This is a genomic window from Natrialbaceae archaeon AArc-T1-2 (assembly GCF_030273315.1).
Classification (GTDB): Archaea; Halobacteriota; Halobacteria; order Halobacteriales; family Natrialbaceae; genus Tc-Br11-E2g1.
In genome coordinates, this window is record NZ_CP127174.1 from 676,636 (window position 1) to 732,436 (window position 55,801).

At 64.7% G+C, this 55,801-nt stretch carries 55 protein-coding genes, 1 tRNA gene and 1 pseudogene (2 of these 57 running past the window's edge); 35 read left to right on the forward strand and 22 right to left on the reverse strand.

Features of this window, described 5'->3' with window-relative positions:
• The 5 genes from trpC to QQ977_RS03440 form a co-directional block, all read left to right on the forward strand.
• Positions 1-506 carry the 3' portion of an indole-3-glycerol phosphate synthase gene (gene trpC, locus QQ977_RS03420; RefSeq protein WP_285927536.1) on the forward strand. It extends 265 nt beyond the left edge of the window, so the window shows 506 of its 771 coding nt (coding positions 266-771); its start codon lies off the left edge, out of view; its stop codon occupies positions 504-506.
• Positions 503-1,786 carry a tryptophan synthase subunit beta gene (trpB, locus tag QQ977_RS03425; RefSeq protein ID WP_285927537.1) on the forward strand — a complete coding sequence of 428 codons (1,284 nt, stop codon included), beginning with the start codon at positions 503-505 and terminating at the stop codon, positions 1,784-1,786. Before trpC ends, trpB begins: the two co-directional genes overlap by 4 nt.
• On the forward strand, positions 1,783-2,688 hold the full coding sequence (trpA, locus tag QQ977_RS03430) for a tryptophan synthase subunit alpha (protein WP_285927538.1): 906 nt from the start codon (positions 1,783-1,785) through the stop codon (positions 2,686-2,688). Before trpB ends, trpA begins: the two co-directional genes overlap by 4 nt.
• 27 nt (positions 2,689-2,715) lie before the next feature.
• Positions 2,716-3,510: a 2-amino-3,7-dideoxy-D-threo-hept-6-ulosonate synthase gene (locus QQ977_RS03435; RefSeq protein WP_285927539.1), complete on the forward strand. Its 795-nt coding sequence runs from the start codon at positions 2,716-2,718 to the stop codon at positions 3,508-3,510.
• Between the two features lie 65 nt (positions 3,511-3,575).
• The gene (locus QQ977_RS03440) at positions 3,576-5,426 is read left to right on the forward strand and encodes a cation:proton antiporter (RefSeq protein WP_285927541.1); all 1,851 of its coding nucleotides are present in this window, start codon (positions 3,576-3,578) and stop codon (positions 5,424-5,426) included.
• 7 nt (positions 5,427-5,433) lie between these two features.
• Here the strand turns inward: QQ977_RS03440 and QQ977_RS03445 are convergent, their stop codons facing one another.
• The gene (locus QQ977_RS03445) at positions 5,434-6,372 is read right to left on the reverse strand and encodes a phosphorylase (protein WP_285927542.1); all 939 of its coding nucleotides are present in this window, start codon (positions 6,370-6,372) and stop codon (positions 5,434-5,436) included.
• A 534-nt stretch (positions 6,373-6,906) separates the two neighbouring features.
• On the opposite strand from QQ977_RS03445, the gene QQ977_RS03450 reads away from it, so the two are divergent.
• Both QQ977_RS03450 and QQ977_RS03455 read left to right on the forward strand, forming a co-directional pair.
• Positions 6,907-7,080, forward strand: a complete 174-nt coding sequence (locus QQ977_RS03450) for a DUF1059 domain-containing protein (RefSeq protein ID WP_285927543.1) — start codon at positions 6,907-6,909, stop codon at positions 7,078-7,080.
• A 226-nt stretch (positions 7,081-7,306) separates the two neighbouring features.
• Positions 7,307-7,825, forward strand: a complete 519-nt coding sequence (locus tag QQ977_RS03455; protein ID WP_285927544.1) for a hypothetical protein — start codon at positions 7,307-7,309, stop codon at positions 7,823-7,825.
• A 65-nt stretch (positions 7,826-7,890) separates the two neighbouring features.
• On the opposite strand, the gene QQ977_RS03460 is transcribed toward QQ977_RS03455, so the two are convergent.
• From QQ977_RS03460 to QQ977_RS03480, 5 genes are all read right to left on the reverse strand, one after another.
• Complete coding sequence (locus QQ977_RS03460) at positions 7,891-8,109, reverse strand: hypothetical protein (protein WP_285927545.1); 219 nt, start codon at positions 8,107-8,109, stop codon at positions 7,891-7,893.
• A 4-nt stretch (positions 8,110-8,113) separates the two neighbouring features.
• A complete protein-coding gene (locus QQ977_RS03465; protein ID WP_285927546.1) occupies positions 8,114-8,494 on the reverse strand; it encodes a Rid family detoxifying hydrolase in 381 nt (126 codons plus the stop codon).
• Positions 8,495-8,596: 102 nt separating this feature from the next.
• Complete coding sequence (locus tag QQ977_RS03470) at positions 8,597-8,746, reverse strand: 50S ribosomal protein L40e (protein ID WP_285927547.1); 150 nt, start codon at positions 8,744-8,746, stop codon at positions 8,597-8,599.
• Positions 8,747-8,827: 81 nt separating this feature from the next.
• A complete protein-coding gene (locus tag QQ977_RS03475; protein WP_285927548.1) occupies positions 8,828-9,328 on the reverse strand; it encodes a DUF367 family protein in 501 nt (166 codons plus the stop codon).
• A 65-nt stretch (positions 9,329-9,393) separates the two neighbouring features.
• Positions 9,394-11,175, reverse strand: a complete 1,782-nt coding sequence (locus QQ977_RS03480; RefSeq protein ID WP_285927549.1) for a Rieske (2Fe-2S) protein — start codon at positions 11,173-11,175, stop codon at positions 9,394-9,396.
• A gap of 99 nt (positions 11,176-11,274) precedes the next feature.
• Between QQ977_RS03480 and QQ977_RS03485 the strand changes: the two genes are divergently transcribed.
• Together QQ977_RS03485 and QQ977_RS03490 are read left to right on the forward strand one after the other, a co-directional pair.
• Complete coding sequence (locus QQ977_RS03485) at positions 11,275-11,601, forward strand: nuclear transport factor 2 family protein (RefSeq protein ID WP_285927550.1); 327 nt, start codon at positions 11,275-11,277, stop codon at positions 11,599-11,601.
• 70 nt (positions 11,602-11,671) lie between these two features.
• On the forward strand, positions 11,672-12,850 hold the full coding sequence (locus QQ977_RS03490) for a DUF2157 domain-containing protein (protein WP_285927551.1): 1,179 nt from the start codon (positions 11,672-11,674) through the stop codon (positions 12,848-12,850).
• A 67-nt stretch (positions 12,851-12,917) separates the two neighbouring features.
• Here QQ977_RS03490 and QQ977_RS03495 read toward each other — a convergent pair whose 3' ends face one another.
• Together QQ977_RS03495 and QQ977_RS03500 are read right to left on the reverse strand one after the other, a co-directional pair.
• Positions 12,918-14,102, reverse strand: coding sequence for an inorganic phosphate transporter (locus QQ977_RS03495; RefSeq protein ID WP_285927553.1), 1,185 nt, complete (start codon positions 14,100-14,102; stop codon positions 12,918-12,920).
• A gap of 173 nt (positions 14,103-14,275) precedes the next feature.
• The gene (locus QQ977_RS03500; protein WP_285927554.1) at positions 14,276-14,902 is read right to left on the reverse strand and encodes an SWIM zinc finger family protein; all 627 of its coding nucleotides are present in this window, start codon (positions 14,900-14,902) and stop codon (positions 14,276-14,278) included.
• A 158-nt stretch (positions 14,903-15,060) separates the two neighbouring features.
• Here QQ977_RS03500 and QQ977_RS03505 point away from each other — a divergent pair, with 158 nt between their 5' ends.
• The 5 genes from QQ977_RS03505 (at position 15,061) to QQ977_RS03525 (ending at position 18,508) form a co-directional block, all read left to right on the forward strand.
• The gene (locus QQ977_RS03505; protein ID WP_285927555.1) at positions 15,061-15,315 is read left to right on the forward strand and encodes a DUF7472 family protein; all 255 of its coding nucleotides are present in this window, start codon (positions 15,061-15,063) and stop codon (positions 15,313-15,315) included.
• A 168-nt stretch (positions 15,316-15,483) separates the two neighbouring features.
• Positions 15,484-16,305, forward strand: coding sequence for a DUF63 family protein (locus tag QQ977_RS03510; protein WP_285927557.1), 822 nt, complete (start codon positions 15,484-15,486; stop codon positions 16,303-16,305).
• Positions 16,306-16,381: 76 nt separating this feature from the next.
• Complete coding sequence (locus QQ977_RS03515; protein ID WP_285927558.1) at positions 16,382-17,263, forward strand: carbohydrate kinase family protein; 882 nt, start codon at positions 16,382-16,384, stop codon at positions 17,261-17,263.
• A 141-nt stretch (positions 17,264-17,404) separates the two neighbouring features.
• The gene (locus QQ977_RS03520; RefSeq protein ID WP_285927559.1) at positions 17,405-17,719 is read left to right on the forward strand and encodes a HalOD1 output domain-containing protein; all 315 of its coding nucleotides are present in this window, start codon (positions 17,405-17,407) and stop codon (positions 17,717-17,719) included.
• A gap of 60 nt (positions 17,720-17,779) precedes the next feature.
• Positions 17,780-18,508, forward strand: coding sequence for a nucleoside phosphorylase (locus QQ977_RS03525; protein WP_285927561.1), 729 nt, complete (start codon positions 17,780-17,782; stop codon positions 18,506-18,508).
• Positions 18,509-18,512: 4 nt separating this feature from the next.
• Here the strand turns inward: QQ977_RS03525 and QQ977_RS03530 are convergent, their stop codons facing one another.
• Positions 18,513-19,220 (reverse strand): DUF547 domain-containing protein, encoded by a 708-nt coding sequence (locus QQ977_RS03530; protein WP_285927562.1) that lies wholly within the window; start codon positions 19,218-19,220, stop codon positions 18,513-18,515.
• A 100-nt stretch (positions 19,221-19,320) separates the two neighbouring features.
• On the opposite strand from QQ977_RS03530, the gene QQ977_RS03535 reads away from it, so the two are divergent.
• Complete coding sequence (locus QQ977_RS03535; RefSeq protein WP_285927563.1) at positions 19,321-20,385, forward strand: AI-2E family transporter; 1,065 nt, start codon at positions 19,321-19,323, stop codon at positions 20,383-20,385.
• Between the two features lie 29 nt (positions 20,386-20,414).
• On the opposite strand, the gene QQ977_RS03540 is transcribed toward QQ977_RS03535, so the two are convergent.
• Complete coding sequence (locus tag QQ977_RS03540) at positions 20,415-22,301, reverse strand: PGF-CTERM sorting domain-containing protein (protein ID WP_285927564.1); 1,887 nt, start codon at positions 22,299-22,301, stop codon at positions 20,415-20,417.
• 196 nt (positions 22,302-22,497) lie between these two features.
• On the opposite strand from QQ977_RS03540, the gene QQ977_RS03545 reads away from it, so the two are divergent.
• Positions 22,498-23,751, forward strand: a complete 1,254-nt coding sequence (locus QQ977_RS03545; protein WP_285927566.1) for a tRNA (N(6)-L-threonylcarbamoyladenosine(37)-C(2))-methylthiotransferase — start codon at positions 22,498-22,500, stop codon at positions 23,749-23,751.
• A 97-nt stretch (positions 23,752-23,848) separates the two neighbouring features.
• Positions 23,849-23,930: transfer RNA gene (locus QQ977_RS03550), tRNA-Ser, on the forward strand.
• A 139-nt stretch (positions 23,931-24,069) separates the two neighbouring features.
• Here the strand turns inward: QQ977_RS03550 and QQ977_RS03555 are convergent.
• Both QQ977_RS03555 and QQ977_RS03560 read right to left on the reverse strand, forming a co-directional pair.
• On the reverse strand, positions 24,070-24,852 hold the full coding sequence (locus QQ977_RS03555) for a sulfite exporter TauE/SafE family protein (RefSeq protein ID WP_285927568.1): 783 nt from the start codon (positions 24,850-24,852) through the stop codon (positions 24,070-24,072).
• A 93-nt stretch (positions 24,853-24,945) separates the two neighbouring features.
• Positions 24,946-25,119, reverse strand: a complete 174-nt coding sequence (locus tag QQ977_RS03560) for a hypothetical protein (RefSeq protein WP_285927570.1) — start codon at positions 25,117-25,119, stop codon at positions 24,946-24,948.
• A gap of 195 nt (positions 25,120-25,314) precedes the next feature.
• Here QQ977_RS03560 and QQ977_RS03565 point away from each other — a divergent pair, with 195 nt between their 5' ends.
• The 3 genes from QQ977_RS03565 (at position 25,315) to folP (ending at position 28,982) form a co-directional block, all read left to right on the forward strand.
• Entirely contained in the window at positions 25,315-26,043 is a 729-nt protein-coding gene (locus QQ977_RS03565) for a GNAT family N-acetyltransferase (RefSeq protein WP_285927571.1), read from the forward strand.
• A gap of 52 nt (positions 26,044-26,095) precedes the next feature.
• Complete coding sequence (locus QQ977_RS03570) at positions 26,096-26,488, forward strand: CBS domain-containing protein (protein WP_285927573.1); 393 nt, start codon at positions 26,096-26,098, stop codon at positions 26,486-26,488.
• Between the two features lie 64 nt (positions 26,489-26,552).
• On the forward strand, positions 26,553-28,982 hold the full coding sequence (gene folP, locus QQ977_RS03575) for a dihydropteroate synthase (RefSeq protein WP_285927574.1): 2,430 nt from the start codon (positions 26,553-26,555) through the stop codon (positions 28,980-28,982).
• Here the strand turns inward: folP and QQ977_RS03580 are convergent.
• Positions 28,979-30,040: a glycosyltransferase gene (locus QQ977_RS03580; protein WP_285928738.1), complete on the reverse strand. Its 1,062-nt coding sequence runs from the start codon at positions 30,038-30,040 to the stop codon at positions 28,979-28,981. The genes folP and QQ977_RS03580 overlap by 4 nt on opposite strands.
• Before the next feature lie 493 nt (positions 30,041-30,533).
• Positions 30,534-30,950: a universal stress protein gene (locus QQ977_RS03585; RefSeq protein WP_285927575.1), complete on the reverse strand. Its 417-nt coding sequence runs from the start codon at positions 30,948-30,950 to the stop codon at positions 30,534-30,536.
• A 159-nt stretch (positions 30,951-31,109) separates the two neighbouring features.
• Between QQ977_RS03585 and QQ977_RS03590 the strand changes: the two genes are divergently transcribed.
• The gene (locus QQ977_RS03590) at positions 31,110-31,613 is read left to right on the forward strand and encodes a GNAT family N-acetyltransferase (RefSeq protein ID WP_285927576.1); all 504 of its coding nucleotides are present in this window, start codon (positions 31,110-31,112) and stop codon (positions 31,611-31,613) included.
• A gap of 29 nt (positions 31,614-31,642) precedes the next feature.
• A pseudogene (locus QQ977_RS03595) lies at positions 31,643-32,062 on the forward strand (NAD-binding protein); the annotation flags it as partial.
• Between the two features lie 4 nt (positions 32,063-32,066).
• Here QQ977_RS03595 and QQ977_RS03600 read toward each other — a convergent pair.
• The 3 genes from QQ977_RS03600 to tnpA all read right to left on the reverse strand — a co-directional run bounded on the left by QQ977_RS03600 (position 32,067) and on the right by tnpA (position 35,220).
• The gene (locus QQ977_RS03600; protein WP_285927577.1) at positions 32,067-33,368 is read right to left on the reverse strand and encodes an RNB domain-containing ribonuclease; all 1,302 of its coding nucleotides are present in this window, start codon (positions 33,366-33,368) and stop codon (positions 32,067-32,069) included.
• 149 nt (positions 33,369-33,517) lie between these two features.
• Entirely contained in the window at positions 33,518-34,792 is a 1,275-nt protein-coding gene (locus QQ977_RS03605) for an RNA-guided endonuclease InsQ/TnpB family protein (protein ID WP_285927580.1), read from the reverse strand.
• The gene (tnpA, locus tag QQ977_RS03610; protein WP_285927581.1) at positions 34,789-35,220 is read right to left on the reverse strand and encodes an IS200/IS605 family transposase; all 432 of its coding nucleotides are present in this window, start codon (positions 35,218-35,220) and stop codon (positions 34,789-34,791) included. The genes QQ977_RS03605 and tnpA overlap by 4 nt, the downstream gene beginning before the upstream one ends.
• A 298-nt stretch (positions 35,221-35,518) precedes the next feature.
• On the opposite strand from tnpA, the gene QQ977_RS03615 reads away from it, so the two are divergent.
• Entirely contained in the window at positions 35,519-35,932 is a 414-nt protein-coding gene (locus tag QQ977_RS03615) for a hypothetical protein (RefSeq protein ID WP_285927582.1), read from the forward strand.
• Between the two features lie 3 nt (positions 35,933-35,935).
• Here QQ977_RS03615 and QQ977_RS03620 read toward each other — a convergent pair whose 3' ends face one another.
• Genes QQ977_RS03620 through QQ977_RS03630 form a run of 3 tightly spaced genes read right to left on the reverse strand, consistent with a single transcriptional unit; the run spans position 35,936 to position 39,551 of the window.
• The gene (locus QQ977_RS03620; RefSeq protein ID WP_285927583.1) at positions 35,936-36,940 is read right to left on the reverse strand and encodes a hypothetical protein; all 1,005 of its coding nucleotides are present in this window, start codon (positions 36,938-36,940) and stop codon (positions 35,936-35,938) included.
• A 52-nt stretch (positions 36,941-36,992) separates the two neighbouring features.
• Positions 36,993-38,192, reverse strand: a complete 1,200-nt coding sequence (gene metX / locus QQ977_RS03625) for a homoserine O-acetyltransferase MetX (RefSeq protein ID WP_285927584.1) — start codon at positions 38,190-38,192, stop codon at positions 36,993-36,995.
• 48 nt (positions 38,193-38,240) lie between these two features.
• Positions 38,241-39,551: an O-acetylhomoserine aminocarboxypropyltransferase/cysteine synthase family protein gene (locus tag QQ977_RS03630; RefSeq protein ID WP_285927585.1), complete on the reverse strand. Its 1,311-nt coding sequence runs from the start codon at positions 39,549-39,551 to the stop codon at positions 38,241-38,243.
• A 148-nt stretch (positions 39,552-39,699) separates the two neighbouring features.
• Here QQ977_RS03630 and QQ977_RS03635 point away from each other — a divergent pair, with 148 nt between their 5' ends.
• The 8 genes from QQ977_RS03635 (at position 39,700) to QQ977_RS03670 (ending at position 47,090) form a co-directional block, all read left to right on the forward strand.
• Positions 39,700-40,932, forward strand: coding sequence for an MFS transporter (locus tag QQ977_RS03635; protein WP_285927586.1), 1,233 nt, complete (start codon positions 39,700-39,702; stop codon positions 40,930-40,932).
• Positions 40,933-41,050: 118 nt separating this feature from the next.
• Positions 41,051-41,575: a cupredoxin domain-containing protein gene (locus QQ977_RS03640; protein ID WP_285927587.1), complete on the forward strand. Its 525-nt coding sequence runs from the start codon at positions 41,051-41,053 to the stop codon at positions 41,573-41,575.
• Positions 41,576-41,720: 145 nt separating this feature from the next.
• On the forward strand, positions 41,721-42,227 hold the full coding sequence (locus tag QQ977_RS03645; protein ID WP_285927588.1) for a plastocyanin/azurin family copper-binding protein: 507 nt from the start codon (positions 41,721-41,723) through the stop codon (positions 42,225-42,227).
• 270 nt (positions 42,228-42,497) lie between these two features.
• A complete protein-coding gene (locus QQ977_RS03650) occupies positions 42,498-42,929 on the forward strand; it encodes a cupredoxin domain-containing protein (protein ID WP_285927589.1) in 432 nt (143 codons plus the stop codon).
• A 52-nt stretch (positions 42,930-42,981) separates the two neighbouring features.
• Positions 42,982-44,187, forward strand: coding sequence for a plastocyanin/azurin family copper-binding protein (locus QQ977_RS03655; RefSeq protein WP_285927590.1), 1,206 nt, complete (start codon positions 42,982-42,984; stop codon positions 44,185-44,187).
• A 59-nt stretch (positions 44,188-44,246) separates the two neighbouring features.
• A complete protein-coding gene (locus tag QQ977_RS03660) occupies positions 44,247-44,492 on the forward strand; it encodes a hypothetical protein (RefSeq protein ID WP_285927591.1) in 246 nt (81 codons plus the stop codon).
• A 133-nt stretch (positions 44,493-44,625) separates the two neighbouring features.
• On the forward strand, positions 44,626-45,774 hold the full coding sequence (locus QQ977_RS03665) for a cupredoxin domain-containing protein (protein WP_285927593.1): 1,149 nt from the start codon (positions 44,626-44,628) through the stop codon (positions 45,772-45,774).
• A 203-nt stretch (positions 45,775-45,977) separates the two neighbouring features.
• Positions 45,978-47,090, forward strand: a complete 1,113-nt coding sequence (locus QQ977_RS03670; RefSeq protein WP_285927595.1) for a pyridoxal-phosphate-dependent aminotransferase family protein — start codon at positions 45,978-45,980, stop codon at positions 47,088-47,090.
• 14 nt (positions 47,091-47,104) lie between these two features.
• Here QQ977_RS03670 and alaS read toward each other — a convergent pair whose 3' ends face one another.
• Entirely contained in the window at positions 47,105-49,879 is a 2,775-nt protein-coding gene (gene alaS / locus QQ977_RS03675; RefSeq protein ID WP_285927596.1) for an alanine--tRNA ligase, read from the reverse strand.
• A gap of 159 nt (positions 49,880-50,038) precedes the next feature.
• Between alaS and QQ977_RS03680 the strand changes: the two genes are divergently transcribed.
• Entirely contained in the window at positions 50,039-50,194 is a 156-nt protein-coding gene (locus QQ977_RS03680) for an FmdB family zinc ribbon protein (protein ID WP_285927597.1), read from the forward strand.
• 95 nt (positions 50,195-50,289) lie between these two features.
• On the opposite strand, the gene QQ977_RS03685 is transcribed toward QQ977_RS03680, so the two are convergent.
• Positions 50,290-51,288: a replication factor C small subunit gene (locus QQ977_RS03685; protein WP_285927599.1), complete on the reverse strand. Its 999-nt coding sequence runs from the start codon at positions 51,286-51,288 to the stop codon at positions 50,290-50,292.
• Positions 51,289-51,403: 115 nt separating this feature from the next.
• Here QQ977_RS03685 and QQ977_RS03690 point away from each other — a divergent pair, with 115 nt between their 5' ends.
• The 3 genes from QQ977_RS03690 to QQ977_RS03700 form a co-directional block, all read left to right on the forward strand.
• Entirely contained in the window at positions 51,404-52,480 is a 1,077-nt protein-coding gene (locus QQ977_RS03690; protein WP_430540854.1) for a bactofilin family protein, read from the forward strand.
• 739 nt (positions 52,481-53,219) lie between these two features.
• The gene (locus QQ977_RS03695) at positions 53,220-54,386 is read left to right on the forward strand and encodes an acyl-CoA dehydrogenase family protein (RefSeq protein ID WP_285927601.1); all 1,167 of its coding nucleotides are present in this window, start codon (positions 53,220-53,222) and stop codon (positions 54,384-54,386) included.
• Positions 54,387-54,414: 28 nt separating this feature from the next.
• On the forward strand, positions 54,415-55,801 hold the 5' portion of the coding sequence (locus tag QQ977_RS03700) for an acyl-CoA carboxylase subunit beta (protein ID WP_285927602.1). 359 nt of this gene lie beyond the right edge of the window; 1,387 of the gene's 1,746 nt are visible here — the first part of the coding sequence; the start codon lies at positions 54,415-54,417; its stop codon lies off the right edge, out of view.

Sequence of the window (55,801 nt, forward strand, 5' to 3'; positions counted from 1 at the left end):
CGACCCACTTCGAGGGCTCGCCTGAGGCACTGACACGGGTGCGCGATGCCGTCGACGTGCCGGTCCTCCGGAAGGACTTTCTCCTCCGCGAGGAGCACATAGACGTCGTCGAAGCCGATCTGGTGCTACTTATCGCTCGCTTCGTCGACGACCTCGAGGGACTCGTCGCGGCCGCTCGCGACCGTGGCTTTCAGCCGCTGGTCGAGGTCCACGACGTCGACGAACTCGAGGCGGCCCTGTCGGCCGGCGCGGAGATCGTCGGCGTGAACAACCGCGACCTGACGAGACTCGAGGTCGACCTCGAAACATTCGAGTCGGTTGCCCCGCACGTTCCAGACGACGTGGCGCTGATCGCCGAGAGCGGGATTTCGACCCCGGACGACGTCCGTCGCATGCGCGAAGCTGGCGCAGACGCATTGCTCGTCGGTAGCGCGATCATGGACCACGGCGGAGACAGCGACGTCCGCGAGAACACACGGGAGCTGACACAGACGGAGCACACATGAGCGAGAGTACGTTCGGCAGGTACGGTGGACAGTACGTTCCCGAGGCGTTGATGCCGGCCCTCGAGGAACTCGAGGACGCCTACGAGCGGTACGTCCTCGAGAACGAAAACGGATTTCTAGACGAGTTTCGCGATCGGATGCGGGACTTTGGCGGTCGGCCGACCCCGCTCCAGCGGGCGGATCGGCTAAGCGAGCGCTACGACCGCGAGATCTACCTCAAGCGCGAAGATCTCGTCCACGGCGGTGCCCACAAGCTGAACAACGCACTCGGCCAGGTGCTGCTCGCGAAGTACATGGGCAAAGAGCGGATCATCGCCGAGACTGGCGCGGGCCAACACGGTACGGCGACGGCGATGGCCGCGGCACATCTCGACATGCCCTGTGAGATCTACATGGGCCGGACCGACGTCAACCGCCAGCGTCCAAACGTCTACCGGATGCGAATGAACGGCGCCGAGGTCAACCCGGTCGAGGCCGGTCGCGGGACGCTCAAGGAGGCGATCAACGAGACACTGCGTGACTGGGCGACGACCGTCGAGACCACCCACTACGTCATCGGCTCGGTCGTCGGTCCCCACCCGTTCCCGAAGATGGTCCGGGACTTCCAGTCGGTGATCGGCGAAGAGGCCCGCGCACAGATCCGCGAGCAGACGGGACGACTCCCCGACAGCGTCGTCGCCTGTGCCGGCGGCGGCTCGAACACGATGGGGACGTTTCACGCGTTCGTCGACGATAGCGCGGAGCCACGCTCCGCGGACGACTCGAGCGGTGAGCAAGGCGAACCGCGAGAGCACGTCGATCTCTACGCCGTCGAAGCCGGCGGCTCGAGCCTCGAGATCGACGTCGAGGAGGGTGTCGCGCCCAACTCCGCGACGCTGTCGACCGGCACCGACGGCGTCCTCCACGGCGCGATGACGAAGCTGCTCCAGAGCAGCGACGGCCAGATCGTCGAATCCCACAGCGTCAGCGCCGGGCTGGACTACGCCGGGGTCGGCCCCGAACTCTCCGCACTCGTCGAGCGCGGCCGGGTTCGGCCCGTCACTGTCGACGACGAGGCCGCGCTGAACGCCTTCCATCGCCTGTCGCGACTCGATGGGATCATCCCCGCCCTCGAGTCGTCACACGCGCTTGGCTATCTCGAAGAGGCTCACGAGGATCTCGGCGACCTCGTCGTCGTCACCGTCTCCGGCCGCGGTGACAAAGACCTAGAGACCGTCCTCGAGGAGACCGACGGCCGAGATCTCGAAGCCGCTCCCGACGTCGAGGTGTTCGACGGATGAGTGGCGAGGATCGACGACCGAAGGGAGGTGAGCCTCGGGAACCGCGAACGGGGAACGACGATGAGCAACGACCCGTGAGCGAGGACGGTGAAAGCGACATAGAACGAGCGATCCGCGAGAACCACCCCGCGCTCATCACCTACGTGACCGCGGGCGACCCCTCCCTCGAGGAGACGAGAGAGTACGTGGAGGCGCTCGACCGCGGCGGTGCGGACTTGATCGAACTCGGCCTGCCGTTCTCGGAGCCGGTCGCCGAGGGGCCGACGATCCAGGCGGCGATAAACCGCGCGCTCGAGGCGGACACCACTCCCGAACGCTTCTTCGAGCTCGTCGACGAACTCGCGATCGAGGCACCGTTGCTGGTGATGACGTACTACAACATGATTCTCCAGTATGGGACAGCGCCGGATCCGGAACCGTTCGTCGAGCGCGCCGCCGAGGCCGGGCTCGCGGGGATCATCGTCCCCGACCTGCCCGCCGAAGAGGCGGGACCGCTCCGGACGGCGTGTGACGCGTACGGCCTCGATCTCGTCTTCATCGTCGCACCGACGACGAAAGGCGAGCGGCTCGATCGGATCATGTCCCGGGCGAGTGGCTTCGCGTACGTCCAGGCCCGACTCGGCACCACCGGCGCGCGCGCGGACGTCTCCACGGCGACCCACGACAGTCTCACCCGCCTCGAGTCCTACGACGTCCCGAAAGCGGTCGGCTTCGGGGTCAGCGAGGGCGACCACGCCCGGGAGATCGTCGAGGCGGGGGCGGACGGCGTCATCGTCGGCAGCGCGTTGATCGATATAATCGCCGAAAGCGACGACCCCGCCGCGGATCTCGAGGCCAAAGCCCGCGAACTGAAAGCGGGGGCACTCGAAGGAGCGGACGCCCCAGAACCAGAACAGCCTTAATAGATAGCTTGCTAGTTCCTCGCAAAAATGAGCACTGGAATCAACGCACGACTCGAGCGAATCGGCACGGACGGAGCGTACCTCATCGTGCCGATGGACCACGGCATCACACTGGGGGCCGTCGACGGCCTCCGGGAGATCGAATCGACGATCGACGCGGTGACACGCGGCGGCGCGGACGCCGTCCTCACACAACGAGGGATCGCCCCGCGCGTCCACCCGAACAAAAACGGCAGGGGCTACATCGTCCATCTCAACGCCTCGACGTCGATCGGGCCGGATCCGAACGACAAACGTCTCACCGGCACCGTCGAGGACGCGATCCGGGCCGGTGCAGACGCCGTCTCCTTTCACATCAACGTCGGTTCCGACCACGAACCCGACCAGATCACCCAGCTCGCAGAGCTCACCTCCGAGGCCGAGCGATACGGCATGCCGGTTCTCGCGATGGCCTACGCTCGCGGACCCGGCGTCGACGGGACGGACCCCGAGGCGCTCGGCCACGCGGTGCGACTCGCAGAGGAGATCGGTGCGGACGTCGTCAAGACCGGCTACAGCGGCGACGCCGACAGCTTCGAGACCGTCACCGCCGCGACGAGCCTGCCGGTCGTGATCGCGGGCGGCTCGAAGGGGACCGACCGGGAGACGATCGAGATGGTCCGCGGCGCGATCGACGCCGGCGGCGCGGGCGTCTCGATGGGTCGGTCGATCTTCCAGCACGAGGACCCCAAGGCGATCACGCAGGCGGTCGCCGCCGTTGTCCACGACGATCGCTCGGTCGAGAAGGCGCTCTCGGACGCCGGGCTGGCACTCGAGGCCTGACGGTCGCCGAGACGTGTAATTGATATTACAAAGCGGTTTTGTGAATGCGTGTCTGACAGATAGCAGTGGCCACGCTCTTGTTGACGGTCATCGGCATCGTCGCACTCGGCGTCGGAGCACAGGTAGTCGCAAAGCGCCTTCGGATTCCGAGCGTGCTCTTTCTCATCGTTATCGGCGTGGTCATCGGTCCCGAAGGATTGGGGTTCGTGACGATCGAAACGTTCGGCGACGGGCTCTCGACGGTCGTCGGCGTCAGCGTCGCGATCATCATCTTCGACGGCGCGTTCCATCTCCGTCGAGAGAAACTCGCGACGGCTCCCGAGGCCGTCGTACGACTGACGACCATCGGTGCGGCGCTCGCGTTCGTCGGCACGGCGGCCGCCGTGTGGGTGTTCCTCGGCGTCGACTGGGACGTCGCCTTCCTGATCGGTGCGTTGTTGATCGCGACCGGACCGACCGTGATCACCCCAATTCTCGAGGTCGTAACCGTCCGGGAACACGTCGGCGCAGCGCTCGAGGCCGAAGGGATCGTCAACGACGTGACTGCGGCGGTACTCGCGATCGTCATCTTCGAGGTCGTCGTCGTCGCCGGCACGCCGGAGCTGGTGCCGATCTCGTTCCTCCAGCGACTCGTCGTCGGCATCGGGGTCGGCGTCGTCGCCGCCGCTTCCGTACGGTTCCTGCTCGTCACCGCCACACCGCCGCCGGGCGATGCTCCACAGGTGGCACGGCTTGTTACCCTGACCGCAGCGCTGGTCGCGTTCGGCCTCGCCGAGTCGGTCTTTTCAGAAACCGGCGTCGCGGCGGCCGCAACCGCCGGGCTCGTCCTCGGAAACATCGAACTCCCACACCGCGAGGAGATTCTCGAGTTCAACCGGGACCTCACGCTCGTCGTGCTCTCGTTCGTGTTCATCTCGCTCGCCGCCCTGATCGACTTCGACACGTTACTCGGACTCGGCATCGGCGGCGTCGCCGTCGTCGTCGCCGTGACGCTTTTCGTGCGACCGATCCTCATCGCCATCTCCGCGACCGATCGACAGTTCAACCGTCCGGAACGGCTCTTTCTCTCACTCGTCGGTCCCCGCGGCATCATTCCCGCCTCGATCGCGACGCTGTTTGCCATCGAACTCGAGGCGGCCGGCCAGTTCGAGGCCGCCCAGGCGCTCGCGGGAACCGTCTTTCTCGTCATCTTCACGACAGTCGTCTTGCAGGCGGGCTTTGCCCGACAGATCGCAGACTACCTCGAGGTGATTCCAATGAGATCGATCATCGTCGGCGGGGGCCGGGTCGGCCGGGCCCTCGCCACGCGACTGGAGGACCGGGGCGAAAACGTCGTGTTGCTCGACCGGGACGAGGAAGCCGTCGACCGGCTCCGGCAGGACGGGTTCACCGCCGTCCACGGCAACGGTACCGACGCCGAGTCGTTGCGAGACGCCGAGATCGAGGACGCGAAGATCGTTGCCGCGACGACCGCCGACGACGACACGAACCTGCTCGTCTCCCAGCTCGCCCGGACGAAGTTCGAGGTCGAGACCGTCGTCGCTCGCGTGAACACGCCCGACAACGTCGACGCCTTCGACGCGCTCGACGTCCGCGCGATCGACGTCTCGAGCGCGACGGCCTGGTCGATGGACAACCAGATCGAACGCCCAGCGTTGAGTCGTTGGATGACCGAACTCGGCGAGGGTCACGACGCACAGGAGGTCACCATCACCGCCGAGGACGTCGTCGGCTCGACGATCCGGGAACTCGACGCCGAGATCCCGGACGGCTGCATCGTCGCCGTGATCGCGAGAGAGGGCGAGACGTACGTTCCGGAGGCGGATACGGTCCTGAAAGAAGGCGACCGCGTCACGTTCATCGGTCGCTACGAGGCCGTCCACGAGGCCGTGACGCGGTTTCACCCACACGGATGACGAACGCTCACCTCTCCGAGAGGCCAAGCGGATCGTGCTCTCGGAGTTCGTCGACGACCGCGACACCGACGCGAGCGGCGTTTTCGGTCGCGAGCGCCAGGCTCTCGGGGATGCCCTCGAAGCTCTCCTCGATCGACTGGTCGGGTGCCGGCCGATCGTAGTTCGCGACCGCACGCACGCTCACGTAGCGATCGAACAACCCGAAGCGCTCGAGTGCGGTCGCCGTCGCGGCGTCTTCCATCTCGGTCGTCGCGAACGACTCGAGGCCGTACTCCCCGCAGTACCATTCGACCTCGCGAGCGTAGCGTGGTCCGTGCCAGAACTCGTCGCCACAGACCGTCGGGCCGACGTCGACGGTCGGCCCATCCGTGACTCCCCCGGGGTATCGGTGCTGGTAGGCCCGCACGTCGTCGTCGGTCTCGAGGTCGACCTCGCGGGCGGCCGCGAGCGCGGGCTCGAGGACGTCGCCGTTGACGAAGTGGACGGACTTCTCGGGATCGTAGGGAAGTCGATCGATCGGCGGTCCCTCGCGCTCGGCGAGCAGGTCGGGGTCCCAGCGGTGTTTTCGGTCCCAGTCGACGATTGCGTCGGCGAGAATCACCGATCCGAGCGCGGCCCTCGAGGGCGACGAGCCCGCGATGCCGGCAGTGAGGACGTACGCCGTAGAGAGGTCGACGCCGGGGCTCGCACAGAGCGTCGCGACCGTTGTCGCGGCCTCGGATTTGCCAAGCTCCGTCGTCGTGATCGCGACGCCGTCGCCGGTCAGAAAAAGCGGCGTCTCGAGACCCTCTAGCTCGAGGGCATCGACGATCTCGTGGCGCTCGAGCCAGGCCCGGCGTTCGTCGAGCGGCGGCTCGAAGGCGACCGCCGGCAGGACCAGCGCGGACGGGCTGACGGGATCGTTACGATCGATGGACCGTGGCTCCGGACGCGAGTGCTCGCTCATCGTCCCGTGCTCGTCGCGGGAGGGCGAAGAATCCTCTGGCTGCCCGTGCCGTGGGCCCCGAAGGGGTACCGTGACTAGTCGATCGTGATACGGTTCATTCACTTCGATCATACAACAGGTACGAGAGCCACGTTAACCGCCTCGCAAAACACCCGTCAGGGTTGCGCCGGGCTGTGTCGGGCCTTGGTGAAGGGGCCGACCTCCACGGACACACCACCTACGGTGGCACTAGACGACCTCTAGTGCGGTAGGAGTACGGTGTGTTCGGGTGTTACTGCTCCCACACGAGCCTCACGGCAAGTGCGGAGGGACTTAAATTCGCCTGCCGCCGTTACGCTCCTTGTTGGGAGAGGCCAAACGGCGAAGCCACGGGCCACCGCGCCCGTGGTACTTCACCCCCGACATGTTTGTCGATCATATAATAGATTGAAGTCCAGTGCTATTGTAGACCACCATTGATGTTCGGTAACACAAGACGTGTTATCGAGTGCCAATCGGCGTTTGGCACCCGGTTGAACGAGAGTGACTCGACACATGGCACAAGCACACAAACTCGATTGTGAGTCAGCAGAGGCAGATTGCCGGTTCATCATCCAGTCGGAAAACGAGGAAGAAGCGATCAAACATGCCAAAAAGCACATGAAAGAAGTTCACGACAAAGAGTTAACCGAGGGGGAACTCCGGGAAGAATATCTGCAGGTCGCATAAAAGATCGTCTCGAGTGCACGAGCCCACGCCCCGACCGTCGGCCTCGAGGTCGACTTCGCGCGGGTGGCGTTGACGGTCTCCGAACGGGCGCGTCGCCGGGCGGGAACCTGCCGGTGGGACGCCGACCACGAGGCCGACGATGGACCCGTGCGAGCGGCGACGGTGGAGCGAGGGCGCTCGAGTCGCACCGTGGGCTTTTACCTGCCGCTGTGTCTCTGTCACGACGATGGGACTGCTCGATCTGATGTTCGGCCGGTCGATGGGCGACGAGGACGCGTACACGCTCTCGAAGGCGGAGTACGAGGCCGCCTTCGCGGTCGCCGTCCGCCGGACCGAACTCGAGGCCGCCACCGACCTCGTCAGAGCCGAGGCGGAGACGCCGTACCTCGAGGACGGCGAGGATCTCGGATCGGTCCTCGAGGGGACGCTTGAGGGAGAGTTCGACGCGGACGCCTGGCGCGACAGGATGCGAGAGCCGCGTCAGGCCGTCGAGCCCGTCGTCGAACGCTGGTGCGACCAGCTCGAAGACGACGTGGCCGTCGTCTACACCCAGCCGTCGACGCCGGCGGACCTCCTCGCGTTTCTCGACCACTGCAAGCAGCGAGGCGAGCAGGAGTACGATCCGTTCGAGCTCCCCGATCGCGCGGCCGACGTGATGGCGCTCGTCACCCGCCTCGAGGACGCACTCGAGCGCGAGGAGAGTCGCGTGTTCGTCGCCGCCCGACACGTCCCCGAGACGGATTGACTGGTTTCGACGTTCCACCGAGGACTCGAACGTCGGTACGGACGGGACTGCAGCCGTCGCCATCACTACTCGTCGTCGGCCCGCCGGGCTGCCCACGTCGCGATCCGGTACTCGAGTGCGTATGCGCTCACGCCGGTTCCGACGGCGACGAGGACGGCGACGGCCCCGGCCTGTCCGATCGAGACGAGCGGACCGGCGAAAAGCGCATAGCCCTGGACGAGCACGAGGAAGCTCAACGCGCCGACGATTCCCCAGAGGATGGCGGATTTTCCCCGCGGCGTCATCCGGTTACTCGAGGCTGGCGACGGCTTCGATTTCGACCCCGACGCCTTTTGGGAGGGCAGCGACCTCGACGGCGCTTCTGGCCGGGGGTTCACCTTCGAAGTAGCCGGCGTAGGTCTCGTTCATCGCCTCGAAGTCGTCGATGTCCTCGAGGAAGACGGTCACCTTGAGTACGTCCTCGACGCTTGCGCCTTCGGACTCGAGGATGGCGACGAGGTTCTCGAGTGCTCGTTCGGTCTGGACGTCGATCGGCTCGTCTGCCAGCAACTCGCCGTCGGGAGTGAGCGGGATCTGGCCGGCGGTAAACAGCACCGAGCCGTCGGTCGCCGCCTGACTGTACGCGCCGACCGCAGCTGGTGCGTCGTCGGTGTCGACGATGCGTTTCATGCCCGAGTTCTCGTCGCGGCCGAACTTAAATGCGGGCGGAACGGAACCGGCTCCGGCGGCTATCGGGGATCGTCGGTCGAGACGCGTCGAAAAGCGGATCCGTTAGGCGCTGCGGGTCTCTTTCGCCTTGGGGCGAAGGTGGCCGTAGCCGCACTTGCGACAGTTGTCGGCGTCTTTCGGGTTCCGGGCGTTACAGCGCATACAGATCTGCTTCTCGAGCGTCCGCTTTTCCGCGGCGTCGAAACTGGCCATACCGATCCGTTGCGCGCTGGCGCATATAACCGCTGTGGTCCGTGTCCGAGGCGCGATCAACGCTCCATCGTCGGCACGCGATCACTCGTCGGCCAGGTACTCGTCCTGGACCGCGACGACCTCGCTCGAGTCCGCACACGCCGCGTACCGCTCGAGCGGTTCGGCGTTGAGCTCGAGGAAGGTCTCGCCCCAGCGAAACGGCTCGAGCAGGTCTTCGGCCTCCTCGGGGTAGCCGAAGATGCGGAGGGCGGCGGCCAGCGCCTCGACGGTGGTGAGCTGGAACGGCCGGCCGTAGTTGATCGGGTTGGCAGCGACGAGAAAGGGCAGCGCCCGGTGTTCGCCGGGCATCGAGAAGGCAGCCTCCTCGGCGGACTCCCAGGAGCAGTCAAGCGCCACGAGCGTCCCCAGCGCCTCGTCCTCGTCGGCCGGCGAGAGCGCCCGCTCGGCGTGGGGGTTGAGCACGACGCCGTAGGGCACCTGGCCCATCGATCGGTGGAGAATCGCCCGATCGAAGCGTTCGAGGCGACGAGCCGTGCACTTCTCCGGGTCGTCGTCGCCCTCGTAGTAGACGTGACACTCCACACAGGAGAGTAGGCGCGGGGGCGAAAAAAGGAGTCGGTACGCCTGGATCGAGCACCGTCGGGGAGTCACTCCTCGTGGACCGTCTCACCGCGGTTGAGCCTCGCTGCGATCGTGAACGTCTGTTCGGCCTCCCGGCGGGTAGGGAAATGAGCGGCCATGTAGCGAGCGGTGGTGACGAGCGGGAGCCGACGAGCCTGCTCGTCGACGTCCTCGGCCACGGCAAGCTCGAACTGTTGGAACGCCGCCTCGAAGTTCTGGATCGTGTGGAAGCCGGCGTCCTCGCGCAGGAGACCGTGGCCGAGGGTCCGTTTCAGGGCCGCGGGGTCGCCCCCACAGTCGAAGAACTCGCCGGCGAGGCGGCCGGCCTCGTTCACCCGTCCCTCCTCGTCGAACAGCGAGTGAAGCTCCTCGAGAATCGCGTCCGACTCGCGGCCGGTGTCGTTCTCGCCGGGCGCTGGAACCGGCGCGGGCGGAGTGTTGAGGAACCGATCGAGGTAGACGCTCACGGCGGCGTCGAAGACCCCGCGGTAGCACTCGATGGCGTCGGTCCGACGCGTCGCCCCGTGGACCGCGTTGGCGTAGGTAAACGTGTGATGGACGGTGTTCCAGTCGCTGAACTCGTTTGCCGTCCCGAACTGGGCGACGCGGGTGGCCGCGGCGCGGGCGACCGCCGCCGCGAGCTCGTCGGTCGTCGCACCCGCACGGATCGCGTCGGCGAGCGCGTCGACGATTTCCTCGGGGTCGTCACCGAGCAGCGTCTCGCGGAACACGGTCGGCGGGGACCACGACTTCCCTTCGCCTTCGTTCGCCAGCTCCGCGAGCCCGCTCGTCTCGCTGACGTCGCCGCCGTAGACGTCCTCGAGTAGCGCCACGAGGTCGATCGGCCCTCGCCACGCGGAGAGTTCGTCGCTTCGGGTCGCATCACAGAGCGGGTCGACGAGACTCGCCAGGCAATCGTCGGCGTGGTCCCAGCCGACGTGCTCGAGCGTTTCGAAGGCTTTGTTCGCGAAATCGAGCACGTGACCGGAAGAGAGGTAGGGATGGTCGGTGGCGGCGGCGAAGACGATCTCGGCGACGCGCTCTTCGGGGAGGTCGGCGGCGACGGCCGTCCGGAGGCAGCGCTCGGCCCCGTCGGTATCCCGAACCTCGATGCAGTCTCTGAACCAGCGTTTGAGCCGGTCGACGTCGACTTCGGACGTCCCGAACGACGGCTGATCGAAGTTCGGCGACTCGCCGGCGCAGTCGCTCGCGACGTGGCGGACGCCGGTGTACAGCGCTCGCTTTCGGTTCTCGGGAGCGAGGTCGTCGATTACGTTCGCCAAACAGGCGAGAATCGTCAACCCGGAGCCCCAGCCGTCCTCGCGGTAGCGAGTGCCGAACGAAAGCGTCGTCGCTGTCGGCTCCCGGTAGTCGACGCCGGCCTCAAGCAGACCGATCGCCGCCTTCGCGATCACGAGCCGGAGATTCTCCTCGAGACCGGTCTCGAGTCGGTCGGTCCAGTGCTCTGCTGGCGGACGCTCCCGCGGCGGGTCAGGGTCGACGTACACCGTGCCGTCTCGCACCTCGACCGGGTACGTCTGTACGTCGTCGGCCCACGGATCGAACGTGTCGCCACAGGCGAGTTCGAACCGCGCGTGATGCCAGTGACAGGTGAGGATGCCGTCCTCGACGGTCCCCTCCGCGAGCGGAAAGCCCATGTGCGGACAGCGGTTGTCGACCGCCCGGACCTCTCCCTCGTGGTGAAACAGTGCGATCGCCGCCCCGTCGACACTGACGAATGCCCGTTTCTCTGCTTCGAGGTCTGCGAGATCGACGGCTTCGCGATAGCCGTCCGGTGTCGAATCCATGTCACACAGTAACGTGACGATCGGCAAAACAGTTCCCGGAAGACGGACTCACCGGCGACGATACGTATCCTTTTGTCGATGGCGACCCCGGTCGGACATATGACGGCCGACGCGACGGTCCGACGGTACTACGACGCCCTCGACGCCGGCGAGTACGACGTTCTCGAGTCGATCCTCGCACCCGGGTTCGTCCAGCGCCGTCCCGACCGAACGTTCGAGGAGCGAGACGCGTTCGTCCGGTTCATGCGCGAGGACCGCCCTCAAAGCGACACCCGCCACGAGGTCGACGAGATCGTCGCGGACGACCGCCGGGTCGCCGTCCGCGGTCGCCTGCTCGAGGACGACGGCACGCACCTGCTCGAGTTCGCTGACGTGTTCGAACTCGTCGACGGACGGATCGTCCGCCTCGAGACGTACACCCGGTAGCCACAGTCGGATTGCTCTCGTTCGTCGACGCTCGGACAACGTACATGGACGTAGACGATCACGGCTACGTATGGACCGCGACGAACTCGAAACGGAGGTCGAGGAGTGGGTCGAGGACGGAATCATCGGCCGCGATCAGGCCGAGGAGATTCTCGCCCGGTACGACGAGGACGACGACTCGCGGCTGGCTGTCGTCATCTCGCTGATGGGCGCGGTCCTCGTCGGCGCCGGCGTCCTGTGGTACCTCGTGGGAAACTGGGAGGCGCTGCCTCGCTGGCTCCGGACCGTCCTGGTGATTCTCGCTCCCATCGGCTTCGCCGGAGCCGGCGACGTGCTCGCGCGCGACCGTACGCCCCGGGTCGGCCATGCGCTGTGGACCCTCGGTGCAGCGTTCGTCGGCCCGTCGCTGTTTCTGCTTGCGGACCTCTGGGCGCTCGAGTTCGACCTCGAATGGCTCCTTCTCGCGTGGGCCGCACTGGCGCTTCCCGCCGGCCACGTCCGTCGTTCTCGACCCACGACTGCGCTCGCCCTGTTCGTTCTCGCGGGCGCCGTCGCCACGCTCGAGGCACCGACCGACCTCCCGATCGCCGTCGGCTCGCTCGGCGTGATCGTCCTCGCATTGGGGATCCGATACCGGGTCCGAACCGAGCGCGAACTCGCCGACGCCTACCGGCTCGTCGGGACGACCGTCTTGCTCGCGACGCTTCTGTTCTTCGCGATCGAGGACTGGAACTACGAACGACTGGCGCTCGAGCCGTCGGCGGTCGCTCTCGCGATGGGGTTCGGGACCGTCGTCGCCGTCGCAGGGACGGGGTATCTCGGGCGGACGGGGGCGGCGAGTCGTCTCGAGGTCGGCTGGGCCGCGGCCGGGGCGGCTGCGCTCTTGGTTTCGGCCGCGTCGATCAGCCTCGTCCCGGCGTTTCCGAGTGCCCTCGCGTTGCTCGTCGTCCACGTCTCCGTACTCGCCGTCCTCGTCGCGACCGTCGCCGTCGCCGTGGACGTCGCCTCGAGTGCGCTCGTGAACCTGGCTGCGGTCGGCCTGTTCGTCCAGGTGGTGCTCTTTCTGGGGGCGACGATCGTCGACGCCGTCTCGGGAGCGGCAGCGCTCGTCCTCTCCGGACTCGCGTTGCTCGCACTCGCGGTCGGACTCGAGCGCGGTCGTCGAACCGTCCTCGAGCGAATGCGCGGCTCCGAGCCGACCGGGGCCGGTAACGGACCGTTCGCGACGGGAGACGATGCCGAGGAGTGACGCTGGCGCTCGGTCCGGCCGTCGCCGCCACCAGGCCCCGAACTCGAGTCGCGTCGCCCGACCACGACTAGATCCCAAAGACCGGAAGAAACCGGAAGGTGAGAAACGCCCCGACCGTCGAGATGATCGGCACGACGTTTTGCATGATGATCACCCGCGCCGTCGTCGAGGGATCGAACAGCTCCGAGGCCTGGGGGATATCCTCGACTTCCTCTTCGCCGATCGCCGGTGAAGTCTCGCCTTCTCCCTCGACCGTGAGCGCGCCCACTGAGACGGGTGTCTCTTCGCCTCTCGCAGCGTCGGGAAGCGTCGTCGTCCGGGTCGCCCGCCCCCAGCCGAGCCCGACGATGCTCATCGTCGCGATGACGACGAAACTGGCCGGGATGCCGATCCACGAGAGGCCGATGACGATCCCCGAGCTGATGATGGCGACGACGATCGCTGCGGTAAGTGGCAGGTTCGTGATGTCGTTGCCGAGCGTATCGAGGGTCCGACGGGCGATCGTGAACGCGCCGATGGCGACGGCCCCAGACCCGATCAGGACCAGCGTGAGCATGTCGAACTCGCCGGTGCCGTAGATCGGGGCGACGGCGTTTGCGATGTTACTCGTCCCCGAGGAAAAGGCCATCAGACAGCCGATGGCGACGACGACTGCCGCGCCGACGCCTTTCCGTCTGTCGACCTCGCCCGTCGTCTCGAGTCGCGGAACGCCGCCATCGACGGCGACGCGTACCATCGGCTCCTCGCGGTCGGGCTCTTGCTCGATGGCGATCCACTCGTTGATCGTCGTGTAGAAGTACCGCCCGACGACCCCCGAGATCCAGAAGCCGACGACCGGGGCGACGATCCACCAGGCCGCGATCTCACCGAGGACGGCCCAGTTGAGCTCGCCCGTCGCCAGCCCGAGCGCGGCGATGGCGCCGACGGCAGTCATCGACGTCGACGCCGGCACACCCGCGTAGTTGCCGAGAAACAGCGCACCGCCGATGAAAAAGAGGACGGCGACGTTCGCTCGCGTCGTGAAGACTGCGGTGTCGTAGACGAGTTCGTTCCCTAACGTGTCGACGACCTGTGGCCCGATCGTGGCCGCGCCGACGAAGAAGAACACGGACATTAGTGCCGCTGCGGCGACTTTCGTGATCACGTTCGCACCCACGGCCGGTCCGAACGCTGGACCGGTGGTCGCACCCCCGATGTTGTAGCCGACGAAGACCGCGACGAGGAGCCCTACGAACAACAGTACTTCCGTCACGCGTTACAGTGAATCGGCCGAGAGTAAAAACGTCGCTGTTTTCGGGGACTGGATCGGTCTTCAGCGGGTGTGACGACACTGCAGCTCGTCGATCGACCACGACTTTCGGTTCGGCCTCGGTTGAGTCACCGGGAAGACACGAGAAAGAGAGAGACGAGCCAGGCAGCCGAACGCTACGGCGACACGTTCTGCAGGCGCGTCCGTGGGAAGACGTACACCCGAAGCGAAGGCGGTACGACGCCGGTTCGCTCGAGGCGAGCGTAGGGATAGACGGCACCGACGACGGGTTCGTCGTCGGCGTAGCGTTCGTTCGTCGGGTACTCCGCGACCGTACAGTCGGCCGACGGAATCCGAACGCGATCCGCTCTAAGTGGCGAGACGTCGACGACGGTGAGTCGATCGCCGGTCTCCCGGTCGCGGACGGTGTCACCCGGCACGATGGTGTGTTCGTCGCAGTAGAACGGGCCCGACGCGTCCTCGTCGACGAACACCACGGTATCGCAATCGGTGCACTCGACGGCGACCTGCCCCGGCGGCGGAACGCGTCCTTCGGTGATCTCGATCGCAACTCGCCGGACGTGTTTACATCGGACGCCGCGGAACGTGTGATCCGGACACGTACACCGGCCGGCCTCGAGGTCGACCAGGTAGGTGTGTCCACTGCTCGATTCGACTTCGTACAGTCCGTCCCCGAGTGCGAGGACCGACATCGGTTCCGTCCGTGCCCGGTAGGACCGCTTCTCGAGTCGGCGATCGGTTGGCAGGGACAGCGTAGTTTTCGGTGACGCTCGTGTGTTCATCGGCTGCGTCGGCATGGGAAACGTTCGATCGGCTATTCGAACCTACTACGCGCTCGAGCGGCGTAAGCATCACGCCCGCACGTGCGACGACCCATCACCCGTCACCTGTCGACGCCCTTCGAAGCGCTTTTGTCCGGGCCGTCGAAATCCGACGGGTAATGCCCGACCGGGAACAACTCACCGAGATCGTCGTCGCCGTCGGCTCCGTCTTCCTGATGATCGGCGTCATGATCGTCATCGGGACGAACTACGGCACGAACGCCGGTCTCACTGAAGAGGGCGGAACGGCACTCGTCGGCGCGATCGTCGGGTTCATCCTGCTTTTGACGGTCGTCGGCGTCGGATTGGCGTTCGTGCTGAACGATCCGGAAGACGGCATCGAAGAGGACACAAACGGCGAAGCGACGGCCTGATCGTCGAGAACGGCGGAGTGCGCAAGCGTTGTCGTGGCCGCTCGTATCTGCGGATCGGCGTCGACTCCGTTGACGGCAATTCGGATCGGATCGCGATACGTATCAATTAACGTTCGTATGCGAGAAAGATCGGAAACTGTTAGTGACTGGTAGGACCAGGGGGTAGGTATGGTCGTTCCAGACGGGTTCGTGCTTCCGCCGTGGTATTTTTTCGTTCCTCTCGTCTTGCTGCTTGCGGTGGTCGTGGCGCTTCTGTGGGTGCTCGAGCCGCCCGTGACCGACAGGACTGTCGTGGCGTTCGCGCCGTGGATGATGCTCGGCTCGACGTTTCACGTCCTCTACAGGCTCGAGGCGTGGCCGGAACCCATCGCGGCGCTTTTCAGCTCGCCGACGGTCTATCTCACGACGGCACTGATCGCCGGCGTCGTCTGGTTGCTCGGCAGTTTCGTCTACGCCGCCGGCTTACAGCCCTCGATCGAGCGTCTCGTCGGCGTTGTCGGCACCGGCTTTTTCGCCGTCTTCGCGGCAGTGACGATCGCCCACGGCTGGGAAGTCGGGACGTTCAGTCCGCTCTGGCCGGTACTTTCGGTCGTGATAACCGGGATCGTGACTGCACTCGCGTGGCTGGTGTTGAGTCTTACGTACACCCAGGCCGTCGCCACGACCGGCATGACGGGTGCGCTCGTCGTCTTCTCACAGGCGCTCGACGGCGTCTCGACCGCCGTCGGCTACGACGTCATCGGCGTTCACGAGGAGGTGCCGGCGTCGCGGTTCATCCTCGAGACCGGCGAAGCCCTGCCGACCTACGAGTATCTCGGCGCCGGCTGGCTGTTCGTCGTGGTGAAAGTCTTACTCGCACTCGTCGTCGTCGGGCTGTTCACGGACTTCGTCAGAGAAGCGCCCCGGCGAGGACGGATCGTCCTCGCGTTCATCGCTGCCGTCGGACTCGGACCCGGAGTCCACAACGTTCTCTTGTTCATCGCCACGTAGCGTCGCGCCGGCTCACGGCCGACGACACCGGCGTCCGCTTACTATTTGTCACCGGCGGTCGTCTAGTCAGTTCCGAATGGTCACGGTGCTTACGTCGGGTCACGTAAACTGGGACGTGACCCTCCGCGTCGACAGGTTGCCCGAACCGGACGGCGAGGCTGCGATTCGCTCCCAGCGAAGCTCCGGGGGCGGCAGCGCGGCAAACGTCGCGACCGCCCTGGCTCGCCTCGAGGTCGAAGCCGGCCTCGTCGGTAGCGTCGGCGACGACGACAACGGCTTACTCGCCAGGCGAGAACTCACAGACGAAGGCGTCGACCTCGCTGGGCTGCGAGTGCTCGAGAACGCCGAGACGGCGGTGAAGTACCTGCTCGTCGACGATGCAGGGGAGGTCGCGGTGCTCGGCAACGACGGAGCCAACGAGGCCGTCCGTCCGGCTGACGTCGACCCGGATCGGGTCCGGATGGCCGATCACGTCCATCTCACGGGACAACGCCCCGATACCGCCGCCTACATCGCCTCGGTCGCCGACGAGGCCGGCGTCTCGGTCAGTTTCGACCCCGGCCGTCGGCTCGCCGACCGGGACTACGACGAGGCACTCGCCCGCGCGGACGTGGTCTTCGTCACCGACCGCGAGGCCGAGTCGATCCTGACCGAAGCCTACCCTGGTTCGACGTTCAGCGATCGACTCGTCGTCGTCACACACGGCAGCGACGGCGCACACGTCCACACCCCGAACGGCTCGATCGCTCACCCCGGCTTCGACGTCGAATCGATCGATACGACCGGGGCAGGCGACGCGTTCGCCGCCGGCTTCATCGCGACGCGTCTCGAGGGTGGCGACGTCGAACGCGCGCTCGAGTACGCAAACGCCTGCGGCGCGTTAGCCGCGAGCCGGGAGGGTGCACGGAGTGCGCCCACGACAGCCGAGGTGGCGTCGTTTTTCGCGGATCGATTCTGACCGGCAGGTATTTGGTTCCAGTTCGCATACCCCTGATCCCAGCGGCTGCGCTGTTCTCATCCGACGATGTCTGACGGTGGATATATGGACTGGGCCGTTGCCACATCGAATAGAACGTCACGGCATCGTGACAGTGAGAGCATGAGCAAGCAACTTCCGCGCAGGCCCGACGACGGAAACGGCAGAAACTGCAACGAGATACGGTACGACCGAGACGAGGACGAACCGCCGAGTGTCGCCATCGCGACGGCGCTCGCGCGGTACCACGACGAGGACGTCACCGCGGCGAGTACGCGACTGTACGACCACGTCGATCCGGAGGCACTCGATGCGCTCTTTGCCAACAGATACGACGGGAGCAGACGGCGAGGTGGGACGGTCCGATTCGCCGTCGACGACGTGACCGTCGTCGTCCGACCCGAACGTGTCCGCGTGTATTCGGACTCGGGTTTCTGATCACATCGATCGCTGGTTCGGAACGGGTCTTTTTTCTCACATCCGGGAGAACCCGCGGCCATGGCCACCCAGCCACACCTGCTGATCGACGAGGGCGACGTTGCCGATCTCGCGCTCGTCCCCGGCGATCCCGGACGCGTCAATCGCATCGCGGATCACTGCGACGACGCCGAGACGATCGCACAGAACCGCGAGTACACGGTCGTCAACGCGAGCTACGACGGCCGAGAGCTGTCGATCTGTTCGACGGGCATCGGCTCTCCTTCCGCCGCGATCGCCGTCGAAGAACTCGCCGCAAGCGGCGTCGAGACGATCCTCCGCGTCGGCACGACCGGCGCACTCCAGGCGGGGATCGAGATCGGCGACATGATCGTCGCGACCGGCGCGGCCAAAAACGAGGGCACCACGAGACGCTACGAAGCCGTCGAGTATCCCGCAGTTCCCGACTACGAGGTCCTCTCGGCGCTGGTCGACGCTGCAGAGGACAACCAGGAGGACGTCCACGTCGGCCCCATCGCCACCGACGACGCCTACTACGCCGAGACCGACGAGTACGTTGCAGAGTGGGAAGCGGCCGGATTACTCGCCGTCGAAATGGAAGCCGCCGCGCTCTTTGCACTCGCCCGCCGGAAGGGACTTCGCGCCGGCGCGATCTGTACCGTCGACGGCAACCTCGTGGAAGGAACCCAGAAAGGAACGGACACCGAAGACGAGGAACTTCCGGAGAAGGCAAAGAACAACGTCGCTCGAGCGATCGACATCACGCTCGAGGCCGCGACGCGACTGTAACACGTCACGGATCGACGTCGATCGACCAGTCCCGTTTCTCGTACTCGAGTGCCGGTTTCGAGCCGGCCGGAATCACGCCGTGGCGCGCGAGCAGTTCGCGAATGCCGCGTTTCCCGCCGAAGTCCCCGCGGTACCACAGGAACAGCCGCGGCAAGCGGACGGTCTCGCGGTCGTGGTCGTAGCGGACGTTCTCGTCTACGTACCACTCGGTCGCGACCTCGAGTTCCTCATCGCAGTCGGCTGGCGAGTAAATAGTGATCGGCGGCCCGTTTTCCGTTCCCGTATCGAGCGCGAAGTGGATGCGGGGGTCGACCGACTCGAGGCGAAACGCGCGTTCGAACGAGGACGGAAACGGACGCGGCACGTAACCGAGTCCCCACGGGTGGGCGGAACGACGGAGCATCCCGTGTTCGATGTCGGCGAGACTCAGCCGGACGCCGGCGACGGGTATCCGGTCGCGAACGCGGAACTTCCAGCGAGCGAGGATTCCGCCCTCGAGTCCCGAGGGCTCCGCGTCGAGACGCAGTTGGACGTAGGCGTTGTAACAGTTCAGCCAGAACGCCAGTCGCTGTCGGTGGCTGGACAGTGCACGGGAGAGTCGATCACGCTCGAGCGTGGCGAGTCGCCGTCGGAGCGAGTCGACATCGCCACCCGTTTTGACTGCGTACAACAGATCGGCTGCGACCGAGATCGGATCGAGCTGAGTCGACATCCATCTCTTGGTTCGATCACGAGCGCCTTGAAGCCGTATGCCGGCCGTCACCGACAGTCGCCTGACTGGACACGTTCCGATATCAGCCGCCGGCACAGCCATGGCAGGAACGTATCCCTCGGCGTATGCAATCGCGCGTGTGAATCTCCGGAAGGGGTATCTCCTCGCACTGGTCACGATCTTCGGGGGTCTCTCGTTGTTGCTCGTCTTGCCCTTTCTCCAGTACGTACTCGGGGCGATCCTCGTCGCGTTCGTCCTCCATCCGCTGCAGAAACGGCTCGCACCCGTGACGTCACCGACGATATCGGCGCTCGCGCTCGTGTTGCTCGCGATCGTCGGCGTTCTCGTCCCGTTCGTCGTCGTCATCGGCATGGTCGCCGGCGACGCCGCCCAGCTCGTCGAACGGATCGATCCCGCGGACCTCCAGGTATCCGAACTCGAGGAGACGATCGAAGAGACGACCGGCTACGAGGTCGATCTGGCCCAGGAACTCGCCGAGTCGGCAGAGGAGATCGCGACGGCCGTCATCGATCTGTCGGCCGCCTGGCTCGGTCTGGCTACCCACACGCTGATCGGGCTCGGTCTGACGCTTTTCTTGCTGTATTACCTGCTCAAAGACGGCACCGAGTTCGTCGCCTGGCTACGCGAGACGACGCCGCTTCCCGAGGAGGTTCAGGACGACCTCTATCGAGAACTGGACGAGGTCATGTGGGCGGTACTCGCTGGGCACGTCCTCATCGCGATCGTCGAAGGCGTGATCGCCGGCCTGGGGCTGTTCGTGACCGGCATCCCCAACGCCACGTTCTGGACGTTCGTGATGGTGATCCTGTCGCTTGTTCCGCTGATCGGAGCGTTTCTGGTGTGGGGGCCGGCCGTCGCCTACCTCGTTCTGACCGGCGAACCCCTGCTTGCGATCGGACTGTTCGTCTACAGCGCCATCGTCGTCGGCGTCGCGGACGATTACCTCCGGCCGATCGTCGTCGACCGATACGCCGAACTCAGTCCCGCCGTCATCATCCTCGGCGTCCTCGGCGGCATCTACGCTTTCGGCGTCATGGGTATCTTCTTCGGTCCCGTCGTGCTCGGCGCGTTCGCGGCGACGCTGTCGGTCGTCGACGACTACTACGATCGACTCGAGGACGAGCCGGAAGCGGGATCAGGGTAAGAACGGTCGGAAGCGGCCGGCGGTACAGCTTACTGTCGCCGAAGCGCGATCAGCGCAGCCGCCAGCGCCACGACGGCGGCGAGCCCGCCGAAGCCGGGCATCCCGTCTTCTTCTTCCGCGTCGTCAGCCGGAATGTCGAGGAACGACCGGACGTGGTCCTCGTCGATCGAGGGGAACTCGCGGTCGCCCTCGCCGGGCATATAGATGGTCGTCTCCGCGTCGACGCGGTCGTGGTCGCGGACGTCGTCTTCGCTTGCGTCTGCCTCGACGAACTCCTCGACGGTCACGTAGGCGGTCGTCGTGTCGTCGTCTGTCACACCGTGTATCGCCGTCACCGTGAGGTCGTCGTCGGTCTCGAGCGGGAAGCTCTCGAACGCCTCGAGGTCTTCGAACGCGGCGGCAGATTCGAACTCGAATGCGTCCTCGTCGGCGTCGAGGCTCATCTTCGCAGCCTCGAACTCGGCGTCCTGGAAGTTCTCGAGTGCCTCGACGAATTCGTCGTCGCCGTCTTCACCCATCGTGGCCGCGTCGATCATCTCCTCGATGGTGTTGTCGAGGAGGTCCTCGCCGGTCGCCTCGTAGTCGAGGTCGGCTTCGACCTCGTCGCCGACGAGTCCGGCCGTAAACTCGAAAGTCGTCTCCGCGACGTACTCCGTGAGTTCGCGTTGTTCGAGTTCGTCGACGTACTGTTCGTAGTTTTTCGTCTCGGTTTCGCCTCCGAACTCGGCCGTCACCAGATCGCCGTCGGCGTCGGCCGACAGATCCATCGACGCCGTGTAGGCGGCGTCGGCGTCGTCCATCGCCTCGAGCATGTCGCCGACTTCGTCGTACTGATCTGCGAGGTCGTCGTCGACGTCGTCGACGGATTCGGCGATCTCGACGAAGCCGAGGACGAACTCGTCGTAGTTGTCGATCTCGACGTCCCACTCGGCGTACTCGAGTTCGCCGTCGGTCATCTCCGCGGCGACGTGAACGCGATCGACGTGTAGCTCGGTGATCCGGTCGGCGATCGCCTGTGCCTCGTTCTGGTCGAGATCGAGCTCCTGATCGGCGGCGAGCTGTTCGGCGAGCATCACCGACAGCTGGTCTTTGACGCCGTCGAGAGTCACCGTGTACTCGACGTCGACGATGCCGGAGTCGTCCTCGAAGGCGTGGTCATCGAGCGTGACGTCTGCCGTTCCACCGAGGCTCATCGCGAGCATGGCGTACTGGCTCTCGATGGTCGCTTCGGCGTCGGCTGGCGTCTCCCAGGCGTCGCGTTCGAACTCGTGGACGGCCTCGCGCTGGGAAACGTCGAGCTCGTAGCTTCCGGCGGTCTCGGTGAGCGTCATCTCGAAGTGTTCGTCGGGACCGGGCGTCGTCTCGGTCGTTACGTCGACGGTCCCGCTCGTGGTGAACGTCGAGGCTGTCGCCTCGAGGTCGGCGTCGGCGTCGAGCGAGAACGCGGCCGGGTCGTCGGCCTCGGCGGCGACCGTCGCGTCGATGTTCGACGCCGAGGTCGTTTCGGTCTGTTCGCTCTGGATGTCGACGTCGAACTCTTCGAGTTCCTCCGGCGCGTCGGCGACCAGTTCACCCCAGACGGAGATCTCCTCGGGGTTCATCGCGGCTTCGAGTTCCGCGTCGACGTCGTCGGCGTCGTCTTCGAACTCGCCGTCGTAGAACAGGTGCATCAGTCCCGTCTCGGTCTCGAGGCCGAACTCACCTGCGAGCTCATCGACGTCGTCGTCGTCGCCGTCGTACTCGTCCTCGTAGACGAGCACGGCACTGCCGTCGTCGTCGACGTACACTTTATCCGCGATGTCGTCGTCGGTGAGCTCCCCCGTGGACGCGGTGGTGGCACCGAACGCGGCTGCGCCGGTGCTCGTGACCAGTAGGAGGGCAACCAGTACTGCACCAATTCGGGTCGTTTGTCGCATACCTGAACGTCGCAACGTCACCACATTAATAGCTTCTATCTGTTTCCGGATCGGAAAAAGCAGTCGCGGTCGGTAGCCATCGATGGCAACCGTCTCGACGACCGTCGTCCGAGCCCGTCGAAATCGGTCGTTTGGGCCGTTCGATTCCGGAGCAATCCGTCGCGCTTTTGCCGTCGGATCCCCGAATGAGAACCGAATGGCCCGGTATCACATCGAGACGTACGGCTGTACGTCGAACCGCGGAGAGAGTCGTCAGATCGAGCGACGGCTCCGTGACGCAGGCCACCACCGGGTCGACGGCCCCGAGGCGGCAGACGTCGCCATCCTCAACACCTGTACCGTCGTCGAGAAGACCGAGGACAACATGCTCCGACGGGCCGAAGAACTCGAGGGAGAGACGGCCGACCTGTTCGTCACCGGCTGTATGGCGCTGGCCCAGGGCGAGGCGTTCGCCGAGGCCGGCGTCGACGCCGAGGTGCTCCACTGGGACGAGGTCCCCGAGGCCGTCACCAACGGCGAGTGTCCGACGACGACGCCTGACACCGAGCCCGTCCTCGATGGCGTCGTCGGCATCCTGCCGATCGCCCGTGGCTGTATGTCCGACTGCTCGTACTGCATCACGAAACACGCGACGGGCAAGATCGACTCGCCGCCGATCGAGGCAAACGTCGAGAAAGCCCGCGCGCTCGTCCACGCGGGTGCGAAAGAGATCCGCATCACCGGCCAGGACACCGGCGTCTACGGCTGGGACGACGGCGAACGGAAACTCCACGAACTGCTCGAGCGCATCTGTGCCATCGACGGCGACTTTCGCGTGCGCGTGGGCATGGCAAACCCCAAAGGCGTCCACGGCATCCGCGAGGAACTCGCGTCCGTCTTCGCCGACAACGAGGAACTGTACGACTTCCTGCATGCCCCCGTCCAGTCCGGCAGCGACGACGTGCTCGGAGACATGCGCCGCCAACACCAGGTCGAAGAGTATCTCGAGGTCGTCGAGACCTTCGACGACACACTCGAGTACTGGACGCTCTCGACGGACTTCATCGTCGGCTTTCCGACCGAGACCGACGCAGACCACCGCCAGTCGCTCGCGTTGCTCCGCGAGACCCGCCCCGAGAAGATAAACGTCACCCGCTTCTCGAAGCGACCCGGCACCGACGCCGCCGAACTGAAAGGACTCGGCGGCACGGTGAAGAAAGAACGCTCTCGGGAGCTGTCCGAGCTGAAGATGGAGGTCGTCGGCGCGGCCTACGAGGGGATGGTCGGCGACGTTCGCGAGGACGTCCTCGTCGTCCAGGAAGGCACCGGCGACTCCGTGAAGTGTCGCGACTCGGCCTACCGCAGTATCATCGTCCAGAACGCAAGCGACTACGGCATCGAACCCGGCGAGTTCGTCGACCTCGAGGTGACCGGCCACAACACCGTCTACGCGTTCGGCGAGCCGATCTGACTCGTGTGACCGATGACCGCGACGGCTGTCGTCTGCCCGCCGTCGTAGGGTCTGGTCTCGTAAGAGTTAAACGACCAACGTGGCTATGCTCGAGTGAGCCAGGATGGCCGAACGGTAAGGCGCACGCCTGGAAAGCGTGTTCCCTTTCGGGATTCTGGGTTCAAATCCCAGTCCTGGCGTTTGTTGCTGCGAGCAATTCACGAGCGGCGAGACTCTACTGGCAGGGATTTGAATCAGGGAGGTCGCGCACAACAGAGTGAGCACGTCCGACCGTGGTTCAAATCCCAGTCCTGGCGTTTGTTGCCGGGTCCGGGGTCGTCAGTACGCGATCGCAGGCGCGATCACGACGAGCACGACGCCGAGGGCGATCCGGAGCCGTTCCTCAGCGACCAGGTGGGCGACGCGCCAGCCAATCACCACGCCGATCAGTTGCGGAACCCCCACGAGAATTGCAAGCGGAATCGAAACCGCATCACCGAGCCAGTAGCCGGCGGTCGCGAATCCGGAGATGAATATCGACTGCACCTGTGCGACGGCCAGCGAGATGAGCATCGGCACGCCAAGAATCACCAACAGTGGCACCATGATGACAGGGCCGCCGACCCCGAGCAACCCGCCGATGAACCCGACACCGAATCCGAGAACCGAAAGAAGTGCCCGTCGCTGCAAATCCGTCGCGGAATCGAGGTAGTTGCGTGGCTCCAGGCCGATGAACTCCCGGTAGACGATTATCCCCCCCACGACGGCGACGAACACCGCGAGCAGGATGCCGAAGACGTCGTCCGGGATGACGAGGTTGGCCTGCGAGCCGGCGACCGCGCCCACGATGCTCATTCCGCTGAGGATGATTGCAGTTTCTCGAGCGTATCCGACGGCGAAGTCTCCCGACAGCCGATAGAGATACGCTGCGAGCAGGCCGGTCGCGATGAACGTTGCACTCGCCGTTCCGGCGACTTCGGCGGACGAAATGGGGACGAACAGGAAGAGCGCGATCGTCACGAAAATGCCACCCGGTCCGATCGCACTAATGCCGATGCCGGCGAACAGGGCGAGAACGAAAAGGAAGATCGCGAGTTCGATCGAAATTATCGATAACACCATTCGTTCCCATGACTTCTGTGACCGGATTTATGCGCTTCGGCCCGCGCACCCGCCTCTCGGAATCGCAGACGGTCGTTCCGACCGGTATGGTCGTCACTGACACCGACCTCGCAACGCGTCCTCGCCGAAGAGAGGGCCAAGAGCGAACACCCCGTCCGGCGTGTTCCCGTCTGCGACGAAGACGAGAATCTCGAGGGGAGACTCGTCGTCGAGGACGTACGTAGCGAGTTGCCGGAGAACAATCCAGACTTCGCGGCGGCCATACACGCCCAGCGCTCCGTACTGAAACCCAACGGCGGGATTTCGACGGGGTGCGGATCCGTCGTCGAACCCGGCTCTTCTCTTCGGGCCTGGCGGTTCACTACGGGCGGACGCGATGGATGTGGATGCCGGAGACGTCCGTCGGTTCGGGAAATCTGCCCGAAGGCGTGGATTTATGCCGGCAAAACCTCCATTATTAATATGGACGTTCGTGAAGCCACAGTCGACGACCGCGAGGTAATCGGCGAGATCGCGGACCGGTCGCTCAAGACGTCGTACTCGCTTTCCCCGGCGACGATCGAGAGTGCAGTCGAAGAGTGGTACGGCGCCGAGGCGTTCGCCGAGAGGCTCGAGGACGACGACACACTGGTGTTCGTCGCCGAGGACGACGGCGAGACGGCTGCGTTCTCAGAGAGCGTCGTGACGGAGGGTGGACAGGGCGACCTCCAGTGGCTGCACGTCCGTCCCGACCGCCGCGGCCAGGGAATTGGGACGACGCTTTTCGAACACACTCGCGAGCGCCTCGAGGAGGCGGGAGCGAACTACCTCCGCGGGCGCGTTCTCGCCGACAATCACGCCGGAGCCGCCTTCTACGAGAAGCACGGTTTCGAGAAGGTCGACGAGACGACGCTCGAGATCGACGGCGACGCCCACGTCGAGTACGTGTTGCTCGACGCCGAGTCCGAACAGCTTCGAAGCGTCGTCACCGACGACGGCGAGGTGGTCTACGTCGATCAGTTCGACGAAGAGATCGGTTCGGAAGCGCCGTTTAACACCGTTTATACGGACCCGGCCCGGACGGACCGGTACGGCTACTACTGTACGAACTGCGAGGCGCTCGCGACCACGATGGACTCGATGGGGCGCATGCGGTGTCCCGCGTGCGGGAACACCCGGAAACCGGTTCGGTGGGACGCCTCCTACATGTGATCGCCGGCAGCGTCGCATCACCCCTAAGAGACTCGCGTGACGAACGATACCCATGACAGATACACCCGTCCGCCGGATCATGACCTCACCAGTCGTAACGATTCGTCCCGACGCGTCGCTCACCGACGCCGCACGAACCATGCAAGACGCCGAGATCGGTTCGGTGATCGTCGTCGACGACGACAACAGCCCCGAAGGGATCCTCACACGAACGGACTTCGTCGAACTCGCAGCCGCGGAGGAGTCGGCGGCCGACACCGACGTCCGGTCGGTGATGGAGACCGACGTCGTCGACGTCCCGGCCGACGAATCGCTCGAGACAGCCGTCGAGGCGATGACCGACCACGGCGTCCACCACCTCCCCATCGTCACCGACGCCGGCGAGATCGTCGGCGTCGTTACGACGACCGACCTGGCGGAGACCTCCTACGACGGCCCGTCGTAGGCGTCTCCCGCTCGATCGGCGTCCGGTTCGACACCCTAAAGCGGCCGGACTCTGTGGTTCGGATATGGAGTACCACGAGGCGGCGAACTTTCTCTTCGATCTGCGTCGCTTCCGGCCCAAGCCCGGCACGGAGTCGACGGCGGCCTTTCTCGAACACCTCGGGAATCCACACGACGGCGTCGACTGTATCCAGATCGCCGGCTCGAACGGGAAAGGGAGCACGGCACGCATGCTCGAGCGGTCGCTTCGCGAGACGGGGCTGTCGGTCGGACTCTACACCTCGCCACACCTCGATGACCTTCGTGAGCGGATCCGGATCGACGGTCGCAAGATTCCTCGCGCCGACGTCTGCGAGTTCGTCGAGCGGGCCCGCGAGTACGTCACCGACCGCGCGGCCGACGGGGAGTCGCCGACGTTTTTCGAGACGATGACGACGCTCGCGCTGTGGCAGTTCGGCCGCGAGGACGTCGACGTCGCCGTCCTCGAGGTCGGCATCGGCGGCAGGTACGACGCGACGAGCGTCGTCGATCCGATCGCGAGTGCGGTCACCAGCGTTTCGCTCGAGCACACGAGCGTCATCGGTGAGACGCGCGCCGAGATCGCCCGCGACAAAGCCCACGTCGCCCCCGCCGACGCGTCGCTCGTGACCGCCGTCGAGGGGGACGCGCTGGCGGCGGTCGAGGAGGTGGCCGACGACGTCGTCACCGTCGGTACGGACGAAAACGCAGACGTCGAAGTCGAGTACGGCGGCCGGGTGAATCACACCGAAGCGACCGTTACCGTCGAGGGCGACGGCTGGGACCTCGAGACGCGGCTGTCGATGCTGGGCGCTCACCAGGCCGAGAACGCGGGGATCGCGGCGACGCTCACCCGCCAGGTGGCCGACGTCTCTCGGGGTGACCTCGAGTGGGGGTTGCGAAACGCCCACTGGCCCGGCCGGTTCGAGGTGATCGAGACCGAACCGCTCGTGGTGTTAGACGGCGCGCACAACCCGGGAGCCTGCGAACGACTCGCCGAGACCCTCTCGTCGTTCGCCTACGACGACCTCCACCTCGTCGTCGGCGCGATGCACGAGAAGGACCACCAGGGAATGGCAGAGGCGCTGCCGACGCCCGACGTCGTGACCGCGTGCCGGCCCGCGCTGGATCGCGCCGAAGACGAGACGACGCTCGCGACCGTTTTCGAGCGGGCCGGCGTCGACGCCGTCGAGACCGAACCCGACGTCGCGGACGCGTTCGCGGGCGCGCTCGCGGCCGCCGACGCCGACGACTGCGTGCTGGTCACAGGCTCGCTGTTCGCGGTCGCCGAGGCGCGGTCGCGGTACACCCGGACCGAAACGCCGAAACGCGTCCGGGATCGCACAGATGCGACGCGGGTCCTCGAGAACGCCGACGTCCCCGCCGACGACCGCGATCGAACGCAGGATCGGGCTATCCATCGCGTGGTCGAGACGACGCTTCATCGCCACCAGGCCGACGTCCTCGAGCGCGAACTCGTCCGACTGGGCGGCGACTGTGCGCGTTCGGGCATCCGACGATCCGACGAGGCCGTCGACGCCGTCTTGATGGGGACACACTCGCAGTTCGAGGGTCTGATCGCGGTCCTCGAGGATCGCTCCGACGGGTTCGCCGACGTGATCCAGGGGCTTCGGACGGCACTCGAGGACGGACCGACGGACGCCTATCCCTGGCAGGACGGCACCGCCGTGATGGGTATCCTCAACGTCACGCCGGACAGCTTTCACGACGGCGGCGCGTACGACGCTCTCGAGGACGCCCTCGCCCGCGCCGAGGCGATGATCGAGGCCGGCGCAGACGTCGTCGACGTCGGCGGCGAGTCGACCAGACCGGGGGCCGATCCGGTTCCGATCGAGGAAGAGATCGACCGCGTGGTCCCAGTGATCGAACGGCTCGCAGATCTCGAGGCACTCGTCTCTGTCGACACCCGCAAAGCCGCCGTCGCCGAGGCCGCCCTCGAGGCCGGGGCCGACGTCGTCAACGACGTCTCAGGGCTCGAGGATCCCGAGATGCGCTTCGTCGCGGCCGAACACGACGCTCCGATCGTGTTGATGCATAGCATTGACGCGCCCGTCGTTCCCGGCAGGGACGTCAGCTACGACGACGTCGTCGACGACGCCATCGACGAACTCACAGAACGCGTGTTGCTCGCGAGGAAAGCCGGCCTCGATCGCGACCAAATCGTCGTCGATCCCGGGCTGGGCTTTGGCAAGTCCGCCCGCGAGAGCTTCGAGCTGCTGGGCCGGATCGACGAGTTTCACGCGCTCGGCTGTCCGGTGCTCGTCGGCCACTCCCACAAGTCGATGTTCGAGGCCGTCGACTGCGGCCCCGACGAGCGACGCGCCGCGACGGTCGCCGCGACGGCGCTTGCTGCCGACCGCGGTGTAGATCTCGTTCGCGTTCACGACGTCCCCGAAAACGTCGCCGCCGTGAAGACGGCACTCGCCGCCAGAGATCCAGGATCGGTCGACGGTTAGACGAGCCGCTCCGTTGCACGCCCGTCGCGATACCGCCTGAGGTACCGCTCGAGAACCGCCTCCCGGTCGAAGCTCTCGAACGCCGGCTCGTAGTCGCGATACTCGAGTGCGCCTGCCTCGAGGATGGCGTCAGTGAGCTCGTCCTCGCTCGTCGTCCGGAACCCCCGGTCGCGGCCCTCGACGAGTTCGTGAGCGCTCGAGTCGGCGTGGTACTCGACGATGCCGACACAGCCGGCGGCAAGCGCCCACAGCAGTTCAGTCGGGAAGACACAACGACGTGCGGTCTGTGCGAAGACGTGTGCGCTCCGGTAGATCGCGATCCGCTCCTCGCGGTCGGCTTCGCCGACGAACGTGAGCCGATCGTCGATGCGCAGATCCCGGGCCAGGCGCTCGTAGGTGGGCCGTTCGGGGCCGTCGCCGATGATCGTCGCTTCCCACTCCCGGTCACGGAGCTCTGCGAGCCCGAGCAACAGACTCTCGAGGTTCGCGTCCTCGTCGAGTCGGCGCGCGTAGACCACGTCGGTCCGATCGGTGGGTTCTGTCTCCCGGATCAGGTCGGTGTCGATCGGGGTCGGGACGACGTCGATCAGATCGCCGTCGGCACCGAGTTCCCGGATCCACGTTCGGACGAGTCGCGACGGTGCGACGATCCGGTTCGGCCGTCCGGCCGCAAGCCGGTACAACCGACCGTCGTCGACGCCACCCTCGCCGTCCCACTCGAGAAACAGCGGCGCACCCGCAAGCGTCGCTCCGCCGTTCGCTGCGAGCACCTGTTCCGGCGGTTCCGCGGTCGCGTGGATCACGTCGGGACCGATCGACCGAAGGGTAAACGGGAGCCGCAGACAGAACGAGCGTCGATCGTCGAGATCGTCCGCGACGCCGTGGTAGGTGACGCCGTCGCGCTCGAGACGGACCGACTCGCCGTCCCAGAACGACACACAGCAGACGTGGACGTCGTGACCGCGCTCGGCGAGCAACGCGATCAGCCGCTGGATTCGGTCGTTCGCCTCCGTGTCCCGGTGGGAGCCCGTTTCCATGGAGACGAACGCCACACGCATGTACTGTCGGATCGCAGCCACGGGGTAAAAAATCACCTCTTGGACGCCGATCGACGAACGGCGACAACGGGCGCGACCTCGATCACGCGCTATCGCGACCGAGTACGACGGTCTCGACGACCGCGTTGTGGTCGTCGACGAGGTTCTGCAGCCGATTCGTGTTCACGGCGTCGAACGTGAGGGGCACGCGGTCGGTCGGGGAGCGAACCGTCGGAGCCGTTCGCGATCGTGTTCGTGTGGTCGATCGGGACGTCGGTCGAGGCGTCGATTGGTGGATCATTGTGTGCGTGTCGTCGGCCGGACCGCCGAGGCGACGATCGTTGGTGTATCCTCGATTCCAGCAGGACCATAATAAATGTTCATTATGGTTTGGGAACGTGGCGCATGGCACCGCGAGACGGACGGGTACGTCCGAGAGCCGGCAACGCCGTGGCCGGCAAAATCCGTCAGATCGCCCCGTTCGGACGTCTCCGCGAAAAATCAGCTTCGCCAGCTACTCGGAAGGTGGAACCGTCACGACGGGAATCGAGGACTTCTTCACGACCTCCTCGGCGACGCTGCCCATCAGGACGTGATCGAGGCCGGTTCGACCGTGGGTCCCCATCACGATCATGTCGACGTCGTGTTCGCGTGCGTAAGCGAGGATCTCCTCCTGGGCGACGCCGGAGCGAACCGTTCCCGTCGCGTCGACACCCTCCTGGTCGGCCACCTCAAGGACCTCCTTGACTGCCGTCTCGGCGTCTTTCTCCGGGTTGGCTCGGAGCTGGTCTCGTTTCGACGTCCCCGAACCGGGGATCACCGACAGAGCGTGGACGTTCGCGTCGAGCCCGTCTGCGATCGCGATTCCGTGTTCGACCGCCTGGTACGCCGCGTCGCTGCCGTCGGTCGGAACGAGTACGTCTCGGTACATAGGATCACCGTCACCGAACAGCGGTAAATAGCTCCTGTCTGGTTCGATGACCTGTTTGTGACCGAATCGATCGGATTCGTGACCCAAGGGTCGGATCGGACGGGGAGAGCGATCGGTGAGACGGATACTCGTTTACATCCGGACGTGTTCGGAACTAGCATGTCACCGACCGTTCGCCGTGCCGTTCCGGACGATGCGAGGGCGGTCCGCGAGATCGCCACGGAGAGCTGGCACGCCGCGTACGACGACGTTCTCGGGACCGACACCGTCGTGGAAACGATCGACCGGTGGTACGAACTCGCCGATCTCGAGGCGGCAATCGTCGACGCACGAGACATCGAGGGGATCGTCTTTCTCGTCGCCGAGGACGGAAACGAGCTTGTCGGCTTCGCACAGGCCGGGCCACACCGCGACCAGCCCGCGGTCGCGTCGCTGTCCCGGATCTACGTCCGTCCCGATCGATGGGGCGAGGGGATCGGAACGGCGCTGCTCGAGCGCCTCGAGGACGACCTCGAGGCGTACGACCGGCTGTGTCTCGCCGTCCTCGCGGACAACGACGTGGGCGTCTCCTTCTACGAGTCGACCGGCTTCGAGCGGGTCGGCGTTCAAGAGAGCAATCTCGAAGATGGTCTCGAGGAGTACGTCTACGAGAAGCCGCTCTAGTCGGGCGTCTCGAGTCGGGCCACGGCCGGACGGGCCGACGACTCGTGGAGTTCTGTGAGGAACTCGACCAGCCGTACGTCGTGATCGAGAACAACCCGCAGGCACTGCCCGGCCTCCGGGCCGACTGTGACGCCTACGTGTTCGGCGACGCGATCGAGTCGGAAACGGCGGACGTGACCAACCTCGAGGACGCACGGCTGGTCATCTCCACGGCCGAATTGACGCCTCTCACCGAGTACTTCCTGGCGTATACCGACACCGTCGACGTCATCGTTCCGGACCTCCTCGCGGCCGACCAGTTCGCCGACGACCTCGAAGCCCTCCTGAACGGGGAGTACGATCCCGACGAACTGCGGGCGGAGAGTATGCGCGAACTCGAGGCAGAACGTGTACCGTCTCGTTCTTCCAGTGCGGAATCGACGCCGTATTCCGGCGAGGTCGACAGCTAAGCTGCTACTCCAGCGTCTTCTCTGCGTCCTCGTCGTCGACGATCTCGATGCCGCGGTTGTTCACCGCCATCGGGTCGAGGCCGACCTCCTGGAGGAAGTTCTTGTACTCGCGCTCGCACTGTTCGGCGTCTTTTTGCTTGTCGCTCGCGCGATCACACAGCGCCACGAGGTCTTCGGGAACCTCGTTTTTGTAGACGATCCAGTGGTTGATCAGGTCCGACAGGCGGCGAATGGGACTCGTGAAGTGGCCGTAGATCTCGAAGTTCAGCGCGTGGTGACCGCCGAAGGGGTCGTTCATGTACCGGGCCCGGGGCATCACCTTCATCACGGCCCACTGGATCTTATCGAGCTGGCGGCCGGGGGCCTCCTCGAGGGTGGCGTTGACCGCTTTCCGGGGGTCGTCCCAGGCCTCGCCGGGGATCGAGACGCCGTCGAGCTCCTGGATCTCCTGGAGCGCCTCGGACCACTCGTCGGGGCTTGGCTGGGGGTGGACGCGGTACATCGCCTCGACGCCACGGCTCCACATCAACTCGTGAGTGACGGCCTTGTTCGCTTTCAGCATGCACTCCTCGATGATCGTGTGGGCACGGTCCCGCGCGGGGTTCAACACGAGCGAGCCGTCCGCCTTGCGCTGTTCGTGCATCTGCTCGGCGAGATCGTAGACGAGGACGTTCTCCTCGTGTAAGGGCGCATCGGGGTCGTCGAGTCGGTTCTCGGCCTGGGTGTAGGTGAGTCGTTCGTCCGAGCGGATGACGGACTTGTAGATGTCTATCTCCTCGTAGGTGAGCTCCTCTTTGTCGAGGTGCATCTCGACGGTGTGGGCGAGCCTGTCCTCGTTGGGAACGAGCGAACAGACCGTCTCCGCGAGCACCGGCGGCAGCATGTGGATCGTGTAGCCGGGCAGATAGACCGTGTTCCCGCGCTCGACGGCCTCCTCCCACATCGCCGACTCGGGATGGACGTAGTGGGTGACGTCGGCGATGTGGACCCAGAGGACGTACTCCTCCTCGCGCTCTTCGATCGAGAGCGCGTCGTCGAAGTCCTGGGCGTCGATCGGGTCCGTCGTCCACGTCGTCAGCTCTCGTAAGTCCCGACGGTCGTCGACTTCGGCGTCGATCTCCGAGCCGACGTCTTCGGTTCGGTCCTCGGCTTCCTCGAGAACGCCCGCGGGAAACTCGTCGCGGATCTCGAACTTCTCGAACAGTTCCTCGCGTTTGTTCTCGAGGTGGCGGGCAAGCTCTTCCGAGATTTCGACGGGACCCTGCCCTTCGGCCGTCCCGGCGTCGGCCTGTGTGTCGTCGCTCATACGACCTGTTACGAACGAGAGCGTCAAAGACGTGTCGGGACGGCTGTCGGGGGACGATCGACCTGCCACGATACGTCGAGACTCGTGCTCGAGGCCGATTGACATCCTCCCCGCGCTAAAGCGCGAGGATTCCTCCGTTGGGGGTTCAGCTATCGACCCACGGAGGCAACTTGCGGGTTTGTGCGCACTTCTTTGGGACTTTCATGAGGGTGTGGTTTCCCCGACCAGTCGTGGGCGTCCCACTCGAATCGCACGGGCCGTGCCATCGGCCTGACTTCCGTATCGCTGTTTTCTCGAAGGAACGTCTCTGACGCCGTGAGGTCGGCGTGCCCCTCGAATCCACACGGACACGTCAGCGTATCCTCGTGGCGAACCGTCTTCTCGTGATCGCCACACTCGGGACACGTCTGACTCGTCCATGCTTCCGACTCGGCTTCGAGAGAGATGCCGTATTCCTCACAGACGCACGCGAGCCGGTGGATGAACTTCTTGAACGCCCAAAAGTTGTGCGTCTTCTCGTTCACCCTGACCGACCAGTGCGTTTCCAGCACGTCGGTCAAGTCGCCCACGTACACCGTCGCCACATCCTCGTCGTACAGTCGTTCAACGAGGTCGCGCACCAGCGCGTTCTGTGCGTGGTCACGGCGCTTCGTCCGCTGTCGGTACAGTCGTCGAATCCGCTTGGAACTGTAGCGTCCTTCGCGGAGTTTCGACTGTAGACGGGCGATTTCGTCAGTCGTCTCGCGGAACCGTCCGAACAACTCCCGACCGTCGTAGAGGTACTGGTTCCCAGTAGTCGTGGAACAGGCGACGAGGTTGTTTGCGCCAACGTCGAGGGCGGCTTCGTGAGAAGCCAGTGGTGAACCCAGTCGAGAATCAGGGACGGTGACTGGTTGGAAAGCCCTGAACGTGCCGCTCACCTCGTCGTACTCAAGTTCCAAACGACCCTGTTTGCCGTCCCATTTCGGATTGCCTCGGACTTCGAGGCGGAGTCGTTCGTGGTAGCCGAGTCCGTATTCGTCTTTCAGTTCTTGCCCGACAGGGATTTCGAGACGGCTACGCTTGCTCCACTGAATCGTGTACTGGTTGCACCGAATGTAGGTGCGGAGTTCGCGTCCGTCCTCCTCGTTGCCCCAGTACGACGGTGGGTTGGCGTCCTCGCCTTTCTCCTTGAGGGCAAAGAACGACCGCCACGCTTCGCTGTTCTTTCGTGTGACCTGTTGGACGGTCGCGCTACCGACGACACCGTTGTAGCGTCCTCGGTACTCGGAGGTGTCCCACACGTCGCCGTCACCGAAGTAGTTCTGACGCCGTTCGTAGGTCAACTCGTTCCACAGGGAGGCGGAAGCGTCGAGTAGCCGTAGGAGACACTCTTTGTCGTTCTCGGTCTGTGGAACCACCTCGAAGGTGTTGACGCGCTTCATGTGTCACCACCTTCCTGTTCAGCGATGTACTGTTCGACAGCGCCCTTCGAAGCGCTTCCCGCTGTTCCGACGTAGTACGAACGAGTCCACTTCACGCGGTCATCGTACCGCTGGTTGTACTTCCGCGCCGAGATGCCCTTGACCCAGTTGACGATGAGTGACGGGGCGTTCTTGGGTGGACTCCCGATGAACAGGTGTACGTGGTCGGACATGACCTCAGCCTCGGCCAGTTCGAGGCCCTTGTCCTCACAGATTTCCGCGAAGATGGTTTCGAGACGTTCCTTCGTCTTCCCCGTCAAGTGCGAACGCCGATACTGAGCGGAACCCTGTTCCGCGAGGTCAGCGGAATCTGTGATTCCGCCAGATTTCGGTACGAACACTATGTGGTAGTAGAGTTCGTATTTCGCGTGACGGGTACTCTTCACCATCTGTGCATACTATCACGGTCTGACGGTTTAAAGATTGCGTTGGAACCCCGTCTATGCCATCGTCGGCGATTGAATACTGTTGGTCGGCTTCATCCCTGCCCTGAAGGGCGAGGCTTTCGCCTCGAATTTTCCGTAACGACTGCATACACGTCGATACTGGATCGATTACTCGCGGTCGATCCTCGAGTAATACGCTTCTACCTCGAGTATCGAACAATCGCCGGCTCTCGACTGTCAGCACAACGATCGCTTTTTCGAACCGCGAGACTTATTTACTCTACTCCGAGTAAGTAAGATCATGATGTGGCAAGACCTCGTCTTCATGGTAGGCAGCTCGCTGTCGATCGTCTTTCTCGCGCCGACGCTCAGGGACGCGAGTGCGCGGGTGCCACTCGGTACGAGTCTCCCCTCGATGGCGATCGGGATCGTGTACGCGTTTACGTTTTCCACACTCGGCATGACCTTCTCCGCAACCGGATCGTTCGCGGCGGGGACGATGTGGGCGCTCATCGCACTGTTTCGCTCGCCCGGCGCACAGTCGGCGATACTGACTCGACGCGAGCGCGTCCAGCTGTTCGCTCGCGACGTCAAGTTCTGGCTGAACGGCGACCTTCGACCGTCGCGGACGATTCTCGACCGGGTATCGGGCGGGACGCGAAGAACGCATTCGGTGGGGTCGGTCGAACACGACCGAGCGCACGCGGCCGACTGAGTATCAGAAGTACTCGCCGACGTCGTCGGCGTACGCTTCGGGGACAGCGTCGACGACTCGCTCGTTGTGTAAGATCTGGTGAAAGTAGGCGTCGGTGACGTAGTGGTCGTCGAACGGCGTGCGCGCGACGACGTCGATCACCGCCCGTGAGGCCGGATCGTCAGAGAGCGATAGCGCGAAGTTGTGGGCGTTCAGCCCGAGGTCGGCGTAGTACGAGAGCACGTTCTCGATTCCGGCCGCGAGGTCGTCGACGACGTCGTCTCCGGGCTCTGGAAACCCGGTCACATCGGTGATGCCGGTGACGTGCCACTGGTGGGTCGGGGCGAAGGGCGCGATCCACTCGACGTCGCCGGTCGTGCCGACGTGGCGTGGTCCGTCCCGTTCTCGATCGCGTAAGTCCGTCCAGTACGAACTGCCGTGGTCGTCGTGGTAGGCCTGCTCACAGCGGCGAGTCCGTCGCTGTTCGTTCGAGCCGTGGTCGTCGGCGATCGTCTGTAGGTGAGGATGGACGACGCTGCTTCCCGACGAGGGCAGGATGTTCATGTTGACCGAGGCGAACGTCACCGCCTCGTGGTCGCGGACAGCGTGGAGGTACTCGAGCGCGCAGGCGAGTCCGTCCGCGACCGTCTCGGCGTCGAACTCCCCGATCGGCCGGAAGTGATCCTCGGTGAGGGCAACGACGTTCGAGTGCTTCGCGTAGGGAAACAGGTTGGGAAACGACGTCGCCTCGCCGGCCGACCCCCGGTCGAACCCGACGAAGTCGGGGTAAGTCGGCGTCGCCTCCTCGACGTTTCCGGGACAGAAGAAACAGTCCTCGCCGTCGCCGACGAACGCCGCTATGTCCGGCTGGCCGTCCTCCGGGCGGGGAAACACCATTGGAACGATTCGCGTCTGTTCGCCCGTGAGCGGATCGACGCGGTGTTCGATCTCGACGGCGTCTTCGGCGAAGTCCTCGAGCGGGTTGTGAAATCGCGCCTCCTCGACGGTGCGGTTGAACTCGATCGACATTCGTGTCCGTGAGATTCGTGCACCTGTCTCAAAAAGCTACGCCGGGCAGACGTCACTTCGAGAAGAGACTCGCGTGCACCGGTGCAAAATCGTCGTCGTCGACCTCGTGTGTGTCGGTGATCGCTCGAGCGGCCAGTCCCTCCTCGAGCAGACCGGACAGCGGCGGGCCGACCTTCTCCGGTTCGACGAGGAAGGCGTCGTGACCGTGGTCGGAGTCGACGACGTGGTGGGAGACTGAGACGTCGGCCTCGCGACAGGCGTCGGCGAGCGCGTCGGACTGCTCGACCGTGAAGTGCCAGTCGCCGGTAAAGGAGAGGACGAGGAGTTCGCCCTCGAAGGCCGCGAGCGCGTCGGCGTCTCCCTCGTAGCCGGCGGAGAGGTCGAAGTCGTCCATCGCCCTGGTCAGATAGAGGTAGCTGTTGGCGTCGAAGCGATCGACGAACTTCTCGGCCTGGTAGTCGAGGTAGGACTCGACCTCGCGGTAGGGGAAGAAGGCAGCCGCGGGATCGGGTGGCTCCTCGCGGACGGTCTCTCTGCCCGCGGAGCGACGGCCGAACTTCCGGCCCATCGAGGCCTTCGAGAGGTACATGATGTGGCCGATCTGGCGTGCTCGAGCCAGCCCCTCGTCGGGGTGGGGGCCGCCGTAGTAGTGCCCGCCGTTCCAGTTCGGGTCGCCCGTGATCGCTCGGCGGGCGACGGTATCCAGCGCGAGACACTGGGCGTCGAGCCGTGGCGCGGCCGCGACCGAGGCGGCGCGTTCGACGTCGTCGGGGTACCGACGCAGCCAGTCCAGGACGTTCATCCCGCCGACGCTGCCGCCGACGACGGCGTGGAGTCGACCGACGCCGAGTTCGTCGAGGACGGCCCGCTGGGCGCGGGTCCAGTCTCCGACCGTCACGGGCGGGAAGTCGGTGCCGTAGGGCTCGCCGGTCTCGGGGTTCGTACTCGCCGGCCCGGTCGTGCCGTAACAGGAGCCGGGGACGTTCGTACAGATCACGTAGTACTCCGTGGTGTCGATCGCCTTCCCGGGGCCGACGACGTCGCCCCACCACGCCCTGGCCTGGCCGGCGGTGTCGTCGCCGGCGTCGGGTCGACGGGCGACGTGTGAACTGCCCGTCAGGGCGTGACAGACGAGCACCGCGTTGGTGCCGTCGAACTCGCCGTAGGTCTCGTAGGTGACCTCGAGGCGGGGGATCGACTCCCCACACAGGAACTGAAACGCCCCCAGGTCGACCGTCTCTCTGGTCGTCACGTCTCTCTCACCTCGTCGTTTCTCGTGTGGCTCCGGTCATGAGTGTACTCAGGCCTCCCTCGTGGCCGTCTCGATTGCGTTCTCGAGGTCTGCAAGTATGTCTTCCGGATCCTCGATGCCGACCGACAGCCGAAGCAGGTCCTCGGTGACGCCGGCCTCCTCGCGTTCGGCGGGCGTGAGCTGGCCGTGGGTCGTGCTCGCGGGGTGGATCACGAGCGTCTTCGCGTCGCCGATGTTCGCGAGGAACTGGGCGATCTCGACTTCCTCACAGAGCCGTTTGCCCGCCTCGTATCCCCCCTCGAGGCCGAAGGCGATCATCCCACCGTAGTCCGCGAGGTACGTCGAGGCGTCGTCGTGGGTCGGGTGATCCTCGAGTCCCGGATACGTGACCCAGGCGACGTCTTCGTGATCGTCGAGGTAGTCGGCGACGATCGCAGCGTTCTCACAGTGGCGTTGCATTCGCAGCGGAAGTGACTCGAGTCCCTGCAGGGTCTGCCAGGCGTCAAAGGGTGATTGCTGGTTTCCCAGGCTGCGAAGCGATCGGAACCGCACGGCAGCGGCGAAGGGTGCGTCGGAAAAGTCCCGCGAGAAGTCGGTGTCGTGGTAGGCGTCGTTTCGTCCGGCGATCTCCTCGTAGCCGCCTTCCTCCCAGGGGAACGAACCGCCGTCTACGAGGACGCCGCCGACGGTCGTTCCGGAGCCGTGGATCCACTTCGTCGTCGAGTTCCAGACGACGTCCGCGCCGTGGTCGATCGGGTTACACAGATACGGCGTCGCGAACGTGTTGTCCACCACGAGCGGGACGTCGTTGTCGTGGGCGATCGCTGCGATTCGCTCGAGATCGGGCGTCACGAGCGAGGGGTTGCCGATCGTCTCGACGTGGACGAACGCGGTGTTCTCGTCGACGGCGTCCTCGTAGGCGTCGTACTCGAGCGTGGGGACGAATCGAGCCTCGATGTCACGTCTGGTCGCGGTCTTGTCGAGGTAGGCCGTCGTCCCGCCGTAGGTGTCCGTCGAACAGACGACGTTCTCGCCCGCCTTCGCGAGAACCAGCGTCGCGGCGTCGAGCGCGGCCATTCCGCTCGCCGTCGCCACCGCACCCGTCCCGCCTTCCAGCGAGGCCAACCGATCCTCTAAGACCTGGACGGTCGGATTGGCGATCCGCGAGTAGATGAACTCCTCGCTCTCTAGGGCGTACCGTGAGGCGGCGTCGTCGGCGTCCTCGAAGACGTACGACGACGTCTGGTAGATCGGTGGAGCCATCGCCCCGGTCGCAGGATCGGGTGACTGTCCGGCGTGGACGCTTCTGGTTCCGAACCCATCCGACGTGCGTTCCCCGTCGCGCTCGTCGTCGCTCATGTTTAGTGTGCATACTACTCCACGGTCTTATGACTGACAGTAACGGCAAAATCCGCTGGTCGTGGGAACGGCTGACAGCCGACGAGGACGGCGTCGACCTCGAGACGAGACGAACGCCTTCATACCCCCGGAGTTCGAATGGCCGGCCGTGCACTCGAGCCGTCGTGACCGGATCGTGCTCGCCGCCGTCGTCTTCGCGGTGCTTTTCTCGCAGTTGTTGCTCTATCCCGGCGTCGAGATACTCGTCGCCGAACTCGGTGCCGACGCGACGGACTCGCCGTTCGCGACGACGGCACTGTCGGCGAGCATGTGGTTTCTCGTCGCGGAGTTTGTCGCCTACGTCGCCTTCGTCGGCGTCTGGGGGATCGCGAGCGACGTCGCCGGCCGTCGGATCCCGTTTATCGTCGCCGGGGCGCTCGCGGGCGCGGTCGGCTATGCGGGACTCGCCGCGACGTCGTTGCTCGGGTCGATCCCGTTCGAGGGCATCCTCCTCGTGCGGCTTCTCCAGGGGGCGATGACCGTCGGCGCGTTCTCGCTGACGATAACGATGTTGATGGACTTAGACGGCGGCCACGGGAAGAACATGGGGGTGGCGGGGATCGCCATCGGCTTCGGAGCGGCACTGGGCGCGCCCGTCGGGGGGCAGCTGACGGAACTGCATCCGATCGCGCCGCTTCTCGCCGCGGCCGGGCTGCTCGTCTGTGTCGGGTTGCTCGTCTCGATCGTCGAGGATCGCGCACCGAGCGATCGCCGTACCGCACGTGCCATCCTCGAACGCGTCCGGCGACGGCCCACGCTGACGATTCCCTACGCCTTCGGCTTCGTCGATCGGCTGACCGCCGGCTTCTTCGGACTCGTCGGGACGCTTTACTTCCAGGACGTCTTCGGACTCGGAGCCGGCGAGACCGGCCTCCTGCTCGCGTGCTTTTTCGCGCCCTTCGCGCTGTTGCAGTATCCGATGGGCGTCCTCTCCGATCGGATCGGTCGTACGATTCCGATCGTTCTCGGATCGATGCTGTACGGCGTCGGCATCCTCGCCGTCGGCACGTCGCCGACGGTTCTCGCCGCCGCCGCTGCCATGGTCGCCGTCGGCGTCCTCGGCGCGCTCGTCGCCCCTGCCACGATGGCACTCGTCACCGACATCGCCGACGAGACCGAACGGGGCGTCGCGATGGCTGGTTTCAACCTCGCCGGCAGTCTTGGGTTTTTAGGTGGCTTTCTCGTCGGCGGCACCGTCGCCGACGCCTACGGATACGGCACGGCCTTTCTCGTCGTCGGTGGCCTCGAGATCGCTATCGCGCTCGTCGCCGTCCCCGTCTTCGTGCGGCTCTCGCTCGCGTCGACCGGACTCTCGGTCGGAAGCGACGAGGGCGACGTCTGATCGGGTCGGCCGTTCGCCGGGAGAGCCGACGATCGGGGTCCAGATCCAGTATCACCCGATGAAAGTCGTTTCCAGACCGAATACGGCTTTAACACCGTGGACGGCTTACGACACTGACATGAGACCAAACCGGTACTCCCGGCGAACGGTCGCAAAGCTCGCAGGTACGACGACGGTCGCAGCGTTGCTCGCTGGCTGTCCGGACAACAACGACGACGTCGACGACGAGCCCGACGACGACGTCGACGACGAGCCCGACGTCGACGTCGAGGATCCCGAGGAACTCGCCGACGAAGAGGAGTGGCAAGAGGTCGACGAGTTCTACTTCGAAGGGCGGATCGAAGCCTGGACCGGCGTCGAACCGGAGTTCATCGAAGGTCTCGACAACCCGACGCTGTTGCTCTTCGAGGACCAGGAGTACGACTTCACGTGGATCAACGAGGACGGGGCCAACCACAACATTGCGATGTGGGATCAGGAAGAAGACGGCGACGTCGTCGACGACTTCGCGACAGAGATCATGGGCGACGAGGGCGAAGAACAGACCCTCGAGAGCGTCGAGCCCACCGACGAGATGACCCACTACGTCTGTGAGGTCCATCCGACCACGCAGATCGGTCCCCTCGAGGTCCGCTCCGAGTGACTCACGACTGCGAGCCTCACCGCCGACGTCGGGATCGGTTCCCGATCGGCGAAACTTGCCGAAACGGGTGATGTGGGACGTTAGCACGAAGTATACGAAGCGGAGACCGCCTACTTTTAGTAGGAGGGATTCGAAAGTCAGTACGATGGCACGAAACGATTCGGTTTCGCGGCGGACGATCATGAAAATTGCGGGCGCTGGTACGGCGACAGCGCTCATCGCCGGTTGTACGGGCAACGGCGACGACGACGGCAACGGCAACGGCAACGGCGACGACGACAACGGCGAGGAAGACGAGTTCGACGAGGCCGACTGGGAGGACGTCGAGGAGATCGAACTCGACGGTCCCACCAGCGGCTGGATCGGCGTCTCGCCCGACCACATCGACGGCGTCGAGAACCCGACGCTGGGCCTCGTCGAGGGTCGCGAGTACGAGATCACCTGGAATAACACCGACGGTGGCAACCACAACATCGCGATGATCGACGAGAACGACGAAGTCGTCGAAGATTACGAAACGGATGTCATGAGCGACGAGGGCGAGAGCCAGACGCTCACGTTCACGGCGACCGACGAGATCGCCCAGTACTTCTGTGCGCCTCACCCGACCCAGATGCGCGGTGACGTCGAGATCATCGAAAACGACGAATAACTACCTCTCTATCCCCGTTCTTTTGCTGGCTTCGCGACTCAATAGCGCTGAGACCGCACACGTTGTGCCGACTCATACTGTCGGTCATGGGCCTGTGAACTGGTGTCCGGTTGATCCGGCCGTTGAACGTGTGTCTGGCCGTTCTGTCGCCAGTCGTGTTCACGTAGTTATGACCGACAGTATCACGATCGAAACGGTGGTGCCGACCGATCGGCGACGTGGCCTCGTGACAACCGGAACGTACTCCCGCTTTAGCGCCAACGGACGTGTATGTACAGACGCCGAGTGCTAGCTGCTGGGGTCGCGCTCACAACGGCAGGGTGTCTCGGATCCAGCGACGCGACCGACGACGAACCGTGGGAAGACGTCCACGAGATCGAGCTCGACGGCCTCTCGAGCAACTGGATCGGCGTCTCGCCCGACCACATCGACGGCGTCGAGAATCCGACGCTCCGGCTCGTCGCGGGCCGGGAGTACGACCTCACCTGGACTAACGCCGACGGTGCCGCCCACAACGTCGCGATGCTCGACGAAGACGGCGACGTCGTCGAGGACTACGAAACCGACCTCGTAGGCGACATCGGCGAGCGTCAGACGCTCACGTTCACGGCGACTGACGAGATCGTCGAGTACTACTGTGAACCCCATCCGACCAATATGCGAGGAAGCGTCGATATCGTCGACTCGAGTACTGTCCGATAGTCTTCTCCGGCACGATCGGAAAATACATCAGCAGGACATATCATTTTGAATTATGGATCGACGACGAGTGTTATTCGGAAGCGGCACTGCGATGACGACGATCCTCGCAGGATGTCTGGACGACGGTGGCGACGAGGAGCCGGCTACAGCCGGAGGCGACGACGAATCGTTGACTGATGACGGGACCGACGACGAGGAACCCGACGCAGACGACGGCGACGAACCCACTGCAGACGAGGCCGACGGATCCGACGTCGCCCTCGAGTCGGCGTGTGACGCCGGCGAGACAGTCGTCGAGGCGGTCGCCGCTTCCGAGTACGAAGAGGCCATCGAACACTCCGGATACCAGTACGTAGTGGACCGGCCGGACGACGCCCGGTCCACGCTCCGTGACCAGTACGAATCGGTCACGAAACCGGACACGATACACGCGATCGACTGTGCGGAGACCGAATCGAACGACCGACTGCGCGAGGACGCTCGCGAGACGTTCGACGCCGACGTCGGCGACGCCGTGGTCGTCACCTACACCGTCGACCTCGAGGCAGGTGGCGAGCGAACCGACTCGTCTCTCGAGGTCATCGCGTTCGAACTCGACGGCGACTGGTACGCCGTGCTCCAGGACGACCTGGTGCCGACACCGCGGGCGGCCGTCACTGTCGACGGCGACGGTTCGGACGCGGTCGCGGTCACGCTCACGTCGCTTTCCGGTGCCGACGGCGTGTACGTCCGTGGCGGGAGCATCGACGACCCGACCCCGTACGTGCTCGAAGAGGTGGGTGAGACGCTCACGATCACCGCCGACGACGAAGGCGACGGCGAGTACGTCGTGGTGGCGTACGTCGGCGATGGACCCTCTCAGGGCGGGAACGAGGTCGTCGTCCAGACGTTCAGGGTCGTCGATACGAGTGCCGACGAAGCGGCCTGGGAGGACGTCCACGAGATCGAACTCGACGGGCCGATAGCCGGATGGATCGGCGTCTCGCCCGACCACATCGACGGCGTCGAGAATCCGACGCTCCGGCTCGTCGCGGGCCGAGAGTACGACCTCACCTGGACCAACGTCGACGGCGGCCACCACAACGTGGCACTTGTCGACGAAACCGGCGACGTCGTCGCCGATTACGAGACCGAAATTATGAGCGAGGAGGGTGCGAGTCAGACGCTTACGTTCACGGCGACGACAGAAATTGCCCAGTACATTTGCGAGCCGCATCCGCAGACGAAACGCGGCGACGTCGAGTTCATCGATCACTGATATCATAGCCACGCGTTTGCCGGCCGCCGACTTATCAGCGAGAGCGTGGATGTCCAACTATGACTCGAGACGACGGTCTCTCCAGGCGAGCGCTGCTCGGACTCGGCGGAGCCACGGCCGCGAGCGCCCTGCTTGCCGGCTGTACCGGACAGGGGCTCCTCGAGGACGATCCAAGCGTCGACACCGACGAAAGTATATACGACGACTGGGAGTGGAACGGGGTCGAGACGGACGACGAGGAAGAGGACGAAGAGGAGGAGGAAGCAGATGACGAGGAGGAAGACGACGAAGACGACGAATCGTAGCCGGACACGCCACCAAGCGTCGAACCGCCCGCTCCCCACCGCCGTCGGTCGCCACTGATCCTGCGCCGGTCCGTTCGTTCTTTGTTTTATTACTGTCCATAAGATATATTAGTTATGTTTAACACTAGGTAGCATGGATCGACGGCAAGTCCTGCTCGGAAGCGGGGCAATGGTGACGAGCGTCCTTGCAGGATGTACGGGCAACGGCGACGACGAGCCGGCCACTGACGATGGAGTCGACGACGAGGGCGACGCCGGTTCCGAAGACGAAACCGGCGTCGTCCTCGAGTCGGCGTGTGACGCCGGCGAAGCGGTCATCGAGGCGGTCGCCGCTGGCGAGCACGACGAGGCCATAGCGTACTCACCGCATCAGCATTTCCACGAGGGCGGAGAACGGTACCGTGACGATCTCCATCGTCACTACGAGTCGGTCACGCACCCCGACGAGGTACACGCGGTCGTTTGCGAGAACAACGCATCGGACGAGCGACTCCTAGCAGACGCTCGCGAGATGTTCGACGCCGACGTCAACGACGCGGCGATCGTCACCTACACCGTCGACCTCGAGGTCGTCGGTAACCGATACGACTCGTCGATCAACGTCGGAACGCTCGAACTCGACGGGGAGTGGTACGCCGAGTTCCGTCAAGATCTCGTCCCAGGGCCGCGGGCGATCGTCGACGTCGACGGCGACCGGTCCCGGTCGGTCGAAATCACCGTCTCGTCGCTTCCCAGGGCAAACGGCGTCTACGTCCGCGGGGACGGTATCGACGATCCGTCCGCGTACGTTCTCGATGAGGCCGGCGAGACGCTCTCGATCACCGCCGACGAGGAGGGAATCGGCGGGTACACCGTGATCGCGTACATCGGTGACGCGCCGTCCGACGTCAGGACGGGGGTGGACGTAGAGACGTTCAGGGTCGTCGGAGAGACTGCCGACGAAGCGTCCTGGGAGGATGTTTACGAGATCGAACTCGAAGGACTCACCGGCGGGTGGGTCGGCGTCTCGCCCGGACAGATCGCAGGCGTCGAGAACCCGACGCTCCGGCTCGTCGAGGGCCGGGAGTACGACCTCACCTGGACCAACGTCGACGGCGGCCACCACAACGTCGCGATGATCGACGCGGACGAGGACGTCCTCGAGGGCTACGAGACCGAGGTCGTAACCGACGAGGGCGAACGCCAGACGCTTACGTTCACGGCGACCGACGAAATCGTTCAGTACTACTGTGACTCTCATCAGAATCTGATGCGCGGCGACATCGAAATAATGGAGGTCTGATACTGACCGCTGTACGTCAGTACCGGCGAACCCACGACCCGCCTGTGGGTTCACCGGTACATCGGTACAGCAATCCGTCTGATGCGTTCACAGTTCGTCGGAATCGGGTACGATGTCGGCAACGGCAGACGTCGGCGGTGTCGGTACGGTACCAAAAGTACCATACCATCTCGCCACCCAGTGAGGGGTATCAGGTGGTTTACGTGACCAAAAAACGCGAATACAGAGACGACTACCCGGACAAAACGCTGTACATTCCGGGACCGACCGAAGTGCGCGAGGACGTCATCGAAGCGATGTGCGAGCCGATGTTCGGCCACCGCATGGACCGGATGACCGACCTCTACACGACTATCGTCGAAGATACGAAGGAGTTCCTCGATACCGACAACGACGTCGTCGTTCTCACGGGATCGGGAACCGAGTTCATGGAGAGTTCCGTCCTCAACCTCGCCGACGAGCACGTCCTCTGTACGACCTGCGGGAGTTTCAGCGAGCGACAGGCAAACGTCGCCGAACGCCTCGGTAAGACCGTCGACACGCTCGAGTACGAGTGGGGGCACGCGGTCAAACCCGGGGACGTCCGCGAGACCCTCGAGGAGTCAGACACCGACTACGACGTCGTCACCTGCGTGATGAACGAGAGTTCGACCGGCGTCCGCAACCCCATCGAGGAGATCGGCGACGTCGTCGCCGAGTATCCGGACACCTACTTCGTCGTCGACGCCGTCTCCGCACTCGGTGGGGACTACGTCGACATCGACGAGCACAACATCGACGTCATCTTCACGTCGGTCCAGAAGGCCTTCGCCATGCCGCCGGGGCTCGGGGTCTGTGTCGTCAGCGACGAGGCCTACGAGGCAGAACTCGAGAGTGACTCCGCGTCGTGGTACGGCGGCTTCCAGCGCACGCTCGATTACTACGACCGCAAAGGCCAGACGCACTCCACGCCGGCGATCCCGATCATGCTCGCGTATCGAAAGCAGATGAAGCACATGCTCGAGGAGGGCCACGACGCTCGCGACGGGCGTCACCGTGAGATGGCCGAGTATACCCGCGAGTGGGCTCGCGAGCACTTCGCGATGTTCCCCGAGGAGGGCTATGAATCCCAGACGGTCGCCTGCATCGAGAACACTCAGGGAATCGACGTCGCCGAGACGATCGAAACCGTCTCCGAGGAGTACGACATGGTCTTTTCGAACGGCTACGGCTCACAGCTCGGCGAGAAAACCTTCCGCATCGGCCACATGGGCGAACACGACCTCGAGAGTATCGAGGCACTGACCGACGCCATCGAAGACGTCGCCGGACTGTGAGTGTTCGACGGCGACTACGCGTCCTGAACCTGCCGTAACACGTCGGGTGCGTCCTCGAGGGCATCCTCGAGGGCGTCGACGTCGGGGCCGCCGCCCTGTGCGAAGTCCGGCGGTCCGCCGCCGCCGCCGCCGACTTTCGTTGCGAGCTCACCGACGACCTCGCCGGCGTTGACCGCGGCGTCGTCGGGGACGGCGACGACGAACTGGGCCCCGTCCTGGCCGCTGCCTAACACGGCGATGGCTCCCTCCTCGGCGAGTGCGTTCGCGGTCGCGCGCAGTTCGTCCATATCGGTGTCGAGTCGCTGTATCACCGCGGTCGCGTCGCCGATTTCGACTTCCTCGCCGTCTCCACTGCCGCCGGCGCGGGCCGTCGCGAGCTGTTCTTTCAGATCTTCGATCTGTTTGCCCCGTTCTTTCCACTCCTCAAAGAATCGCTCGGCAGTTTCTGGGACATCCTGGGGCGAGACGTCGAGCACCTCGGCGGCGTCGTACAGCGCGTCTTCGTTGCGCTGGGTGGCCTCGATCGCCGCGTCGCCGGCGGCGAAGGTGATCCGCTCGACGCCGTCCTGGACGCGTTCGCTCGAGAGGATCTTGATCGCGCCGACGTCGCCGGTACGGGCGACGTGGGTGCCACCGCAGGCCTGGGTGTCCTCGTCGACGTGGACGAGCCGGATGTTCGTTCCCGGCGGGATACCACCCTGGTAGATGTCGAAGCCGTGTTCCGTTTCGGCCTCGTTGCGGTGGGGCCACTCCTGGGTGACGCTCGTGTTCTCCATCACGATCCCGTTTGCGACCCGTTCGATCCGTTTGACGTCTTCGCGGGAGATGCGCTCGTAGTGTCGCAGGTCGATCCGGGAGCTCTCGACGCCTTTCTGGGCACCCGCCTGTCGGACGTGCTCGCCAAGTATCTCTCGAGCGGCGTGGATGACGATGTGTGTCGCCGTGTGATGGCGCATCAGCTGGCGACGCCGCGGCGCGTCGACCTGGCCTTTGACGAACTCGCCTTTGCCGATCGGCTCGTCGGTTCGATGGAGCACGACGCCGTCTTCGATCTGGACGTCTTCGACGGTGACGGACGTCTCCTCGGTCGCTATCGTTCCCGTGTCGGCGGGCTGGCCACCGCCTTCGGGGTAGAACATCGTCTGGTCTAACACGACTTCGTAGCCGTCCTCGCGTTCGAAGACGTCGAGCACGACCGCCTCGAACTCGGTCCGTTGCTGGTCGTCGTAGTAGAGCTTCTCCGTCTCGGGGAGGTCGTCGAATCGGTCGTCTTCTTCCTGGGCGTCGGTCTCGCCCGCGTCGGCGGTGTCGTGGCGGTCGGCGACGAGGCTGTAGAAGTCGTCGGGCACCGCGACGTCGGCCCCGACCTCGTCGGCGATCTCCTCGACCATGTCGGGCTGGATGCCGTGTGAATCGTAGAGCTCGATCAGCTCCTCGGTCGGCACCGGCTCGTCCCGTTCGGCGTACTCCTCGGCGATGTCCTCGACGCGGCGGCCGCCCCGTTCTAAGGTCTCGCGGTACTTCTCGACCTCCGTGCGGACGACGTCTCGGATCGTATCGCGATTCTCGTAACCGAGCCGATCGGCCTGCATGTCGACGAGTTCGTCAAGCGGCGCGTCGACGCCGACGTTGTCACAGAGCCGTTTCGTCCGCCGGAGCACCATCCGCGCGAGATAGCCCGTGCCGACGTTCGAGGGGACGATGCCGTCGCCGAACATGTACGCCAGCGTCCGACAGTGGTCGGCGATGGCGTAGACGTCCTCGAGCGGCTCGAGCAGGTCCCGGAGCTCGTCGGTCGAGACGCCGAGTTCGTCGGCGATGTCGTCGCGGGCGGCCTCGACGTCGTCGACGTCGTCGATGTCCAGGTTTCCGGAGAGGCGGGCAGCCCGGCCCACCAGTTCGGCCTCCGCGTCGGTGTGTTCGATGCCCGCGTTGTCCTTCAAGAACGCGATCATCTCGGGGTAGACCGCCTCGTAGACCGTCGGCGTCCCCTGGCTCATCCAGGTCCACCGCTCGAGGCCGTAGCCGGTGTCGACGACGTAGGTGTCCATGTAGGAGTAGCGGTTGCCGTCTTTGAGCTCGTACTCGCCGTCGGGGTCCTGTTCCATGCACATGAACACGAGCGTGGCGAGCTCGAGCCCCCGGTAGACGACTTCGATGGCGGGACCGGCGTTGCCGCCGCCGACCCACGGGTCCTCGATGTAGGTGACGCCCTCGAGGTCGGCCCCGAGCGAGTCCAGCAGTTCGTCACAGAGCTCGACGGTGCGGTCCTTCCAGTAGACCTCGCCCTCGTAGGCGTAGCTCTGGTCGGCGTCCTCACGGGTGTTGAACGCGTGGTGGGCCATCATCTCGAAGGCCATCGTGTGTCGCCCGGTCTTGCCGACGTTGTCGATGTCCTGCATCCGGATGCAGGGTTGTGAGATCGTCAGCGGGTTCGCCGGCGGCGGCGTCTCGCCGCTTGTCACGAGCGGCTGGAAGTCGTAGATCGACGCCTGGGTCAACAGGACGTCGTCGCGCCAGCGGTTGGCCGCGACGGGATAGGGATCGATACGCTCGTGGTCGTGGTCCTCGAAGAACGAGAGGAACCCCTCGCGCATCTCCGCCAGGCTGAACTCCTCCGCAAAGCCCGGGTCGTCGATAAAGGAGTACTCGTCACACGGTGGTTCCCCACACGTCGTGCGGTCCTCGTCCCGCGTCCAGAAGTGTGCGCCACACTTCGAGCACTCCGTGCGCCCGAAGCCTTCCTCCTCGAAGTACTCGAGGCGGTACTCTTCCTCCAGTTCACTCATGTTGTATACTGTTGGCCAGTCGGCCGGTAAAACAGTTCCGCAACCGTTCACGCCGGAAAATATCGACCCAGGGAGGGTACTACTCACGATGCTTGCGCCGGAAACATTACATAAGTATTTTGTTTGGTGCGATATTCACATATCATGTGGTGGTATGCCATGGGCCTGTCCGACAAGATAATGAACGTCCTCACGATGGGAGCAACGTTCGAGTACGAGTGCGACGACTGTGGCACCGAGTTCGAGAGCGGCACGCCCGAGTGTCCGGAGTGTGAGTCAGAGAACGTCGACGAACTGGAGCCAGCAACGGCGTAACGACGACTCTGTCGCTCGAACTACGACAGTCAAGTTTTATAAACCAGGTGGGGCGTCCTACTCGAGACGTTTCGATAGCTCGGTAGGGAGGGAGATCACGAGGTCGCTTCGTCCTCGAGTGCCAGCGCCGCAAGCATCGCCTCGAGCTGGAGCCGTTCGTTCGCACCCTCGGTGATGCGGTAGTCGACCTCGCCGAGGCGCTCGAGCAGTCGGACGGTCGCTTTCTCGGGCAGATCGAACTCCCAGGCCGAGCGATGGAGCTGGTCGATGACGTCGCCGCCGGCAAGCCCGCGGTCGGTCAGCAGTTCCTCTAAGGTCGCCCGGGCGGCGGTGAAATCACCCGCGATGGCCCGTTCGACCATCTCCTCGACCTCCTCCGGGCGGGCCGTCGCGGTGATCGCGAACACCGTCTCCTCGTCGACGACCTCGCCCATGACGGCGGCGGCCTGGAGTCCGTTTATCGCCTTGCGCATGTCGCCGTCGGCGGCGTACACCAGGGCGTCGACGCCGTCGTCGGTGAGCTCGATTCCTTCCTCCGTAGCGATCTCGCGCAATTGGGCCGCGATCGCCTCGTCTTCGAGTCGGGTGAACCGAAAGACGGCACAGCGAGACTGGATCGGATCGATGATCTGACTCGAGTAGTTACACGAGAGGATAAAGCGGGTGTTGTGTGAGAACTGTTCCATCGTCCGGCGCAGGGCGGACTGGGCGTCCGACGTGAGCGCGTCGGCCTCGTCTAAGAAGATGACGCGGTGGTCGTAGCCGCCGAACGACGACCGTGCGAAGTTCTTGATCCGGTCTCGGACGACGTCGATGCCGCGCTGGTCGGAGGCATTGAGCTCGAGGAAGTTCTCTTTCCAGTCTGGGCCGTAGAGTTCGCGAGCGATGGCGATCGCCGCGGTCGTCTTGCCGGTACCGGCCGGCCCCGCAAACAGCAGGTTCGGGAGGTCGTTTCGCTCGATGTAACTCTCGAGGCGGGGAACGATCTCTCGGTGACCTTTGATATCCGCGAGCCGCTCCGGGCGGTACTTCTCGATCCAGATCTCGGTCCGGCCCGCCGCGGGCGTCGCGGTCTCGGCGTCGGGCTCGCTCATACGCTGGCCAAGGGCGACGCCAAAGATAAAACGACCGAAGCGATCCGTCGGTACCTCACAGTTCGTGTCGTTCGAACAACCTTTTAAGCCGACGGCCGTCCTCTATGAGGATATGATCCGCCCGGAACGCACGCTCCGGCACACGCTCGTTCTCGCCGTGGTGATCGGTGTCGTGCTCGGAACGTTGCCCGGACTCGTACTCGCCCAGTCGGGGTCGGGCGTCGGAGGGACGATCGTCGTCGAGGAGGGCGAGACGGTCGACGAGGTCGACGGCATCGCTGGCAACGTGATCGTCGACGGTACCGTCCGCGGCGACGTACGCGGCGTCGCCGGCAACGTCTACGTCAACGGTGAGGTCGGCGGCGACGTCGACGTCTTCGGCGGGAACCTCGAGATTACCGGCACCGTCGACGGCGACGTCGACAGCGCGTCGGGCAACGTCGTCGTCGCCGAGAACGCGACGGTCGGCGGCGAGGTGAGCGTCGCAGCCGGCAACGTCGACGTCTTCGGAACGATCGAGGGCGACGCCTCGATCGCTGCAGAGACGATCCGTCTCGGCGATGCGGCGTCGATCGGCGGCGATTTGACCTACGCCGGCACGCTGGTCGGCGACACGGACGCCGTTGCAGGCGAGGTCCGCGAGGATACGAGCATTGGTAACGTCACCGGCCTCGAGACACTTCCCTCGCTCGAGCCGATCCTCGGTCTCTACGCGCTCGTGTTGAACCTGCTGCTCGGGGCTCTGTTACTCGCGTTGTTCCCCCGCTTCTCCGACGGCGTCGTCGACCGGGTGTCGACCGAACCCGTCAAGACGGGACTGGTTGGCCTGGCCGTCCTCGTCGGCGTGCCGATCGTGCTGGTCGCGATCGCGATCACGATTATCGGCATCCCGATCACGATCGTCGGTGCGTTCGCGTTCGCGTTTCTGGTCTGGGTCGGAATCGTCTACGGTCGCTTCGCCGTCGCTGCGTGGCTGCTCGCGCAGGTCGACGTCGACAATCGGTGGCTCGCGCTCGTCGTCGGCCTCGTCAGTGCCGCGTTGCTGGCACAGGTCCCGATCGTCGGCGACTTCCTCAACTTCCTCGTGTTCCTGCTCGGACTCGGTGCGCTCGCGGGCGGACTCTACGCCCTTCGTGGACGACGTCCGGAGACGCCGACTGCGGCTGAACCCGGCGAACCGACGGCGGACTGATACGGACCGCTGTACGTCAGCTCCGCCACAACCGCGAACCACCCTGCGGTTGTGCCGAGGACCTCGGTACAGCAGACCGTATGACACCACTCGGGTTCGAGCAGGCGGCGTCTCTCTGTCGCCGCCCGGCAGGATATATTTGGGTAGTTACTTTAAGTCTGTATTGATAGATCTATCTCATATATTTGGACGGCGTTCGGACACGTCGAGACACAGTCGAAGAAACGCCAATTCTTCCCTCTATACCGGGTTATCCCGACGGTACCGACGATAGCTTCCGACTGACAGGCAACGCCGGAATGAATTGTGAAACTGTTTCGCAAAACAGCTACTATTTAGGTTGTTTGGAGGGATTCTTCCCATACCCGATCGAGTATCGGGCTATATCCATAGCGCACGTAAACTACGTCGCTGCTCTCCCACATACATCTGTGAGAAATCATATTTTTAACATATATGTAGTATATATGAGGTATCGTGTGGCTTTGAACCGGTCTCGAGCGAACGCCTGCCGTGACGTCGACCAGTTACGACTCCGTTTACGGGGACCCGTCTCGGGCTGGCGACGGCGACGAGACGTCGATTCTGTTTATCTCTACGCTACCGCTCCGAAACGAACCAGTGTAATTATATTCGTCGGGGTTCCCCTGTCACGTGGTCTCGAGTCGTCTCACGGTCGGCTCCCGCTCGATGTCGCCGTCTGGTGGCGATCTGGAACCGTACTCGAGACGCGAAACCCATGAACTTCGAACCGACACAGGAACGGCAGTTGATCCGACAGACGGCCGCGGACGTCGCCGAGGAGTTCGGCCCCGAACACTGGCGCGAGAAAGAACGGGACGGCGAGTTCTCCGAGGCGTTCTGGGACGAACTCGCCGAGGCGGGCTTTCATGGTCTCTTGATCCCCGAGGCGTACGGCGGTGCCGACATGGGAATGCAGGAGATGGGTCTGGCGATGGAGACGCTCTGTGCCGAGGGGTGTGGCATGGCCGGCACCTGGTATCTCGTGCTTACGGCAGGAATGGCCGCCGTCGGCATCCGCGAGTACGGGACGGACGACCAGAAAGAGCGGTACCTGTCCGACATCGCCGACGGGAAGCGTAACTTCTCGATCGGGATCACCGAGCCCGAAGCAGGAACGAACACGTTGAACGTCGCCACCACGGCCGAGCGGGAGGGTGACGAGTACGTCCTCGACGGACAGAAAGCCTGGATCACGTTCGCCGACCGTGCAGAGAACATGATCGTCGTCACCCGGACGACGCCACGCGAGGCGGTCGACCGGGGTACCGACGGCATCAGCCTCTTTATCGTCGAGATGGACGACCCGAACGTCGACGTCTCGCCAATTCCGAAACACGGCATCAACTACTCGAAGTCGTGTGAGGTCTTCATGGAGGACGTTCGTGTCCCCGCAGAGAACCTGCTGGGCGAGGAGGACGACGGCTGGTGGGTGCTCGTCGACATGTTAAACCCCGAACGAATCGGCTTCGCCGCCGCCGGGACGGGAATCGGCAAGCTCGCCGCGAACATGGCCATCGAGTACGCCACCGACCGCGAGGTCTTCGGCGCACCGATCGGCTCCCATCAGGGGGTCTCGTTCCCGATCACGAAAGCGTACGCACGAATGGAGACGGCCACGCTCATGCGCGAGAAGGCCGCCTGGCTCTACGACCAGGGCCAGCAGTGTGGCTACGAAACGAACGTTGCGAAAGCGACCGCTGTGTCGGCCGGCATCGAGGCCGTCAAACACTCGATGCAGGCGTTCGGAGGGTGGGGTTACGCGGAGGAGTACGACGTCGAACGATGGTGGCGCGAAATAACCCTCACCCGGCTCGCGCCGGTCTCCCAGCAGATGGCCTACAACCACATCGCCCAGGAACTCGGCTTCCCGAAGTCCTACTGAACCATGTTCGGCTGGTCCCGATGACACCATGAGAGTGAGACTCAACGAAGCGACGACCGACGAAGAGGCACAGGCGATCGCGACGGCACTCGCCACCCGGTACGGCGAGGACGTCGAACTCTATGCCGACGGGAACGACGAGCCGGTCGCGACCGCGAGCCCAGCGGATGACGCCGGCAAGGTCGACGACGAGATCGAGCGGACCGAACGCGAAGCGCAGTTGAGAGCGGAGATCGAAGAGATCCTCGAGGGTGGTCCCGAGAAGTACCGAAAACGGCTCGACGAGCACGGCAAACTGTTCGTCCGGGACCGCCTCGAGCTCTGGTTCGGGGCGGACGGCTTGCAGTTCGAGGACGGGAAGTTCGCCAACTTCGATTCGTGGCATCCCGACGGGCAAGACGGCGAGGCCGACTCCGGGAACCGGCTTCCTGCCGACGGGCTCATCACCGGAGCCGCCGAGTTCGAGGGACGAACGATGCACTTCATGGCCAACGACTTCACCGTCAAAGCGGGCTCGATGGCCGAACGCGGCGTCGAGAAGTTCCTCCGGATGCAACGGCGCGCACTGAAAAGCGGCCGGCCGGTGCTGTACCTGATGGATTCGTCGGGCGGACGGATCGACCAGCAGACGGGCTTTTTCGCCAATCGTGAGGGGATCGGGAAGTACTACTACAACCACTCGATGCTGTCGGGACGGGTCCCACAGATATGCGTGCTGTACGGCCCCTGTATCGCCGGTGCGGCCTACACGCCCGTCTTCGCCGACTTCACGATTATGGTCCGGAACATGTCCGCGATGGCCATCGCCTCTCCGCGGATGGTCGAGATGGTCACCGGCGAGGAGATCGACCTCGAGGATCTGGGCGGACCGGACGTCCACGCCCGCCACTCCGGCAGTGCGGACCTGATCGCGGAGGACGAAGAACACGCCCGCGAGCTCGTCGCGAAACTCATCGGCTACCTGCCGGACAACGCAGACGAGACGCCGCCGCGGACGGAGGGTAGTGAGCCGGCGCGCGATCCGGACGGTATCGACGGGGTAATTCCACAGGAGCCGAACCGGGGGTACGACGTGTTCGACGTCATCGAGCGGATCGTCGACGCCGATTCCGTCCTCGAACTACGCCCCGAGTTCGGCACGGAGATCGTCACGGCGTTCGCCCGAATCGACGGCCGCCCGATCGGCATCGTCGCCAACCAGCCCGCCAAGCGCGCGGGTGCGATCTTTCCCGACGCCGCCGAGAAAGCCGCCCAGTTCATCTGGACCTGTGACGCCTACGAGATCCCGCTTCTGTACCTGTGTGATACGCCCGGCTTCATGGCCGGCTCGCAGGTCGAGAAAGACGGTATTTTAGAGCAGGGAAAGAAGATGATCTACGCGACCTCGAGTGCGACCGTGCCGACGCAGTCGGTCG

Bases quoted from the DNA above. Each gene is read 5' to 3' on its own strand.
- tnpA (WP_285927581.1), bottom strand. From the start codon at position 35,220: ATGGTGAAGAGTACCCGTCACGCGAAATACGAACTCTACTACCACATA.
- QQ977_RS03655 (WP_285927590.1), top strand. From the start codon at position 42,982: ATGGATCGACGACGAGTGTTATTCGGAAGCGGCACTGCGATGACGACG.
- alaS (WP_285927596.1), bottom strand. From the start codon at position 49,879: ATGAGTGAACTGGAGGAAGAGTACCGCCTCGAGTACTTCGAGGAGGAA.
- QQ977_RS03570 (WP_285927573.1), top strand. From the start codon at position 26,096: ATGACAGATACACCCGTCCGCCGGATCATGACCTCACCAGTCGTAACG.
- QQ977_RS03445 (WP_285927542.1), bottom strand. From the start codon at position 6,372: ATGAGCGAGCACTCGCGTCCGGAGCCACGGTCCATCGATCGTAACGAT.
- QQ977_RS03435 (WP_285927539.1), top strand. From the start codon at position 2,716: ATGAGCACTGGAATCAACGCACGACTCGAGCGAATCGGCACGGACGGA.
- QQ977_RS03515 (WP_285927558.1), top strand. From the start codon at position 16,382: ATGGTCACGGTGCTTACGTCGGGTCACGTAAACTGGGACGTGACCCTC.
- QQ977_RS03540 (WP_285927564.1), bottom strand. From the start codon at position 22,301: ATGCGACAAACGACCCGAATTGGTGCAGTACTGGTTGCCCTCCTACTG.
- QQ977_RS03660 (WP_285927591.1), top strand. From the start codon at position 44,247: ATGACTCGAGACGACGGTCTCTCCAGGCGAGCGCTGCTCGGACTCGGC.
- QQ977_RS03500 (WP_285927554.1), bottom strand. From the start codon at position 14,902: ATGAACACACGAGCGTCACCGAAAACTACGCTGTCCCTGCCAACCGAT.
- QQ977_RS03590 (WP_285927576.1), top strand. From the start codon at position 31,110: ATGTCACCGACCGTTCGCCGTGCCGTTCCGGACGATGCGAGGGCGGTC.
- QQ977_RS03630 (WP_285927585.1), bottom strand. From the start codon at position 39,551: ATGAGCGACGACGAGCGCGACGGGGAACGCACGTCGGATGGGTTCGGA.
- QQ977_RS03615 (WP_285927582.1), top strand. From the start codon at position 35,519: ATGATGTGGCAAGACCTCGTCTTCATGGTAGGCAGCTCGCTGTCGATC.
- QQ977_RS03695 (WP_285927601.1), top strand. From the start codon at position 53,220: ATGAACTTCGAACCGACACAGGAACGGCAGTTGATCCGACAGACGGCC.
- QQ977_RS03650 (WP_285927589.1), top strand. From the start codon at position 42,498: ATGTACAGACGCCGAGTGCTAGCTGCTGGGGTCGCGCTCACAACGGCA.
- trpB (WP_285927537.1), top strand. From the start codon at position 503: ATGAGCGAGAGTACGTTCGGCAGGTACGGTGGACAGTACGTTCCCGAG.
- QQ977_RS03645 (WP_285927588.1), top strand. From the start codon at position 41,721: ATGGCACGAAACGATTCGGTTTCGCGGCGGACGATCATGAAAATTGCG.
- QQ977_RS03490 (WP_285927551.1), top strand. From the start codon at position 11,672: ATGGACCGCGACGAACTCGAAACGGAGGTCGAGGAGTGGGTCGAGGAC.
- QQ977_RS03535 (WP_285927563.1), top strand. From the start codon at position 19,321: ATGGCAGGAACGTATCCCTCGGCGTATGCAATCGCGCGTGTGAATCTC.
- QQ977_RS03465 (WP_285927546.1), bottom strand. From the start codon at position 8,494: ATGAAACGCATCGTCGACACCGACGACGCACCAGCTGCGGTCGGCGCG.
- QQ977_RS03510 (WP_285927557.1), top strand. From the start codon at position 15,484: ATGGTCGTTCCAGACGGGTTCGTGCTTCCGCCGTGGTATTTTTTCGTT.
- QQ977_RS03520 (WP_285927559.1), top strand. From the start codon at position 17,405: ATGAGCAAGCAACTTCCGCGCAGGCCCGACGACGGAAACGGCAGAAAC.
- QQ977_RS03485 (WP_285927550.1), top strand. From the start codon at position 11,275: ATGACGGCCGACGCGACGGTCCGACGGTACTACGACGCCCTCGACGCC.
- QQ977_RS03450 (WP_285927543.1), top strand. From the start codon at position 6,907: ATGGCACAAGCACACAAACTCGATTGTGAGTCAGCAGAGGCAGATTGC.
- QQ977_RS03460 (WP_285927545.1), bottom strand. From the start codon at position 8,109: ATGACGCCGCGGGGAAAATCCGCCATCCTCTGGGGAATCGTCGGCGCG.
- QQ977_RS03545 (WP_285927566.1), top strand. From the start codon at position 22,498: ATGGCCCGGTATCACATCGAGACGTACGGCTGTACGTCGAACCGCGGA.
- QQ977_RS03555 (WP_285927568.1), bottom strand. From the start codon at position 24,852: ATGGTGTTATCGATAATTTCGATCGAACTCGCGATCTTCCTTTTCGTT.
- QQ977_RS03685 (WP_285927599.1), bottom strand. From the start codon at position 51,288: ATGAGCGAGCCCGACGCCGAGACCGCGACGCCCGCGGCGGGCCGGACC.
- QQ977_RS03665 (WP_285927593.1), top strand. From the start codon at position 44,626: ATGGATCGACGGCAAGTCCTGCTCGGAAGCGGGGCAATGGTGACGAGC.
- QQ977_RS03480 (WP_285927549.1), bottom strand. From the start codon at position 11,175: ATGGATTCGACACCGGACGGCTATCGCGAAGCCGTCGATCTCGCAGAC.
- QQ977_RS03470 (WP_285927547.1), bottom strand. From the start codon at position 8,746: ATGGCCAGTTTCGACGCCGCGGAAAAGCGGACGCTCGAGAAGCAGATC.
- QQ977_RS03455 (WP_285927544.1), top strand. From the start codon at position 7,307: ATGGGACTGCTCGATCTGATGTTCGGCCGGTCGATGGGCGACGAGGAC.
- QQ977_RS03600 (WP_285927577.1), bottom strand. From the start codon at position 33,368: ATGAGCGACGACACACAGGCCGACGCCGGGACGGCCGAAGGGCAGGGT.
- QQ977_RS03505 (WP_285927555.1), top strand. From the start codon at position 15,061: ATGCCCGACCGGGAACAACTCACCGAGATCGTCGTCGCCGTCGGCTCC.
- QQ977_RS03585 (WP_285927575.1), bottom strand. From the start codon at position 30,950: ATGTACCGAGACGTACTCGTTCCGACCGACGGCAGCGACGCGGCGTAC.
- trpA (WP_285927538.1), top strand. From the start codon at position 1,783: ATGAGTGGCGAGGATCGACGACCGAAGGGAGGTGAGCCTCGGGAACCG.
- QQ977_RS03680 (WP_285927597.1), top strand. From the start codon at position 50,039: ATGGGCCTGTCCGACAAGATAATGAACGTCCTCACGATGGGAGCAACG.
- QQ977_RS03530 (WP_285927562.1), bottom strand. From the start codon at position 19,220: ATGTCGACTCAGCTCGATCCGATCTCGGTCGCAGCCGATCTGTTGTAC.
- QQ977_RS03640 (WP_285927587.1), top strand. From the start codon at position 41,051: ATGAGACCAAACCGGTACTCCCGGCGAACGGTCGCAAAGCTCGCAGGT.
- QQ977_RS03580 (WP_285928738.1), bottom strand. From the start codon at position 30,040: ATGCGTGTGGCGTTCGTCTCCATGGAAACGGGCTCCCACCGGGACACG.
- QQ977_RS03605 (WP_285927580.1), bottom strand. From the start codon at position 34,792: ATGAAGCGCGTCAACACCTTCGAGGTGGTTCCACAGACCGAGAACGAC.
- QQ977_RS03525 (WP_285927561.1), top strand. From the start codon at position 17,780: ATGGCCACCCAGCCACACCTGCTGATCGACGAGGGCGACGTTGCCGAT.
- QQ977_RS03620 (WP_285927583.1), bottom strand. From the start codon at position 36,940: ATGTCGATCGAGTTCAACCGCACCGTCGAGGAGGCGCGATTTCACAAC.
- folP (WP_285927574.1), top strand. From the start codon at position 26,553: ATGGAGTACCACGAGGCGGCGAACTTTCTCTTCGATCTGCGTCGCTTC.
- QQ977_RS03565 (WP_285927571.1), top strand. From the start codon at position 25,315: ATGGACGTTCGTGAAGCCACAGTCGACGACCGCGAGGTAATCGGCGAG.